The sequence below is a fragment of the Litorilituus lipolyticus genome (assembly GCF_006439335.1).
GTDB lineage: Bacteria > Pseudomonadota > Gammaproteobacteria > Enterobacterales > Alteromonadaceae > Colwellia > Colwellia lipolytica.
Genome location: NZ_SAWY01000003.1, coordinates 173,014 through 230,684 on the forward strand (window position 1 = coordinate 173,014; position 57,671 = coordinate 230,684).

The 57,671-nt window shown below is 38.6% G+C and carries 51 protein-coding genes (2 of these 51 only partly in view); 17 read left to right on the forward strand and 34 right to left on the reverse strand.

Annotated elements, in window-relative coordinates; translation table 11 throughout:
• The 4 genes from leuA to leuD form a co-directional block, all read left to right on the forward strand.
• A protein-coding gene (gene leuA / locus EPA86_RS02200; RefSeq protein WP_140601416.1) for a 2-isopropylmalate synthase crosses the window boundary here: on the forward strand, positions 1-1,279 show its 3' portion. The gene continues 296 nt to the left of window position 1, outside the view; only the last 1,279 of its 1,575 coding nucleotides appear in the window; its start codon lies beyond the left edge, outside the window; its stop codon occupies positions 1,277-1,279.
• Between the two features lie 62 nt (positions 1,280-1,341).
• Positions 1,342-2,439 carry a 3-isopropylmalate dehydrogenase gene (gene leuB / locus EPA86_RS02205; protein ID WP_140601418.1) on the forward strand — a complete coding sequence of 366 codons (1,098 nt, stop codon included), beginning with the start codon at positions 1,342-1,344 and terminating at the stop codon, positions 2,437-2,439.
• 2 nt (positions 2,440-2,441) lie between these two features.
• Positions 2,442-3,857 (forward strand): 3-isopropylmalate dehydratase large subunit, encoded by a 1,416-nt coding sequence (gene leuC / locus EPA86_RS02210; protein ID WP_140601553.1) that lies wholly within the window; start codon positions 2,442-2,444, stop codon positions 3,855-3,857.
• A gap of 19 nt (positions 3,858-3,876) precedes the next feature.
• Positions 3,877-4,473 (forward strand): 3-isopropylmalate dehydratase small subunit, encoded by a 597-nt coding sequence (gene leuD / locus EPA86_RS02215; RefSeq protein WP_140601420.1) that lies wholly within the window; start codon positions 3,877-3,879, stop codon positions 4,471-4,473.
• A gap of 101 nt (positions 4,474-4,574) precedes the next feature.
• Here leuD and EPA86_RS02220 read toward each other — a convergent pair whose 3' ends face one another.
• The 5 genes from EPA86_RS02220 to EPA86_RS02240 form a co-directional block, all read right to left on the reverse strand.
• The gene (locus EPA86_RS02220) at positions 4,575-6,263 is read right to left on the reverse strand and encodes an AAA family ATPase (protein ID WP_140601422.1); all 1,689 of its coding nucleotides are present in this window, start codon (positions 6,261-6,263) and stop codon (positions 4,575-4,577) included.
• A 131-nt stretch (positions 6,264-6,394) separates the two neighbouring features.
• The gene (locus EPA86_RS02225) at positions 6,395-8,545 is read right to left on the reverse strand and encodes a peptidase domain-containing ABC transporter (protein WP_281284849.1); all 2,151 of its coding nucleotides are present in this window, start codon (positions 8,543-8,545) and stop codon (positions 6,395-6,397) included.
• A 273-nt stretch (positions 8,546-8,818) separates the two neighbouring features.
• A complete protein-coding gene (locus tag EPA86_RS18280) occupies positions 8,819-9,199 on the reverse strand; it encodes a class IIb bacteriocin, lactobin A/cerein 7B family (protein ID WP_246058213.1) in 381 nt (126 codons plus the stop codon).
• Complete coding sequence (locus tag EPA86_RS02235; RefSeq protein WP_170309543.1) at positions 9,174-9,338, reverse strand: bacteriocin; 165 nt, start codon at positions 9,336-9,338, stop codon at positions 9,174-9,176. Before EPA86_RS02235 ends, EPA86_RS18280 begins: the two co-directional genes overlap by 26 nt.
• A 67-nt stretch (positions 9,339-9,405) precedes the next feature.
• Positions 9,406-10,662 carry an HlyD family secretion protein gene (locus EPA86_RS02240; RefSeq protein WP_140601426.1) on the reverse strand — a complete coding sequence of 419 codons (1,257 nt, stop codon included), beginning with the start codon at positions 10,660-10,662 and terminating at the stop codon, positions 9,406-9,408.
• Positions 10,663-10,957: 295 nt separating this feature from the next.
• On the opposite strand from EPA86_RS02240, the gene EPA86_RS02245 reads away from it, so the two are divergent.
• Positions 10,958-12,238, forward strand: coding sequence for a multifunctional CCA addition/repair protein (locus tag EPA86_RS02245; RefSeq protein WP_140601559.1), 1,281 nt, complete (start codon positions 10,958-10,960; stop codon positions 12,236-12,238).
• Positions 12,239-12,340: 102 nt separating this feature from the next.
• Positions 12,341-12,862 (forward strand): hypothetical protein, encoded by a 522-nt coding sequence (locus EPA86_RS02250; RefSeq protein ID WP_140601428.1) that lies wholly within the window; start codon positions 12,341-12,343, stop codon positions 12,860-12,862.
• Here the strand turns inward: EPA86_RS02250 and EPA86_RS02255 are convergent.
• Positions 12,859-13,134 (reverse strand): hypothetical protein, encoded by a 276-nt coding sequence (locus EPA86_RS02255; RefSeq protein WP_246058214.1) that lies wholly within the window; start codon positions 13,132-13,134, stop codon positions 12,859-12,861. The genes EPA86_RS02250 and EPA86_RS02255 overlap by 4 nt on opposite strands.
• 230 nt (positions 13,135-13,364) lie before the next feature.
• Here EPA86_RS02255 and EPA86_RS02260 point away from each other — a divergent pair, with 230 nt between their 5' ends.
• Positions 13,365-14,357 (forward strand): sensor domain-containing diguanylate cyclase, encoded by a 993-nt coding sequence (locus tag EPA86_RS02260; RefSeq protein WP_140601430.1) that lies wholly within the window; start codon positions 13,365-13,367, stop codon positions 14,355-14,357.
• A gap of 7 nt (positions 14,358-14,364) precedes the next feature.
• Here the strand turns inward: EPA86_RS02260 and EPA86_RS02265 are convergent, their stop codons facing one another.
• From EPA86_RS02265 to EPA86_RS02275, 3 genes are all read right to left on the reverse strand, one after another.
• Positions 14,365-14,973: an alpha-ketoglutarate-dependent dioxygenase AlkB family protein gene (locus EPA86_RS02265; RefSeq protein WP_140601432.1), complete on the reverse strand. Its 609-nt coding sequence runs from the start codon at positions 14,971-14,973 to the stop codon at positions 14,365-14,367.
• 157 nt (positions 14,974-15,130) lie between these two features.
• On the reverse strand, positions 15,131-16,924 hold the full coding sequence (locus EPA86_RS02270) for a NapC/NirT family cytochrome c (RefSeq protein ID WP_140601434.1): 1,794 nt from the start codon (positions 16,922-16,924) through the stop codon (positions 15,131-15,133).
• A gap of 227 nt (positions 16,925-17,151) precedes the next feature.
• Positions 17,152-18,780: a cytochrome D1 domain-containing protein gene (locus EPA86_RS02275; protein ID WP_140601436.1), complete on the reverse strand. Its 1,629-nt coding sequence runs from the start codon at positions 18,778-18,780 to the stop codon at positions 17,152-17,154.
• A 394-nt stretch (positions 18,781-19,174) separates the two neighbouring features.
• Here EPA86_RS02275 and EPA86_RS02280 point away from each other — a divergent pair, with 394 nt between their 5' ends.
• The 9 genes from EPA86_RS02280 (at position 19,175) to EPA86_RS02320 (ending at position 28,009) form a co-directional block, all read left to right on the forward strand.
• Entirely contained in the window at positions 19,175-19,741 is a 567-nt protein-coding gene (locus tag EPA86_RS02280; protein ID WP_140601438.1) for a bacteriohemerythrin, read from the forward strand.
• A 481-nt stretch (positions 19,742-20,222) separates the two neighbouring features.
• Positions 20,223-20,609, forward strand: coding sequence for a c-type cytochrome (locus tag EPA86_RS02285; RefSeq protein ID WP_211664889.1), 387 nt, complete (start codon positions 20,223-20,225; stop codon positions 20,607-20,609).
• Between the two features lie 39 nt (positions 20,610-20,648).
• Positions 20,649-21,881 (forward strand): cytochrome D1 domain-containing protein, encoded by a 1,233-nt coding sequence (locus EPA86_RS02290; RefSeq protein ID WP_140601440.1) that lies wholly within the window; start codon positions 20,649-20,651, stop codon positions 21,879-21,881.
• A gap of 2 nt (positions 21,882-21,883) precedes the next feature.
• Positions 21,884-22,966, forward strand: a complete 1,083-nt coding sequence (ahbB, locus tag EPA86_RS02295; RefSeq protein WP_140601442.1) for a siroheme decarboxylase subunit beta — start codon at positions 21,884-21,886, stop codon at positions 22,964-22,966.
• Positions 22,959-23,429, forward strand: coding sequence for an Lrp/AsnC family transcriptional regulator (locus EPA86_RS02300; RefSeq protein ID WP_140601444.1), 471 nt, complete (start codon positions 22,959-22,961; stop codon positions 23,427-23,429). The genes ahbB (EPA86_RS02295) and EPA86_RS02300 overlap by 8 nt, the downstream gene beginning before the upstream one ends.
• Positions 23,430-23,462: 33 nt before the next feature.
• Positions 23,463-24,008 carry a siroheme decarboxylase subunit beta gene (gene ahbB, locus EPA86_RS02305; RefSeq protein WP_140601446.1) on the forward strand — a complete coding sequence of 182 codons (546 nt, stop codon included), beginning with the start codon at positions 23,463-23,465 and terminating at the stop codon, positions 24,006-24,008.
• Between the two features lie 80 nt (positions 24,009-24,088).
• On the forward strand, positions 24,089-25,309 hold the full coding sequence (gene nirJ / locus EPA86_RS02310; protein WP_140601448.1) for a heme d1 biosynthesis radical SAM protein NirJ: 1,221 nt from the start codon (positions 24,089-24,091) through the stop codon (positions 25,307-25,309).
• Positions 25,310-25,418: 109 nt separating this feature from the next.
• Entirely contained in the window at positions 25,419-26,282 is an 864-nt protein-coding gene (gene cobA, locus EPA86_RS02315) for a uroporphyrinogen-III C-methyltransferase (protein WP_140601450.1), read from the forward strand.
• Positions 26,283-26,392: 110 nt separating this feature from the next.
• Positions 26,393-28,009 carry a nitrite reductase gene (locus EPA86_RS02320; RefSeq protein ID WP_140601452.1) on the forward strand — a complete coding sequence of 539 codons (1,617 nt, stop codon included), beginning with the start codon at positions 26,393-26,395 and terminating at the stop codon, positions 28,007-28,009.
• Positions 28,010-28,134: 125 nt separating this feature from the next.
• Here EPA86_RS02320 and EPA86_RS02325 read toward each other — a convergent pair whose 3' ends face one another.
• The 14 genes from EPA86_RS02325 to guaB all read right to left on the reverse strand — a co-directional run bounded on the left by EPA86_RS02325 (position 28,135) and on the right by guaB (position 43,057).
• Positions 28,135-28,599 carry a DUF2799 domain-containing protein gene (locus tag EPA86_RS02325; RefSeq protein WP_140601454.1) on the reverse strand — a complete coding sequence of 155 codons (465 nt, stop codon included), beginning with the start codon at positions 28,597-28,599 and terminating at the stop codon, positions 28,135-28,137.
• 17 nt (positions 28,600-28,616) lie between these two features.
• Complete coding sequence (locus EPA86_RS02330) at positions 28,617-30,002, reverse strand: tetratricopeptide repeat protein (protein ID WP_140601456.1); 1,386 nt, start codon at positions 30,000-30,002, stop codon at positions 28,617-28,619.
• 4 nt (positions 30,003-30,006) lie between these two features.
• Positions 30,007-30,699, reverse strand: a complete 693-nt coding sequence (locus tag EPA86_RS02335; RefSeq protein WP_211664891.1) for a hypothetical protein — start codon at positions 30,697-30,699, stop codon at positions 30,007-30,009.
• Positions 30,700-30,703: 4 nt separating this feature from the next.
• Entirely contained in the window at positions 30,704-31,111 is a 408-nt protein-coding gene (locus EPA86_RS02340) for an ExbD/TolR family protein (RefSeq protein WP_140601458.1), read from the reverse strand.
• A complete protein-coding gene (locus EPA86_RS02345; protein WP_140601460.1) occupies positions 31,108-31,500 on the reverse strand; it encodes a MotA/TolQ/ExbB proton channel family protein in 393 nt (130 codons plus the stop codon). Before EPA86_RS02345 ends, EPA86_RS02340 begins: the two co-directional genes overlap by 4 nt.
• A 12-nt stretch (positions 31,501-31,512) precedes the next feature.
• Entirely contained in the window at positions 31,513-32,868 is a 1,356-nt protein-coding gene (locus tag EPA86_RS02350) for a MotA/TolQ/ExbB proton channel family protein (RefSeq protein WP_140601462.1), read from the reverse strand.
• A 2-nt stretch (positions 32,869-32,870) separates the two neighbouring features.
• Complete coding sequence (locus tag EPA86_RS02355; RefSeq protein ID WP_140601463.1) at positions 32,871-33,668, reverse strand: DUF3450 family protein; 798 nt, start codon at positions 33,666-33,668, stop codon at positions 32,871-32,873.
• Positions 33,669-33,864: 196 nt separating this feature from the next.
• Entirely contained in the window at positions 33,865-35,862 is a 1,998-nt protein-coding gene (locus EPA86_RS02360; protein WP_140601464.1) for a RecQ family ATP-dependent DNA helicase, read from the reverse strand.
• Positions 35,863-35,975: 113 nt separating this feature from the next.
• Complete coding sequence (locus EPA86_RS02365) at positions 35,976-37,442, reverse strand: protein adenylyltransferase SelO (RefSeq protein ID WP_140601466.1); 1,467 nt, start codon at positions 37,440-37,442, stop codon at positions 35,976-35,978.
• A 26-nt stretch (positions 37,443-37,468) separates the two neighbouring features.
• Positions 37,469-38,182, reverse strand: coding sequence for a glutathione S-transferase family protein (locus tag EPA86_RS02370; RefSeq protein WP_140601468.1), 714 nt, complete (start codon positions 38,180-38,182; stop codon positions 37,469-37,471).
• Positions 38,183-38,264: 82 nt separating this feature from the next.
• A complete protein-coding gene (locus EPA86_RS02375; RefSeq protein WP_140601470.1) occupies positions 38,265-38,855 on the reverse strand; it encodes a hypothetical protein in 591 nt (196 codons plus the stop codon).
• 96 nt (positions 38,856-38,951) lie between these two features.
• Entirely contained in the window at positions 38,952-39,314 is a 363-nt protein-coding gene (locus EPA86_RS02380) for a RidA family protein (protein ID WP_140601472.1), read from the reverse strand.
• A 340-nt stretch (positions 39,315-39,654) separates the two neighbouring features.
• A complete protein-coding gene (guaA, locus tag EPA86_RS02385; protein WP_140601474.1) occupies positions 39,655-41,232 on the reverse strand; it encodes a glutamine-hydrolyzing GMP synthase in 1,578 nt (525 codons plus the stop codon).
• 352 nt (positions 41,233-41,584) lie between these two features.
• Entirely contained in the window at positions 41,585-43,057 is a 1,473-nt protein-coding gene (gene guaB, locus EPA86_RS02390; RefSeq protein ID WP_140601476.1) for an IMP dehydrogenase, read from the reverse strand.
• Positions 43,058-43,235: 178 nt separating this feature from the next.
• Between guaB and xseA the strand changes: the two genes are divergently transcribed.
• Positions 43,236-44,558 carry an exodeoxyribonuclease VII large subunit gene (xseA, locus tag EPA86_RS02395; protein ID WP_140601478.1) on the forward strand — a complete coding sequence of 441 codons (1,323 nt, stop codon included), beginning with the start codon at positions 43,236-43,238 and terminating at the stop codon, positions 44,556-44,558.
• A 72-nt stretch (positions 44,559-44,630) separates the two neighbouring features.
• Here the strand turns inward: xseA and EPA86_RS02400 are convergent, their stop codons facing one another.
• From EPA86_RS02400 to ndk, 11 genes are all read right to left on the reverse strand, one after another.
• Entirely contained in the window at positions 44,631-45,287 is a 657-nt protein-coding gene (locus tag EPA86_RS02400) for a PEP-CTERM sorting domain-containing protein (protein ID WP_140601567.1), read from the reverse strand.
• Positions 45,288-45,472: 185 nt separating this feature from the next.
• Positions 45,473-46,156, reverse strand: a complete 684-nt coding sequence (locus EPA86_RS02405; RefSeq protein WP_140601480.1) for a PilZ domain-containing protein — start codon at positions 46,154-46,156, stop codon at positions 45,473-45,475.
• A 149-nt stretch (positions 46,157-46,305) separates the two neighbouring features.
• Entirely contained in the window at positions 46,306-47,766 is a 1,461-nt protein-coding gene (gene der / locus EPA86_RS02410) for a ribosome biogenesis GTPase Der (protein WP_140601482.1), read from the reverse strand.
• 99 nt (positions 47,767-47,865) lie between these two features.
• Positions 47,866-49,110, reverse strand: coding sequence for an outer membrane protein assembly factor BamB (gene bamB / locus EPA86_RS02415; RefSeq protein ID WP_140601484.1), 1,245 nt, complete (start codon positions 49,108-49,110; stop codon positions 47,866-47,868).
• A gap of 11 nt (positions 49,111-49,121) precedes the next feature.
• Entirely contained in the window at positions 49,122-49,787 is a 666-nt protein-coding gene (locus EPA86_RS02420) for a YfgM family protein (RefSeq protein WP_140601486.1), read from the reverse strand.
• Between the two features lie 9 nt (positions 49,788-49,796).
• Positions 49,797-51,077 carry a histidine--tRNA ligase gene (hisS, locus tag EPA86_RS02425; RefSeq protein ID WP_140601488.1) on the reverse strand — a complete coding sequence of 427 codons (1,281 nt, stop codon included), beginning with the start codon at positions 51,075-51,077 and terminating at the stop codon, positions 49,797-49,799.
• 126 nt (positions 51,078-51,203) lie between these two features.
• Entirely contained in the window at positions 51,204-52,325 is a 1,122-nt protein-coding gene (gene ispG / locus EPA86_RS02430) for a flavodoxin-dependent (E)-4-hydroxy-3-methylbut-2-enyl-diphosphate synthase (protein ID WP_140601490.1), read from the reverse strand.
• A 73-nt stretch (positions 52,326-52,398) separates the two neighbouring features.
• Positions 52,399-53,388 carry a RodZ domain-containing protein gene (locus EPA86_RS02435; RefSeq protein WP_140601492.1) on the reverse strand — a complete coding sequence of 330 codons (990 nt, stop codon included), beginning with the start codon at positions 53,386-53,388 and terminating at the stop codon, positions 52,399-52,401.
• Positions 53,381-55,804, reverse strand: coding sequence for a type IV pilus biogenesis/stability protein PilW (gene pilW, locus EPA86_RS02440; protein ID WP_140601494.1), 2,424 nt, complete (start codon positions 55,802-55,804; stop codon positions 53,381-53,383). The genes EPA86_RS02435 and pilW overlap by 8 nt, the downstream gene beginning before the upstream one ends.
• 53 nt (positions 55,805-55,857) lie before the next feature.
• Positions 55,858-56,994 carry a dual-specificity RNA methyltransferase RlmN gene (gene rlmN / locus EPA86_RS02445; RefSeq protein ID WP_140601496.1) on the reverse strand — a complete coding sequence of 379 codons (1,137 nt, stop codon included), beginning with the start codon at positions 56,992-56,994 and terminating at the stop codon, positions 55,858-55,860.
• Between the two features lie 347 nt (positions 56,995-57,341).
• On the reverse strand, positions 57,342-57,671 hold the 3' portion of the coding sequence (gene ndk, locus EPA86_RS02450; protein WP_118958363.1) for a nucleoside-diphosphate kinase. The gene runs 102 nt beyond the window's last position; the window shows 330 of its 432 coding nt (coding positions 103-432); its start codon lies off the right edge, out of view; its stop codon occupies positions 57,342-57,344.

Below are 57,671 nucleotides of genomic sequence, written 5' to 3' on the forward strand. Positions count from 1 at the left end.
ATTTAGAATTCATACCTTTATATCCACATCAGATGTCCATGTTCAGCAGAAACTACGTAAAGATTTTAGTGATGTAGAAGCAATGGCCATTCATGCCGTTAAGTACGCAAGAAAATTTACCGACGATGTTGAGTTCTCATGTGAAGATGCTGGACGTACCCCAATTGACAACTTGTGCCGCATGGTTGAAGGAGCCATTAAAGCCGGTGCTACTACGGTCAATATCCCAGATACCGTTGGCTATACTTTACCATTTGAATTCCAAGGTATTATTAGTAATTTATTTAATCGCGTACCTAATATTGATCAGGCCATTATTTCTGTGCATTGTCACAACGATTTAGGGCTAGCCGTTGCTAACTCAATGGCAGCCGTACAAGCAGGTGCAAGACAAATTGAATGTACCGTTAATGGTATTGGTGAACGAGCAGGTAACTGTTCATTAGAAGAAGTTGCCATGATAATGAAAACTCGCGAATCATTATTAAGGGTAAAAACAAACATTAATCATCAAGAAATTGCCCGTACGTCAAAATTAGTCAGCACTATTTGTAATATGCCAGTACAGTTAAATAAAGCTATCGTCGGTGGTAACGCCTTTAGCCACTCTTCAGGCATTCATCAAGATGGTATGTTAAAAGCGAGCAATACCTATGAAATTATGACACCTGAAAGTGTTGGTATTGCTAAAACTAAATTAAATTTAACTTCTCGCAGTGGGCGTCATGTCATTAAGCACCGTATGGAAAGCTTAGGTTATCAAGAAAGCGATTATAACATTGAACAGTTATATGCTGATTTCTTAGAGCTTGCCGATAAAAAAGGCCAAGTTTTTGATGATGATTTAGAAGCACTATTGTTCAATATTCAGCAGCAAGATCAACAAGATCATTATCAATTAGCCAAGTTAAATGTTCAGTGTGGTGATGGAGAGTTTGCTACTGCAAGTATTAAATTAGTTGCAGGTGAAGAGAGCAACACCATTCATTCTGCTACGGGTAATGGTCCTGTTGATGCGCTTTATCAAGCAATTAAACAAGCTGTCGATGTTGAGTTTGAAGTCAGTGATTATAAAATTTCAAATAAAGGTTCAGGTGAAGATGGCTTAGGACAAGCTGATTTAGTGATCACTTGGCAAGGAAGAAACTTCCATGGATACGGTTTAGCTACCGATGTTATTGAAGCATCAGGTCAAGCACTAATCCATGCATTAAACAGTATTCATAGAGCAATCACAATTGCCGATATTAAGTCTGCCAGACAAGAGCAGCAAGGTTAATTAGGTATTTCACACATGAAATGCCATCAAAGATTTTAAAAATAAAAGGTTATATAAATATCATGTCAAACATAGCAATTTTAGCCGGTGATGGAATCGGCCCTGAAGTTATGGTTGAAGCTAAAAAAGTGCTTGCAACTGTCGCGGAAAAATTTAATTTCGAAATAACAACTCAAGACTATGATGTAGGTGGTGCTGCCATTGATAATCATGGTAACGCTTTACCAGAATCAACAATGGCAGGCTGTATTGCCAGTGACGCCATTCTATTTGGTTCTGTTGGTGGACCTAAATGGGCCAACTTACCACCTACTGAACAACCAGAACGTTGTGCATTATTAGGTTTACGTGGCCACTTTGATTTATTCTGTAATATGCGTCCAGCAACATTACAGCCTGCACTTTCAAGTCTTTCTACCTTGCGTAGTGATATTTCAGAGCAAGGATTTGATGTGTTAGTTATTCGCGAATTAACAGGCGATATATACTTTGGTGAACCCAAAGGTCGCCGTGGTGAAGGCGAAGAAGAAACAGGCTTTGATTCAATGTTCTATTCTCGTCGTGAAGTAAAGCGTATTGCGCATTTAGCTTTTAAATCGGCACAAAAACGTAACAACAAAGTCACTTCTGTTGATAAAGCGAACGTATTGGCAACGAGTCAACTATGGCGCCAAGTCGTTGAAGAAGTTGCTGTTGAATATCCAGAGGTAAGCTATGAGCATTTATACGTAGATAATGCGGCAATGCAATTAGTACGCGATCCAAACCAATTTGATGTCATGCTATGCCCTAACCTGTTTGGCGATATCTTATCGGATATTTGCGCCATGATCACAGGTAGCATGGGATTATTACCTTCAGCCAGCTTAAACGCCGATGGCTTTGGCATGTACGAGCCTGCCGGAGGCAGTGCACCTGATATCGCTGGTAAAGGCATTGCTAACCCTATTGCGCAAATATTATCAGCAGCCTTAATGTTACGTTACAGCTTAAATCAAGGTAATGCCGCAACTGCCATCGAAAAAGCTGTAGCAGCTTCATTAGACCACGGCATTTTAACCGCCGATTTATTACCGAGTGATCAACGATCGCAAGCCAAAACAACAAGCGAAGTTGGTGACTTTATTTGCCAACAAATCATGCAACAACAGGAGGCATAATCATGGCAAATGGCTTAACTATGTATGAAAAACTATGGCAAAACCATTTAGTTGAAGATAAAGCTGGTGAAACGCCACTACTTTATGTTGATAGACATTTGATTCATGAAGTAACCTCTCCACAAGCCTTTGCTAATTTACGTTTTCATAATCGTCCAGTTAGACACCCTGAGCGTACTATTGCCACCATGGATCATAATATTTCAACTCGCTCGATTGAAATTAATGCCGCAGGTGAAGGCGCAGCAAACCAGTTACGCGCATTAGAAAAAAACTGTAAAGAGTTTGGTATTAAACTATTTGGTATGGGTCATAAAAACCAAGGTATTGTTCATGTTATGGGGCCTGAATTAGGGCTAACATTGCCAGGTACTATTATTGTTTGTGGTGACTCACATACGGCAACACACGGCGCATTCGGTGCGTTAGCCTTTGGTATAGGTACCTCAGAAGTTGAACATGTTTTTGCTACGCAAACTTTGCGTCAAAACAAAGCGAAAACAATGAAGATTGAGGTAAAAGGACAAGTTGGTGCTGGTATCAGCGCTAAAGATATTGTACTAGCTATTATTGGTAAAACAGGTAGTGCTGGCGCAACAGGCTATGTTGTTGAATACTGCGGTGAAGCAATTGAAGCACTGAGCATGGAAGAGCGCATGACCGTGTGTAACATGAGTATTGAATTCGGTGCAAAAGCAGGCTTAATCGCACCAGATCAAACCACTTTTGACTACGTTAAAGGCAAAGAGTATGCCCCTAAAGGTGAAGTCTTTGAACAAGCCATTGCCGACTGGAAACAATTAAAATCTGATGATGATGCCGTTTTCGATGAGGTTATCACCCTTGAAGCGAAAGATATTAAAGCACAGGTGACTTGGGGGACAACACCAGGTCAAGTGATAAGCATAGATGGTGTAGTACCTTCGCCTGATGATTTTGCTGACCCTATTGAAAAAGAGTCTTGTGTTAATGCTTTAAATTATATGGATCTATCTGCAGGTACCAAAATTACTGATATTACTGTTAACAAAGTATTTATTGGCTCTTGTACTAACTCCCGTATCGAAGACCTACGTGCTGCAGCAGGTGTAGTGCAATCATTTGTTGAAAAAGGTCACCAAGTGGTTAGCACTGTAGATGCCATCATAGTACCAGGTTCATATCGAGTAAAAGAGCAAGCTGAAAGTGAAGGCTTAGATAAAATATTCACTGATGCAGGTTTTGAATGGCGCTTACCTGGCTGCTCTATGTGTTTAGGTATGAATGATGATGTACTTGCTGAAGGCGATCGTTGCGCATCAACTAGTAACCGTAACTTTGAAGGTCGTCAAGGTCGTGGTAGTCGGACGCACTTAGTGAGTCCTGAAATGGCTGCGGCAGCGGCATTAACTGGTCACTTTGTTGATTTAAACGCATAAGCATTAGTAGGAAAAAACAATGGAAAAATTTAACAAACACACAGGTTTAGTTGCACCATTAGATATTGCTAATGTCGATACTGATCAAATCATTCCAAAGCAATTTTTACAAAAAACTGAACGTGTTGGCTTTGGCGTACATTTATTTCATGACAGCCGTTATTTAGACAGCGCAGGTAAAGAGCCAAATCCAGAATTTGTGCTTAACAAACCAGAATATCAAGGCGCAAGCATTTTACTCGCTAGAGAAAACTTTGGTTGTGGCTCAAGTCGTGAGCATGCACCTTGGGCACTTGAAGAGTTTGGTTTTAAAGTAATTATCGCACCAAGCTTTGCTGATATATTCTATGGTAACTGCATTAATATAGGCCTTTTACCTATTAAGTTAACTGAGGATGAGATTGAACAGTTATTTCAAAAATCTGCTCAAGGTGAGTTAACCTTAGAGATAGATTTACCCAATAATACGGTCAGTTGTGGCGATATTAGCTTTAGTTTCAGCTTAAGTAAATTTCAACAATATAGCCTTGAAGAAGGTGTGGACAGTGTGGGTTGGACGTTAAACAAGCTTGATATTATTGAAGCATTCGAAGCAAAAATGCCTGCTTGGCAATAGCATAATATCATCACTTAATTGTTGATGTTTAAATTAAAAACCGCATTACGTGTTAATAAGTTAATGCGGTTTTTTATAATTACAAAGCAAAATAAAGCACGTTACCAATTTGTCAGCGCGGGCAAACTAAAAGTCTCACCACGATAAGTCAGAATAACCTTTTGCGGTAAAATGGCTTTTACCTTTAAATCATTAGTGATCATATCACCTTCATAACGATCTCTACCATTAACCGTTACCCAACCTTCGCCATCTGAAGCATAAATATGTTGCTCAAAGTTTAAGCTAGGTACACCATTTTGCACCCAATTAGGCATTTGAGTAATGGGCTTAACCTGTTCATTTGAGGGGATATATTTAGACTCATTGGCTGTACTTTCATCTTCAGTTTCATTTACCGCCTCTTTAAACAACGCCAGTAATTCAGGCGAAACGCCATCAATGTCGTTAAGGGTATCTGCGCTATCACTAAAATCTACTGGCTTGGTTATTTTTTTCTCGCCATTGATAATTAACTGCTCAGCTTGCTTGGCTACCTTATTTGACTCACCACCAAGCGGTGTTGTTGCATCTGCAGTATCATTCACTAAAGGCTCTGATGAATTAGCTTGCTTCAACTCAGTTTGCATAAGCTTCGTTAGCTTTTGCTCAACTTGCGGTTGTGTTTCATTGACTGTGTGACTATTAATCACATTCGATTGAGCCTCTTGCGCTTGACCGGTAATATTCACGTTATCAGTTGATTCAACTGCTAAACTAGCAGCCTCTGCTGTTTCATCGACCTTCGCTTTTACAGCACTTTTATTAACTGCTAGCTCAGTTGGCTCATTATCACCACTAAGGGTCGTATGGCTAACAAGCTGCTGATTTTTAGTAGTATTTCCCCACCAAAATCCAGCTACTAACACTACAAAAAGCATTGATGAAGCTGCTATCGCTTTAAGCCATAATGCACTACCTTCATTTTTTTGTTGATGAAACTCATCTCCAAGCGCCTGCTTAGCCGCTTCAACAATGGTTTTCTTACTTACTAAACTTTCATTTTTATTGTATGCCAACATCAATGCTTGATGACACAACAAGTTAATCAGCCTCGGGATACCTTGAGAGAATTGATGAATTTTGTTGATAGCACCATCACTAAACAAAGAGCGATGACACTGCGCAACCGATAGGCGATGATTTATATATTGTTTTAATTCTTGCTTAGTTAACGGTAGCAAGTGGTAGCGTGCTGTTAACCGTTGGGCTAACTGCCTTAAATCACGTCGTTGCAATAATTGCTGGAGTTCAGGTTGGCCAATTAAAATGACTTGTAGCAATTTCTTAGTATTGGTTTCTAAATTTGTTAATAACCTTAATTGTTCTAATACCTCAGCTTCTAGATGTTGCGCTTCATCAATGATTAACAAAGTGTTGATATCTTGCTCATGATTTTTCAGTAACTTCTCTGAGATCTTATCAGTCAAAGTTTTAGACGTTGCACCAGTTTTTCGGTATTTGATCTTTAATTGATCGCAGATAGTCGCCAGCAGCTCTTGACTCGATAAGGTAGGGTTTAGAATGAATGCCACTTGAGTATTTTCAGGTAACTGCTCCATTAAACAACGACTTACCGTGGTTTTTCCTGTACCCACTTCACCTGTTAATAATGCAAAGCCACCTGTCTCTGCTAAACCATAGGTAAGGTGACCTAATGCTTCACGGTGTCTTTCACTCATGAAAAGGTATTTAGGATCAGGAGAAATGGAAAAAGGTAATTCGCTTAGCGCGAAGAAATTACGATACATAACCAAAGCTAACAATTATTTATAGAAAGGAAGAAACTACCCTGTTGCCGCTAAGATGTCTAATGAAATAATTACTGAAAATCATTGCAATAACTCCAGCATTAAAAATCTTCTATCTTTATAATACCACTTTATCCTGCTGATTCAGTTATTGCTTCTGTCAAATTAATTAATGTCCCTTTTTCTAGAAGATAGACATTTTCTGCCATATTAATCGTTTCTTGTCGGTGGGCAATCATAATTCGTGTCATCGATAGATGCTTAATTTGCTCACTGATCTTAATTTCATTGTCTTTATCTAAATGACTTGTCGCTTCATCCATAAATAGTACACACGGCGTTTGATATAAAGTGCGAGCAAGTAGTATGCGTTGAACTTGACCACCAGATAAATTTGATCCCATATCACCTACTAATGAGTTATAGCCCATGGTCATTTTATTAATATCATCATGTATTGCAGTCAAATGAGCACATTGTTCTATTTTTAAATAATTTGGCTGAGGATCAAAAAAACTAATATTGTCTGCGATAGAGCCAGTTAAGAGAGTATCATCCTGCATAACCGCTGCAATTTTTTTGCGATAATGCTTTAAGCCAATATGAGTAATATCTTTTCCATCGAGTAATACTTTACCTGATGTCGGTTGCAATAACCCCAGCATAATTTTCATCAATGTAGTTTTACCACTGCCTGATGGGCCTGTTATAACAATAGAGCTGCCTACTTTTATCGATAAGCTAACATTATCAAGAATTAATGCTTCATCCTCTGCATAGGCAAAGCAAATATTTTCTAGTGTTAATTGGCCATTAAGTTGAGAGTCACCACTTGAATGAGATGTTGCTTCTCCATCCCTGTTCGCTTCCTGCTTAGTTAACGCGATATCAGCAATACGATCTAAATGTAATCGCATCATCTTAAACTGAATTATTTGCTCAATTAAATTCGCAAAGCGATTGGTTAACTGGCCTTTATAGGCAATGAAGGCCAACACCATGCCAACAGACAAACTATTTGCCATCACCATGGTTGCTGCAAAATAAATAACTAACACATTTTCTAAACCAAATAACAGTTTGTTAAATGAATCAAAGCTAATATTTAATCGTCCTAAGCGAATCTCACTGTTAATCACTTCGGCATAACGATTTTGCCATATACCTTGTCGTTGAGATTCATTACCAAAAAGCTTGATAGTTTGCATACCACGTATATTTTCTAAAAAGTTTGATTGCTCTTTAGCTGAGTTTTGAATTAAATCTTCTGTCGCTTGGTGTAGCGGACGATATAAAGCTAAACGCACTATGGTATATAAAGCAATGGCAGCTAAAACTATCGCCGTAAGTTTTAATGAATATAGGCTCATCATTATCAATACAGTTATCGCCATGATGCCGTCAACTAAAGTTTCAACAAAGCCAGTAGTGATACGCTCTCTAATTTGTGCAAGCGAGCCAAAACGCGAAACAATATCACCAACATGACGGGATTCGAAATAATTCATTGGTAGGCGAAGTAAATGTCTTAGTAAGTTTACCCCCATTTGCATATTCAGCAAGCTAGATAGCCTCAATATTAACCAACTTCGAACTGCATTGGTGATTACTGAAATAATCGCAATAAAGGCAAAGCCAAGTGCTAATACCGTTAATAATGACTCATCATAACTGACTAGAACCTCATCAACTACCCACTGCATATAATAAGGGATTAATAATGCAAACAACTGTAAAACGATGGATAAGCCTATCAATTTTATCAAGCCCGATTTCAGACCCGAAATTGCACTCCAAAGGTGCGAAAATTTCATTTTCGCTTTTTCTTCTTGTACTTCAAACTTTTTAGTTGGCGTTAACTCTAAACAAATACCAGTAAAATGCTGACCAAACTCCTCTGACGTTAAACTACGCTTTCCTACAGCAGGATCATTAATAAAATACTTGGCTGAACGCCCTTTACCAGACACTTTTGTGAGCACCACAAAATGATTCATATCCCAGTGCAAAATACAAGGCGTTTGTAGTTTATGTACTTCATCAATAGGACACTGCAATGCCCGACTTGCCAAACCTAAGCTATCGCCCAACTCAATCAATTGTTGTAAGTTCATGCCTTTGAGGCTTGCTGAAAAGCGCTTACGCATTGCAGGCATGTCCAATTGATGACCATAATAACTTGCCACCATAGCCATAGAGGCTAGGCCGCATTCGGCCATTCCTGATTGTAGAAGAACCGGAATAGTTTTATGTAACTCAAACTCTAATTTACTTGTTAACAAACAAAGATCTCACGCAAAAAATAATTAATCATCCCCGTACAACTTTTCAGGTATCAGCTCACTTGTTAGGCTCTCTGAATTGTTCCACTTTTTTGAAAATAGTCTCTAAACCAATTACACAAAGTAAAGATATTATAACTACAGATATATAGTTCATTCCGCAGCTTTTGAAATATATACCAAATAAAAAAGACAACATTAAAAGTTTAGCCTTGTACATCCACTCCTCCTTTGTGTGAGTTCGATATTTAGCATATCGAACTCAGTAAAACTTTAATTAACACCAGCCTCACCAGCAGCCATCTCAGCAGCTTTTTCGTAAAAATAACCTCCCGCAATAGAGCTAGCAACCCATTGGGCAGCTTTATTAACACTACTTCTAAAAGCAGCATTCGTTCTATAAGCTGTATAAATAGCTCTAGCGCCTACAACGCCTAATATAACAAGACTCCCTACACCACCATTCACTTGCTCAATTTCATTTACGTTTAATTCACGCATTCTGTTATACTCCATATTGTGTCCGACTTTTGTCGGTAGTTGATTGTCATAAGCAATATCGCTTATGACGGTTAATAGGCTGGTTTGATTTCCGCTTAAAGAGTCAAACCAGCCAATTCTCTTAAAATTAGTTTTGACCTCTAGTGCCGCCATATAACCAATCTAAATACTCTCCCACAGTACTAATCCAGCTAGGATAATCCATTCCAAGTGTTATTTCTTTAGTAATTGGCGCTCTATCATCTGTTCCACCATTAACTAAAGAAAGTTCATTTTTATTTAATTCACGCATTTCATTCTCCTTTGTGTTAAAAAACATTAAATAGATTTATTATTTTTTTCATTGATTTGAACGGTAATTAACTAACTCGCCCATGTAAACTATATATCGGCTCTAACAACCACTCTATAAGTGTACGTTGTTCAAGCATAATATCGGCCTCAAATAGCATGCCACTCTTTAAGTTAAATGCTTTACCATAAGCTTGCACTTGTTGTTGATTCAGTTTTGCGCGCAACCTATAAACAGGCTCTTGCAGTGAAACAGGTAACTGAACTTCATTCGGAATGATTAATGTTTGATCAATACGGACAATTTCACTTTTTATAAAACCGAAACGCTGATAGGGAAATGCATCAAACCTTAAACGAGTTTCATTACCCATTTTGACAAAGCCAGCAGATCGTGTTGGCAATAATAACTCAGCAATAAGCTCAGAGCCTTTGGGGATAATATGTAATAAAGGTTTTGATTGCGCTTTGGTTTGAGATAATGTTTCACCTTCTACCACTTGAATTCCAGCAATTGAACCATCATGACTCGCCGTAATAGTATACTGATAATTACTCTGTACTTGTGCTAGCTGTCGTTGAATGTCAGCCTGCTGCCTTTTTAAACTATTTATCCGTAAGGCATATTGCTGTGGTAAGTTGCTAATATTGAATGCAACCGTATTTAATTGATTTTGTTGCTGAAGTAATAACCTTGCAATATTCTGTTTTTCTTGCTTTGCTTCAAGCAAAGCTTGTTGTTGACGTTCCCTTTCAAGGCTAGAGAGAAAGCCATTTTTGTTTAACACATTAAAATCATGCTGTTGTTCTGTCAAAAGCAATAATTTCTCTTCAGCTAGTATCAATTGACTATTTAACGCTGTTTTCTCATTTTCTAATGAAATATGCTGTACTTGTAAGTTAACTAATTCTTGTTTTTGCAATGCTGTATGTTGAATTATCTCATCATCGATCAAATTAGATTGAGCATTTAGTTGCCCAACAAGTTGAGCGCTTAAATCGACACCTTTGGTATTATGTTGCTTTACAATAACGGTTGCTAACGCTTGACCTTTCTTGACTTGTGCACCTTCTCTAACCCAAAGTTTATCAATGGTTCCACCTTGATTAGCAAAGCTTTTAATCACACCTTTATTTGGCATGAGAAAACCACGTACAGTTTCTTTTCGAGAGTATTCAGCATTAAATAGGAAACCCACTATTGCAACAGCGATGGTCACTAAAATAAATACTATTAATTTGATAGAGAGTGGTTGAGCTAAAGTTATAGTGCCCGTTAAACGTTCACTCTGATTTGAGATAGCTTCCTTTCTAAAGAGTGTCAAAATACTTCCTTGTTAATGACTCTGCATGGGTATACTGTATATCATAATATAATTAAAACACCTATAACTTTAGTGGTCAACCAGAAATTAATAAATGTTTTGATTTATATCAATATATTTCTGATAGTTACAAAAGGTGTACTACAGTTTTTAATATTCTGATGTTTGGTCAATTTACCATGTCGGTTATGATATATGGTAAACTAAAATACAAGCAGTACGAAAAGGTGATTCTTTGTTAACAACCGATCCTAATAAACGTAAACGCAATTGTGATACTTCACAACAGCACTTAATACTAAATACTTATTTAGTTGGCGGCGCTGTACGCGATAAATTATTAAACAGACCAGTTAAAGATAAAGATCATTTAGTGGTTGGCGCGACCGTTGATCAAATGCTCGCCCTAGGATTTCAACAGGTCGGTAAAGATTTCCCTGTATTTTTGCATCCTAAATCCAAAGAAGAATATGCCTTAGCGCGTACTGAGCGTAAGCAAGGCCAAGGTTATACCGGCTTTACTTGTTACGCAGCGCCCGATGTGACCATTGAAGAAGATCTCATTAGACGAGATTTGACCGTTAATGCTATGGCGATGGATGAACAAGGCCAGATTATTGATCCTTATCAGGGGCAACAAGATCTTGAAAACCGAATACTTCGTCATGTAAGTGATGCATTTATTGAGGATCCTCTTCGTGTACTCAGAGTTGCTCGTTTTGCGGCAAGGTATCATCAATACGGTTTTACCATTGCCGATGAAACACTTAATTTAATGAGTCAAATTAGTTTAAGTGGCGAACTCAGTACATTAACTGCAGAGCGTGTGTGGCAAGAAATGCATCGCAGCCTAGATGAGGAAAACCCCGAAGTATTCTTTGAGGTATTATTGAAATGTCATGCACTAGAGGCACTTTGGCCTGAACTACATCGCTTATGGGGCGTACCTAACCCTGAGAAATGGCATCCTGAAATTTGCAGTGGTGTGCATACGATGATGGTGCTACAGCAAGCGGTACAGTTAACCACTAAATCAGCTAGCCCAAGCATTAAGCAAAACTCAACGATTATTCGATTTGCCGCACTTTGTCATGACTTAGGTAAAGGGTTAACGCCTAACACCAAATGGCCAAGTCATCATGGTCATGAAAAATCCGGGCTCCCCCTTGTTGAAAGCATATGTAAAAAGCTAAAAATCCCCAACCAATACAAACAACTCGCGTTGAAAGTCTGTGAATATCATTTACATAGTCATAAAGCTTTTGAATTAAAAGCTTCTACACTATTAAAAGTGCTTAATCACCTTGATGTTTGGCGTAAGCCCGAAGAATTTGAGGCCTTTGTTATCGCTTGCAAAGCAGATTTTCTTGGCAGGCTACATTTTGAAAACCGTCCCTACCCTCAAGAGCAGTTTTTATTTGCCGTAATGCAAGCTGCATCATCAGTTACTGCTAAGGAATTTGTTAAGCAAGGACTTGTAGGTGTGGAAATTAAAAACGCTATAGCTAAAGCAAGGCTTAACGCCATTGAAGAGGTACAGCAGAATTTTCACAATGTTGCTACCGACATCGGCTAAGCTCCGTCGTAGCAATTAATTGCGTTTAGTTTACAAACAACAACATCCTTTTTCATGACACTCGTTACACTATTACTAGAGTCAAAGACGGAGGATAGTGCCATGACAATTCCCACAATTACATCAACTACAGGTAGTCAATATTACCCAACCAACACCCGTGAACAACAGTTAATGGAAAACTTCCATAATGCTAACTCCATGGTAAAAGGTAGTAATTTATCCCCTGAGCAAAAGAGCAGTGTGCAAGAAAGTTTTACTGAAAAACATGCAGAACAAGTTGAAAATATTAAATCTAATTATCAAGTTGCTAAGGACATTACCTTAACTCAAGCTTATTATGAGCAACAACAAAAGCTATTAGATATTTACTTACAATCAAGCCATGACGATTCGAAAGACTCTGATAGTTTTAATGCTGTCGGAACCTTAACAGACATGTATTCATTAATGTTGGACTTACATAAGCAAGTGAGAGGCCCCATTGAAGATATGCCATCAATAGGGCGACCGACACTATATAGCATTGAAAATAACTCACCTAACGATAAGCAAATGCGAGTTGATTTGTATAACCAAACATCACAAGAACCTAATGGTAGTTATTTACACTTAAGCGCTTAATGTGATCTTCTCTCAATTGACAAGACATGTTGCTTCAATGACTTAATAACGGCTAATTCAAGTTGTAAGCATTGAGGCAACCAGATCCATAGTGTCAAAGCGACAATATAAGCGATATTCACATCCCAAAGTAGGCCAATCAAGCTCACAAGATAAATTACTAAGCGATTTACATGTAATAAATAGCTTCGTTGTCTTGACGTTGTCATATCGATAAACCTTAACCGCACATTATCATGCAGTAACTTAGTAGTTACTGAAATTAAGAGCATAAATTGCGCCAGCTTTTTGCTCTTAACTTATTCACAATAATGTTTTACCTAAATAGATAATCAAACAATCCCTTTAAGGTATGTTATTCTTAGAGATATAGTGAGTGATAATATTATTCACTTTTCAATCAATTCATGTTGTTTTAGCTGAACACGATTACCTTGTACCTAAGTCAGTCAAAATAAGGTCGGTAAGAAATTACCTCTCCAATATTTTTTGAGCGCCAACGATGAACAGATTTACAGACATAGATGTCAAATTAACAAATAATATCTTAGCGCAAGATAATAACTTCAAAGTACTACTCAATACACTGGCAGATTTAATTTGGTTGAAAGACCCTAATGGTTACTATTTATATTGTAATCATGAGTTTGAGTTATTCTTCGGTGCTAAAGAAAATGAAATTATTGGTAAAACTGATTATGATTTTGTCGATAAAGACCTAGCCAATTTCTTTAGAGAGCACGACATTAATGCACTTAATCGTGACTGTCCTACAGTAAATGAAGAGTGGATATCCTATGCCGGCATTGATAAAAAAGTTTATCTTAAAACAACCAAAGCTCCCATGTATGATACCAGCGGCAAACTTATCGGTATTTTGGGCATAGGACACGATATTACTTGCCTTAAAGAAACAGAAGCCAATTTACGCTTCGCTAATGATCAATTAAGCAAAATTGCTTCAACGGATGGATTAACCAATATTCCTAATCGTCGTGCTTTTGACGAGCATTTATTACAGCAATGGAAATTCTCAAAAAGGGAACAGATCCCATTAGCCCTGTTATTGATTGATGTAGATTTTTTTAAGGAATACAACGATCACTACGGTCATGTTTTAGGTGACAGTTGTCTCAAAAGATTAAGTAAATTACTCGCTAATGGTGGTTATGCGAATCGACCAAATGACTTTCATGCCCGCTTTGGTGGGGAAGAGTTTGCAATCATCCTTAGTGCAACTAATCAATCTGTTGCCCTGGAAATTGCAGAAAAGCTCAGAAATGATGTTTACCAGCTAGGTATTAGTCATCAAGCAACAAAAGTTTGCCACTTACCAGAACAACGATTAACCATAAGTATTGGCGTTGCTGCGCTCGTCCCTCAAGCTTCGAGCGCTGAAGTTGAGCTAATAAAATTTGCTGATAAGGCTTTATACCATGCTAAAGCTCAAGGTAGAAATAGGTCTATCGTTATTGATGTTAATCTAGAAGATTAACTTTCAGTTATCGAACAATCGTTCTAAAGGTTAAGTTGATCCTAGGCTCTGTCACTTTTTTGCTCGGCGGTAATCGATGTAACCAACATTGTTGAGTAACACCTTTCATAACGAGCAAACTCCCCTGTTTTAATGTTAGCGAGACAACCTGCTTATTTTCTTTATGTTTGAAGGAAAATTTACGCTCTGCGCCTAGACTTAGTGAAGCTATTGCCCCTTCTTTTTTAAGGTCTTTTTCACCATCACTGTGCCAAGCCATCCCCTCTTCACCACTATGGTAAAGATTGACTAAACACGAGTTATAGTGCTCCCCTGTTTTTTCTTCAACTAATACTTTCAACAAGAGTAAGTCTTCTGCCCATGGTAACGCCTGCTTGGTTACCTGAGAATAGGTGTATTGAAAAGGATCATCACCAAACCAAGCCACTTTTCGCTTCGTTGAAATCAATTTTCCCATAACAACGGCTTGATCACACTGCCAAGGTAATTGAGTAAAAAGCTGCTCAAATGACTTTTGCGCGTCTAATTGCTCCATTACCTCACCATAGTAATAAACGATGCCATCTTGGGGCAATATATTGATTGGAGAGGTAAGCTCTTGTGAAAATAGGTCCATTCTTTTGGCCAATTAGATCTTCTTGGTATGATTTTACCCTAATATCACACAGATATTCACCTATAAAAAAGCCTAGCAAACGGATGGGAGTTCGTTTGCTAGGCTTTGTACATTAAACGCTTTATTTTGCCGCTAGATTAGCTAACCCAAAAGCTGTTTATTGTTTAATAGCATTCACTTCTGCTTCATCATTATCTAAGGCTAATTTATAACCAAATGATACATGATGGTAACGAGCGCTTGAATAATCATCATGGATTGCAAAACCAAAGTTATAAACTTTACCTGCCTCAATGCTCACATCGCCAGCTTTGTCAGATTTTAGTTTACGCTTAACAATCACAGACCAAGTGCCACCATTAAGTGATGCTTCAACTTCAGCACCTTGACCACCGTGCATACTACGCTCTGCTAGAATTTGGCCATCTTCAACTTTCTTAGTACCCGAGCTATAGCGTACTAAGTCCATATATTGATTACCATCTTGTGCAGCTTTGATTTCATCGTCACCTTTAAGCTTATCCCAGCCACCTAAAGCTTTGCCACGACGACCTTTCAGCTCTAACTTAGTACGAGATTCTTTAACATACTTAGTCACACCAGAATTAAAGTCTAAACGCTTAGCTAAATCGCTGCCTTTTAAAGTGTCCATCTCTGGAGCAAAAGGCATAGTGTTAGCATCCGCATGACACGTTCCCCAACAACCAGCTCTATCAGCGTATTCCGCTTCATCAGTCGCAATCATAAAGGCTAACTTCATTGGGTTTTCTGGGTCCATTTTACCACCATCAACAAATGGTACAGGTGCATGGTCACCATCAGCCCAGCTAAAGCGTAGGTATAAGTTTTCGTCGTCGTGAGTTGCGTCAATAGTTACATCGAATGCACCACGTTTGCCGGGGATCAGATTTGGCTCTAAGTCTTTTTCACTTTCGCCTGAAACAATAAGGTTACCAATATCTGCAATTTCTTCACTGTGACATTCTAAACAGCGATCACCTTTACTAAAGGCACGTTTACCACCGTGGTTGCGACCTAGTATCCACTCAATTGACGCGGTACCTGGGTAGAATACACCAATATCAGTTGAGTTAGCTTTACCCCAATCAACGTTGATATTACTTGCACCTGTTGAAGAAGCAGAGCCTGCACTATCAGCACTCGCACCACCACTTGCACCAGAGCTTGCTAAAGCACTTGCTACAGCTGCTTTAATTTTCTCTTCAACTTTCGCTTTTTCAGCCACTTTGTCAGCTTTAAGCTTAGCTGCTTCAGCTGCTTCTTTTGCTTCGACACGAGCTAAACCATCTTTATATGCTTGAGGCACTTCACGAATAAACTCAGGGTTTGGCGCTTCAATCGATTCTAATTGTTCATCACTTAATTTATGTCTTACATCAGTATGAGCAATACCTTTATGACAATCGATACACGTTTGACCTGTTTCAAAGGCATTTAAATGTTGTTTACGTGCGCGAGGTTTTTGGAATTCAGGATTCATTGATTCAAAGTTATGACAGTTACGACATTCTCTTGAGTCAGTATCTTTCATCGCTTTCCAAACATTTTGCGCTAAATCGAAACGATGTTCTTCAAATTTTTCTTTCGTATCGATTTTTCCGGTCAACCAAAAGAAAACTTCTCTTGATGCTTGAATCTTACGTACAATTTTATGTATCCACGGCCTTGGTACGTGACAATCTGGACAGCCTGCTCTTACACCAGTTCGGTTAGAGTAATGAATAGTAGGCGTATATTCTTGATAAACATTGGCTTCCATTTCATGACAGCCAATACAAAATTCTGTGGTGTTTGTGGCTTCCATTGCGGTGTTAAATCCACCCCAAAACATAATACCCACAACGAAAAAGATAACGGCACCGGCAACGGTAGTACCCAGTACAAGTCTGCGTGACCAGAAGCTAGGTTTTGTAAATGTGTTATTTGCCATAATGAACTCGTGATTGTTAATGTATAAGAATTAACGTGTAATGATTAAAAGTCACTGTGCTAGCTGTCAACCTTGACACATCTAATACCCATTGCTTTAACCAATTTTTTGACACCTTGTCTTAAGAACTTACATTCATCCTAAATGTAAAAGGGGCATGGCATCCGCCATGCCCTTTACTAGCTATAAAAGCCAACTTGAAGTAAGTTGGCTTTAAATACTATAGACTAGGTTTTGTGGTTTATACGGTTATAAACGTTGAACTTACCAGTTGGTGTAGTTAAACCTTTAATACGTGCTTTCTCTTTAAGAGTTTTTGCATCGTATACTACGATTTCACCAGTTGGGTTCTTGTTATCTTTACGGTTCCAAACAGAAACCCAAACCTCAGAACCATCTGCGTTGAATTCCATGTGAAGTGCTGCTTTACCTGGCTCTTCAGTTACGCGGATAGTTTTAACAATTTCACGAGTTTTCTTATCGAAAACTTGTACTGATTGTTGAACTTCTGGCTCTGGATGCTTAAGTTGGTCAGCCCATACGTAGTCTGAAGTTTCGTGAGTACGGATGAATACACCAGCACCGTCAGTTTCAACTTCGTAACAAAGTTTCCAAGCTTGCTCAGGACGATTGATTGGATCATTACCCCAAACAGATACTAAGCCAACACCTAAGTGAGTAGTACCACCAACTGGACCACACTCTTTATCAACCCAGTTAGCACCTGGACCTGGGTGAGGTAAGCTGTCAACTTCAATCATCTTCTCTAACTTAGCGTCTTTAGTATCAACTACAACCATTTTGTTTGATGCGTTAGCAGCGATTTGGAAGTAGCGACCTGAAGGGTCAAAGAAACCATCATGTAAGAATTCAGCTGACTCAATTGCAGTAATTGTTAAGTTGTCTAAGTCAGAGTAGTCAACTTGTAACATTTTACCTGTTTCTTTAACAGCAACGATGAATGCTGATTCATTTGGTGCAGTGTAGATAGCTGCTACACGAGCTTCGTTAATGAATTCACCTTTAGTGTTATAACCACGAGTTGAAACAACTTTAAGTGGGTTTAACGTTTCAGCATCCATGATAACGAAGTGAGCAGGCCAGTAACCACCAGCGATTACGTATTTACCGTCACCTGAAACAGCGATATCACGTGCGTCATATGCCATTTTAGTTTCAGCAACTAACATTTTCTCAGGTTTTTGCCATAAATCGATTTTGTTAACTTTACCGTCACGACCGATTGTGTACCAGAAACGACCAACATCTTTCGCGTGATCTTTCTTGTGATGCTCAGTACCTTTAATTACGTGTACTGCGTAACCAGTATTGATATGAGTAACAATTTTCTTAGTGTCGCCATCAACGATAGCTGCTTTACCTGCATCACGTTCGATAACTACGAAGAAGTTTTTCCAGTTTAAACCGTGTAATGGCTTAGTTGGGTAATCTTTAAGTGCTACATACTCTTTAGTATGAGAACGCATTTGCTCTAAAGACATTTCCGGTGGAACAGGAGGAGTCATTTGGATGAACGTTGCTAAGTTAGCAATTTCTTGTTTGTTGAATAAATCATCAAAGTTGTTCATACCGCCTTCAGTACCTAAAGCGATAATTTTCTCTAAACGCTTTTGGCCTTTTTTAAGCATTGCTTTTGGCTCAAGGTTTTTACCTGTTGCACCCTTACGTAAAACACCATGACAACCTGCACAGCGTTGGAAGTAGTGTAATTGTGCTTTTTCAAAATCAGCTTCAGACAAAGTAGGCTTAGCAGCAGATACTGACATACTCATACCAGTAGCAGCCATACCAATTGCAAGTCCCAGTGCTGAAAGACCATATTTTACTTTTTTCATCGGTTACTCTCCAGATGTTATTTTAAGTGCTTTATACAAGTAAATTAAATTTCAAATTACCTGTTTTTTAATGTTTATATCAGCAGATTTAAGAGTCTTCTTCTAAGTCAGCTGATATAAGCATTAAACGAGACAGAATTGGAAAAGTTACCTAAACTCTAAACAGGAACAAAAAACCAATTTTGTGTAAGTAATTGTAACTATCAATCAAATTTGCTTTTAAGAACCTGATTCAGATCAAGTTTAAAAAAAAATAACCATTAATGACTGAACTATTTGATCAAGGTCAATAAATCAAAGTTTTTAAATTAAAATAATTAACATGCACAGTGTTTAGCGCCATTATTAACGCAATCTTAGATCAATTAACCACAATCTTATTAAGGTCTTGTTTATGAACAATCGCACCAAATCTTTAATTTATGCTGCAGTGATTAGCCTCATCGTGGTCGCTATATTTTTAGGTTTTCTATCTAGCTTAACGAATCCAATCTCTTGGATCCTTATAGCCGTACTTATTATGATCCCGCTGATGAATAAGAAGTCAGAAGGGAAAAATCAAATAGAATGGAAGGAAGAATATAGCGTAGGGATCGCACATATCGATCAAGATCATCAAAAATTGATCACTTTACTCAACCAATTCAGCATTGCTTATGATTACGCCATGAGCGAAACATTTGAAAAAGAAGCCCTTGATGAATTAGTGAGTTATACCAAATACCACTTTGAGCGCGAAGAGAAGTTAATGAGTGACAATGATTACCCTGATTTCGAAGCACATAAAGCGCAGCACGAAAAAATGATCGCTGAAGTCGAAGGCTTTGTTCGCCTGTACCAAGAAAAGGGCCACGATTCTTTAAATGAAATTGTCGATTTCTTAAAAGGTTGGCTTATCAACCACATTAATGGTACTGATAAGCAATATACTGAGCATTTACATCAACGTGGTATCAACTAATAGTTTTGGTATAAAGCCAAATTAAAAAGTAAGTAAATAAAAGGGTTAATATCACATTAGCCCTTTTTTATTGCACGATATATTAATTCACTTATTGGAGCTATTGATCTTTGTCGATATTCTTCAGCAATGGGCTGAGTCTAAAATCCGCTAACTCTGCGTTACCTACACCAATGTAGCTATTTAGGTTGCGTCTAGAACTGGCAACCTATGAAAATAACTAATTCAGATGACTAAACGACATAATTTTGCTTTGATTGAGGCGATTTTCTTATTCAGCTAAATTATTAAACAAAGTTCAACAGTCCCTAGTATTTTCTCTAAGCTTTCAGCCTAATCAAAAAGCAACAAAATATCGATTATGTGATTTATATCAAAAAACCTCAGTGATTAATTCTCAAACCATGATCTTTAACAAAAAATAACAAACAGTGAAATGATAGTATTTTTTCCAAGCAAAAATATGTTTGGAAAATGAAAAATGAGAGCAGCATCACACAAACCGACAATGAAAATGTCCCAGCTTGTCGCAATAACGACTTTAGCTTTGTCACAAGCCATTTTAACTTTGCCTGCTTTTGCCAATGCTACCAATACCAACGAATCATTAACTGCAGAGCGTAAAAAAGCACTAACTCATATTGTTAAGCAAGATTGTGGTTCATGCCATGGCATGACCCTTAAAGGCGGATTAGGTCCGGCCTTATTACCAGAAAACCTTGAAGGTAAAACCGTACCGTTTTTGCAATACACCATTTTACATGGACGTACTAGTACAGCGATGCCTCCATGGAAAAGCCTATTAACAGAAAAAGAAGCTCTTTGGATTGCCGAGCAATTAAAAGAAGGCAAAGTTGCTGATAAATAGCAGTAACTGCTTAGCGTCATTATTAATCAAGGATAAAACATGAAAAAAGCCTTTCTTCAACTAACCAGCACATTCATCCTAGGCAGTGCTTTAACTGCATGTGTTAATACCGCGCAACAAGAAACAACATTGCGTGCAACGGGCGATATGGGCGTGATAATTGAACGTGCTACAGGGCAAGTACAAATTGTTAATCACACCAGTAAAACCATATTAAGTGAGGTAGACGGATTAGGTGACTTATCTCATGCATCCATCGTTTACTCACGCGATCAACGTTATGCCTACGTTTTCGGTCGTGATGGTGGTTTAACTAAAATTGATATTTTAAAAGACAAGATTGATAACCGTGTTATTCAGTCGGGCAACAGCATTGGTGGCGCTATTAGCCAAGATGGTAAGCTTGTTGCAGTGTCTAACTATACCCCCGGTGGCGTTAAAGTGTTTGATAGTGAAACATTAGAAACAGTTGCCATTATCGATAGCACTGTGCTTCAAGGAAAGCCATTAAATAAAGATGGTAGCCAAGTACGTTCAAAAGTAGTTGGCCTTGTTGATGCGCCAAACAATCGCTTCATTTTCAGTTTATTTGATAGTCATGAGATCTGGGTCGCTGATTTCTCAGGTAGAGAAGCTGGCGAAGAAATGAAGTTAACCAAATTCACTGATATTGGTTATTTCCCTTATGATGCCTTAATTAGCCCTGACGGTCGTTATTATATTGCCGGCCTGTTTGGTGAAGACGGTATGGCATTACTTGATCTTTGGCACATGGAAAAAGGTGTCACCCGTATTTTAAAAGATTATGGTAAAGGTGATAAAAAACTACCTGTTTATAAAATGCCACATTTAGAGGGCTGGGCAATGGCAGGCGACTATGCCTTTATGCCAGCTGTTGGTCAGCATAAAGTGCTAGTTGTTAATACGAAGACTTGGCAACAAGTTGCTGAAATTCCAGCTCATAGCCAACCGATTTTTGTTATGGCACAACCTGATAATCGTCAAATTTGGGTAAACTTTGCTTACCCAGACAACAATACAATACAGGTATTTAACACTGAAACCTTCGAACTGGTTAAAACCTTAACACCAGGCCCAGCGGTGTTGCATATGGAATTTACTCCGCGAGGAGAGCATGTATGGATGTCAGTTAGAGACAGTAATGAAATACACGTATATGACACTAAGACTCAGCAATTATTAAAAACAATGCCGTCGAAAAGCCCAAGTGGCATTTTCTTTACTAACCGTGCTCACCATATTGGACTTTAATTATGGCTATACATCAATCTTTACCGCTTGATTTAAAAAGTAACACCTTAATCAGCCAGTTGCAGCAAGACATTATTAATAACTTTCAACGCGGTTTACCACTGTGTGAAAAGCCTTATCAAATGATGGCTGAGAAGCTATCAACTGCAGAGCACAGCTACATTGAAGTACAAATATTTGAAGCCATTCAAGGGCTCGATGAGCTAAACATTATTTCAAGAATAGGCCCTGTATTTGATCACAAAAAAGCAGGAGCCAGCACCCTAGCAGCTATTGCAGTTCCTGAAGAGGAACTGGATAAAGTAGCAGGGATTGTTAATCAATTTGAACAAGTAAATCATAACTATGGTCGCGAGCACGATTACAACTTATGGTTTGTTGTCACAGCAAGTGATCCTGTTGCGTTAAACAACACCATTACTCGTATTGAAGCATTAACGGGTTATTCTGTTTTAGTGCTACCAATGGAAGCGTCTTATCATATTGACTTAGCTTTTAGCATTAATATCACTGACCAGCAAAGTGCTTTAAGAAATAGTAACCACTTAGATACAGAGCAAGCAATTGCAACTCAAACGGGTGTAGAAAAACTAAGTGAAACCCAAAAAAGCCAATTAAGAAATGGCATTGAGAAAGGTTTACCTAAAGTTCTCACACCTTATGCTGTACTTGCAGAACAAATTAATGCCACTGAGCAACAGGTTCATCAACAAATTGCCTTATGGTTAGATGAAGGTTTAATTCGCCGCTTCGGTTTAGTGATTAAACACAGAAGTTTAGGCTTTGATGCTAATGCCATGGTAGTGTGGAATGTGCCCAATGAAGACATGGACAGCATAGCAAACAGACTAGCCAAATGCCCTGAAGTATCACTTTGTTATCAACGCCCTCGCCGTGAAGGTTGGCCCTATAATTTATTTTGCATGATTCATGGTAGAGACCGAGACGTTGTACTCAAGCAAATCAAACAAATTCGAGCTTCATTAGCCTTAACTCATATTGAACACGATGTGCTGTTTAGCTTTAAAGCATACAAACAAAACGGTGCTAAATATGGTCGCTCTAAAGGACGTGCTCATGGATAAGCGAAGAGAAGTAGCCGTTTTATCTGAACTTGATAAAAAACTCATTAATTTATTACAGCATGGCTTACCTGTGTGCGAGCGCCCTTTTGCACAGGTCGCTGAGCAAGTCGATAGCACTGAAGATGAAGTGATTGCCCACTTAGTTGATTTAAAAGAGCGCAAAGTTTTATCTCGCTTTGGCCCTATGTTCGATGCTGTTTACCTAGGTGGTGCTTTCACTCTTGCTGCTCTTGCGGTTCCTGAAGAGGACTTTGCTAAAGTGACTGAGCAAGTGAATAGCTTTGAGCAAATTGCCCATAATTATCGACGTACTCATTACTACAATATGTGGTTTGTTATTGGCACAGAGTCAGTCGAGGAAATTGAACAAGTTGTACAAGGCATTGAGGAAAAAACCGGCCTAGAAGTATTAAATGTGCCTAAACTCAAAGAGTTTTTTGTTGGCTTGTATTTGCCAGTTTAGCGTTAACCACAACACCAGTTACCCGAGAATTGTATGTCAGAAAATAACAATATAGCGTTAACCTCTCTAGAGCGTGAATACATCATTGCAACACAAAAGGGTTTACCTCTTGTTGCCAAACCGTATCACGCAGTTGCAGAACAGTTAAACATTAGCGTAGAGCAAGTATTATCAATGACTAAAGATTTGCAGGAGCGTGGCATTATTCGCCGTGTAGCTGCAGTGCCAAACCATTATAAACTGGGTTATCAGTACAATGGCATGACTGTTTGGGATATAAGTGATGAGCATGCTGAAAAATTTGGTCAAATGGTGGGTAATCTACCCTTTGTTAGCCACTGCTATCTAAGACCTCGTTTCTTGCCCAAGTGGAATTACAACTTATTTGCTATGGTACACGGTAAAACACCGGAAGAAATGCATCAGTTAAGAAGCCAGATCAAAGAATTGTTAAAAGACGTACTAGTAGAGCGCAATGATGATTCAAGTCAAAACATCCCTACGCAAAGTAATGATATGTTAACCAGCACAGAAATACTGAAAAAAACTGGTTTAAGATTAAAAGACAAAACGGCGTAATTAGCCCTTTGAAGGCTATACTTAGCAAAAGCTGCAAGTCATAAAGTCAGTTGTCAGTAAAGAGAGCACAAGGTAGAAATATGTTTAGAATTTCACAATTATTAAAAACGTTACATGACGATATGGCTAACTTCCAGCCAGTAAAACCATCAAGAAAAATGCCTGGTCCGGTAGTCATTTGGAACTTAATTCGTCGTTGTAATTTACGTTGTAAACACTGTTACTCAACATCACTTGATATTGATTTCAAAGACGAATTAACAACAGAACAAATTAAAGCAACCATAGATGATTTAAAAGTTGCCCATGTCCCTGTATTGATACTGTCTGGTGGTGAGCCACTACTACGACCTGACATTTACGAAATAACAGCCTATGCCAAAGAGAAAGGCTTTTATGTGGCCTTATCTACTAACGGCACCTTAATTGATGAGTCTAATATTGAGCAAATCAAGGCAGCCGACTATCAATATGTTGGTATTAGTATTGATGGCTTAGAAGAGTTTCATGATGAGTTTCGTCGTCAAAAAGGCAGCTTTAAAACATCTATGCATGCCATTAAACTTTGTAAAGAAGCCGGTATAAAAATTGGCATGCGCTTATGTTTAACTCGTGAGAACTTTGCTGACTTACCTGCCATGTTAGATTTAATGGAAGAGAATAATGTCGATAAATTCTACCTGTCTCATTTGAATTATTCAGGCCGTGGTAAGCGTAATGCAGAAAACGATGCCATGTTCAAAATGACTAAAGACGCCATGGAAATGCTTTATGAGCGTGCTTGGACCCATATTTCTCAAGGTATAGAAACTGACTTTGTTACCGGAAACAATGATGCAGATGGTCCATTTTTACTTCAATGGGCGATTAAAAAGTTTGGCAAAGACTACCCTGAATGTGTAGAGAATTTACGACAACGCTTAGTAAACTGGGGCGGTAACGCAAGTGGTGTCAATGTTGCTAACATTGATAACACCGGTACTATCCACCCTGATACCTATTGGTGGAACCATCCAATTGGAAATGTTAAAACTGAAAAATTTTCGGATGTATGGCGTGATACACAAGATCCATTAATGCTCGGTTTTAGGGAAAGTCCTCGCCCTGTTAAGGGGCGCTGCGCTCAATGTAAGCATCTAGCAATTTGTGGCGGTAATACGCGCACACGAGCATTCGCGCAATCGGGAGACGCATGGGCTGAAGATCCAGGCTGTTACTTGAATGATGACGAGATTGGCATATTAACTCATGGCGAGAAAATTGCTTTAAGTACTCAAGAAATTCCATTAGTTGAACTTTAATCGTGCGACTTAAACTATCTTAGTCAAAATAGTAATGAGCATTTAACAGAATTCATCACGATAACTGATAAAATAATCAGGTCGTGTTCAAGAAAACGAGAGCAAAGAAATGACAAATATAGCAGATACTGATTTATCTAAAGGCATGGAAATCACTTCTAAAGGGAAGTCTGTCTTAAACCAAGGTGAAGTTGCCCTAGTTGGCTCAGGTCCTGGCGATGCCGAATTATTAACCATTCGAGCAATGCGGTTTATTCAGCAAGCTGAAATCGCTATTTATGATCGTTTAGTAAGTGAAGAAATTTTAGCGCTATTGCCTGAAGATTGTGAAAAATTTTACGTAGGTAAAGAGCAAGCTAAACACTGTGTTCCACAAGATAGAATCAATGAAATCTTGGTTGAACAAGCCAAGTTAGGTAAAAAAGTATTACGCTTAAAAGGCGGAGACCCATTTATATTTGGTCGCGGTGGTGAAGAAGCTGAGTTCATGTTAGCACGCGGTGTCAGTTGTCATATTTGCCCAGGCATTACAGCAGCATCAGGATGCACAACATACGCTGGTATTCCTTTAACACACCGTGGTGTCGCTCAAGGTTGTACTTTTATCACAGGACATATTCAAAATAATGGTCAACTTAATTTACCTTGGTCAAGCTTAAGTAGCTCAACACAGACTGTTGTTTTCTATATGGGTATTAATACCTTACCTAAAATTGCAGAAAAGCTAATTGAACATGGTCGAGGTGCAGATACCCCAGCCGCTTTAATTAGAAAAGGTACACAACCAGAGCAGAAGACCTATCGTGGTACTATCGGCAATCTTGCTGAGCTCGTTGAAAAGCACAATATTACTCCACCCACATTAATTGTTATAGGTGATGTAGTAAATCAGTTAACTGAGCAACAGTTATCTACTCCGGGCTTTTTAGATGCCAATGATTATATTCAAGCTCAAGAAATAAAAAGTGCTTAACAAGTTAACTTTTTAAGCACTTTCTTACTAAAGCAAAGCTCTAAAATTAACAATAAATCATATTGAATTTGCCTAAACTCCTTAGGCAAGTTCACCTTCTAGGACTTGCCATGAAAACATCTTTAATCGCGCGTTCCGTCTTAACCATTCTTCTTTCACTGTGCACCTTATCCAGTCATGCGTATAGCGCTGATAAGTTATCAAATAAAGCTAAACCTGTCGTAGACCACAGTAAAGCAGAAAAACTCTATGAAGTGCATTGTCAAAGTTGCCATGGTGTTGACCGATTAGGTGCGATGGGACCTGCTTTATTACCCGAAAACCTTGCTCGTTTTCGTCAAAAAAAAGCAATCAAAGTTATCAATAAAGGTCGAGCGGCAACCCAAATGCCTGCCTTTGGCCAAGTACTCAATAAGAGTGAAATTGCCAGCTTAGTTGAATATATCTATACCCCGTCTAAAGCTTCACTTAAGTGGACAATGGCAGATATCAACGCCTCTAAAGTACAGCACTTTGATCAAAGTAAATTACCTAATACGGCGCAATTTGAAGCCGACTTAATGAATTTATTTATTGTGGTAGAGTTAGGCGATCACAGTGCGACCTTGTTAAATGGTGATACTTTTGAGCGATTAGATCGCTTTAAAACACGTTTTGCTTTACATGGTGGTCCAAAGTACTCACCAGATGGCAGGTTTGTTTATTTTGCTTCACGCGATGGCTGGATAAGTAAATATGACATCTATAATCGTAAAACCGTTAGTGAAGTACGCGCCGCTATAAACACTCGTAATATTGCTATTTCAAGTGATGGTAAATACTTAATTGTTGGCAACTACTTACCTCAAAATGTTGTCATTCTAAACGCTGATGACTTATCACCAATTAAGGTAATTGATGCTGTTGATAGTGAAGGCAATAGCTCCCGTGTCAGCGCGGTTTATAATGCTCCACCACGCTATAGCTTTATCGTTGCATTAAAAGATGTCAAAGAAGTATGGGAAATCCCCTATTCTGATAAAGGCGGCGTTGAGGTTTACAAAGGTTGGGCGCACGATTATAAAAATGAAGCTAAAGCTGAAGGCTGGAAAGTTCAAGAGCAATTTCCTGTGCGTCGTATTAAAACCGATGATTACTTAAATGATTTCTTCTTTGATCCTGATTACATTAACCTCATTGGTACTGCACGCAATAATCATAATGGCCAAGTCATTAACTTAGATACTAAAAAGAAAATTGCCTCTATTGCTTTAACAGGCATGCCTCACCTAGGCTCAGGCATTACTTGGCATTACAAAGATAAAGAAGTATTTGCTTCACCTAATATTAAGGAAGGCAAAATCACCGTTATCGATATGGAAGACTGGAATGTCATAAAAGAGATCAAAACAGAAGGACCAGGTTTCTTTATGCGTAGCCATAGCAACTCGCCTTATGCTTGGACAGATGTATTCTTTGGTCCTAACAATGACAAAGTACATGTCATTGATAAAAGCACATTAAAAATTGTTAAAACCTTAGCTCCTTCACCCGGAAAAAATGCTGCTCATGTAGAGTTTACTAAAGATGGTAAGTACGTATTGCTCAGTGTTTGGGATATGGATGGTGAGTTAATTGTTTATGATGCTAATACGCTGGAAATCGTGACCCGCATGCCGATGAAAAAGCCGTCTGGCAAGTACAATGTTTTTAATAAAATTAGCTACGAAAAAGGTACAAGTCACTAAGTAACAGTTTTATTCTATTAACCATAGATCTTAAAATGCCCATGAAACTCCCTTTCATGGGCATTTTTCTAATGTATTTTTTAATCTGTTCAATGTTAATGCTAAATTGCACCAATGAGCTCTTACTACTGACTTCTACCCGAGCCAATTAAATCTGAGCTCTGTTGTTTTCTCATTTGTTCTCTATCGGCTGCCCGTCTAGCCCGCTCGTTTTGCTGTTGAACGGCTTTAAATGCCGTTTGATAGCCTTTATCAAATCCCTCTCGTAATTCTTTAGGACATTGTAAAATATTTTCTTTGCCTTCTTTCCCTAAAACAAGGCCATTTTCATAAGTGCAGTATTCTTTAATGCCTTGATGATATCCCGCAATGTAGGTACTTTTTGCGCTGTCTGCTATGTCATTATTACAGTCGGCTTTTAGTGTATTGAAAGTTCTTATTTCTTTACCTGCTAGTGCTAATTTATAGCCCACTTGCTGCCAATTACTTTCGCTACACAGCGCAGTATTTCCTTGCTTTGTTGGTTTACTTGTTGAGCCACAGGCTAATAGACCAGCCGATAAAATTACGATACTTATCATTCTCTTCATGATTTGTCCTTGGTTTTCTAAACGTTGGTTTTCTGTTTAGTTCTTAAGATATTTTTTAATATTTCCATTTGCTCTGGTAAATAATGTAATTCAGGGTAACGCCCATAGGCCTTTTGTAACTCACTAATGGCAGATTTATAATCAAGCATATCAATGTACATTTGTGCCTTGCCTAATAAGGCTTGCTTAGCAAACTCAGGCAATACTGACGCGCGGGTGTAGTAAATTTCAGCATTGATATAATCTTTTTCTGCCATAGATAATTGCGCGAAACTAAGTAAAGCATCACCATTGTTGGCGTTTTGCTCAAGCGCTAATCTGAAATAACCTTGTGCTGCTTTAATATCTTTTTTCTTCACGGCAATTGTAGCTTTATGTCGATAGAAAATACTTTGCTTGGCTTTTGGTAGAGCTTTAACTTTGCTTTCAACGCCTGACAGCAGGGTGTCTGCTTGCTGCCACATATCGACTTGCTCAAGCCAAGTAAGATATTCATTAAGTAATTGCATATCTAGTGCTGATTGACTTAAGTGTTCATTAATTAAAGCAATTGCACGATCATAGCTATGCATTTGCAAATGCAGCTGTGTCGCCGTTTTTAAATTTAAATCATCTTCATCACCTAACATAATAGCCATTTCCAAGCTGACTAATGCAAGATTAGTCTTATCAGAGTTTATCGCGAGCACTGCTTGGTTTAACCATAGATCTTTATTGTTAGGGTCTTTTACTAACAACTCTGATATTAATGCTTGTGCCGACTCATACATTTTTGCTTGGGTTAAAGCCGCTAAAAGCCCTTGCTGCCACTGAACTTCCTCAGGTTGTAATGTCATTGCTTTTTGATAAGCAGCAATGGCACTAAATGGGCCATGTAGCGTTAAATTTAAATAACCTAATTGGCCATGAATCATCGCTTCATTTGATCCCAAAGAAATCGCTTCAGAAAAATGATGACGAGCTAGTTTATATTTTTCTTGAATCAGATAAAGTTGCCCAAGATCTCTATGAACTCTTACCAATTGTGGCTTACGTGACAGTACGTTGAGAAAGGTTTGCTCTGCTTTATCAAACTGCTCTAAGCTAAAGTAAATTTGCGCTTTTAAGCTCAGCATCGCTGGACTCAACTCTAAGTCGAAGTAAGATTCAAGCTCCGTTAATACTTGAGCTTTTTGACCACTATCAAGTAAGCCCCTAAGACGCTCGGCCGTTTCATACTCTTCGGGGGCTATGGTTGCCTCCCTTTCTTGATAAGGACCAGCAAAGCTAGGTAAGACAAAAGTCGGCTTAGCCACCTTAATAGTAAAATCATGGTTATTTGCCTTGGCAATTCCTTGACTAGCTAGGGTTAAACAAACTAAACAATGAATCGGGAAAAGTAACTTTTTAAATGAAGTCATCATCTTATTAAGACCTATTGTAATTAAAGTTCAAGCCATAAAGGTATAAGGCTTGTACTGGTTTTCCATTTTTCTTTGGAATAGAGAAACGCACATTTTTAACCCAAGTTCGTATGGTATCCACCATTTCAGGATAAACGGGATCGACTATTTTCTTTATATGTGCTCGTCCGCGTTGATCAATAATGATTTCAACTAACGTTGGAATACGTGTAACACCACGCTTTATGACAGACCATGGCGGCTGTACATATCGAGAAGAAATAATTTCTGGAAGCTGATCCAAACTTTTCACTTCAATTAAAGCAAAATCAACGGCGATAGTTTTAGACAAATCTAACGAATTCACATCAAATTCAGGCAACTGAACATTAGTCAGTTTTAATTGTGCAACCTTTGGCTTTTTCGAATAGTCTAAAACGGGCCCAGCCCCCATTCCAATAAGATCAATACTGGCAGCATCAGATTCTGACTGGCTTTGCTCCATTTCAATTGGCGGCGGAGGTGGTGGCGGCAAAGGTAAGGCAACATCCACTTTACGCACAGTTACTACCTCTTCGTTAGTGAAGTCGCCTTGTTGCAAATACAACATTAATAAAACAAGTAACAGCACTAATAACAGACTAATTAACCAAGGTAAGCCCTTCTTAATTATCTTTAAAAAGTGGTTACTCGTTAGGGCATCGTTATGAATTGTCATGTGGCTATTTCGTTACCGTAGCGATACTAACATTGCTGATACCAGCCAATTTCGCTTGATCAATAACTTGAACTAACAAATCAGTAGGCACAGTTTTATCTGCTTGTATAACCAAAGGCTTAACTTTTGATCGTATTGCTTGGGTTAAGGTCGCTCTAACCCCTTCAACGCCAATATTAGTGCCACCATAAACCACTTCCTTACTGTCAGTTATCGCAATCATCAATACAGACTTTTGTAATTGTTTAGTGGAAACTGCTGACGGTTTATCAACATCAACACCTGTTTCTTTAACAAAAACGGTTGTCACAATAAAAAAGATCAATAAAATAAACACCACATCTAGCAAAGGTGCTAAATCAAGCTCTTGCCCTTTACTTTCTTCTAGTTTGCTTTCTATAAATGATTTCATTTTTTCAGTGCCATCCATTGATTCACTTTCGATTGCAGATAAGACAACATCAATAACCCCGGAATAACCATAATTAAGCCAAGTTGTGTGGTAAACATCGCTTCAGCAATACCGCCACTAATCACTTCTTGTAAGTTAAAGCCATTCTCTACAGACATTCTAAAAAACGTTGTTAGTAATCCCGTAATTGTGCCGAGTAAGCCCAATAAAGGTAACGAGGCAAGAATCGTTTTAATACTCTTTAACCAATATTGGGTTCTGTTAAACCAGCGTTCACTCGCTTTATGCATGAAACACAGTTCTATCAGTAAGCCATAGCAAAAGAGCGCGACTAATAATATCGCCCAAATGACGGCGCTTTCTAAAAGAAAGATATAATCAGCTAGCATTATGCATTCCAATTAAGCAAAAGAGATCTTACTTAGTTTAATGGCATTGGCTTCAAGCTTGGCGCAATAGCTTTTACTGCGTCGAGTTAACAGCGCACTTAAAATAAGCGATGGAATCGCAACAATTAAACCTAACTCGGTAGTAATCAAGGCTTCAGAAATTCCGCCAGATACGGTTGAGGCGTCACCTGTTCCAAATATAGTCATCATCATAAAGGTGCTAATCATCCCTGAAACAGTTCCTAATAAACCAAGTAAAGGCGCAATGGCTGCACTGGTCGCAATAGCACCAATAAAACGCTCGGTTTTGTGCTTATATTCAAGTAAGTATGCGATCAGTAAATCATCCCTTTCTTGTGAAATAGGGGTCGACATAGCAATATCGAGTAAGCCTTTTTGTGCACCTTGACTGGAAGATGCCAGCACAGCAAGTTGCTCTTGAACATGAGCCATAGCGACCTCATCGTTCTTATCAGATAAATGCACAATAGCTTTTACTTTCTCAATTAACTTCACATCAATTTTTGGCAGTTTCACTAATTGCGTCGCCTTAATCACTGAAACTACTAAAGATAAAGCGCCAAAGAAGATAATCGGCAACGCCCATACACCGCCAGTTTTAACATGGGCCAATATACCTTGTTGCTTATCTTTAAGCTTATAAGCATTGCCTAAGGTAGGATCAAATCTTAAGGTCCCTGCGCCAGAGGCTTGAATAGAGCCAAGCTCTGCGATGGCTTGTTCATCAAAAATATCCGCTAATATTCTAGGCTCAGAGATAATCTCTCGTGAAACAGGCCCACCAGATAATGCACTGGCATCGTAAGCTACTTCCACAGGGCCTATGGTTATAGTATTAACACGATCAATACTGCCTTGCTCTGTGATCACTTCCTGCTCTTGCCAGCTCGGCGTTAACTTATTTAATAGCTGCTGTGATATTTGCGTTAAGCTATTAACATCAATAACGATTGCTCCATTAGCTTGTGTGAACTGCTCTGATGGTAATTGATTAGCTTCTGCGTAACTCGTTAAAAGTTGTTTTTGATAATTACTTTGTGTGGACCACTGCGTTAAGCGCTTTTCTAGCTGCTCAACACTCATTAATTGTTCATCAGCAAAACGTTGCAGCACCACGGCTTTCTCTCTCAATGCTTTTACTTGTTTTTGCTGTTTAGCAATCTCACGGGCTAAGGCAGTTGATTGCTTATTTACTGCTTGTTCGACTCGCGTTAATGATTGTTTTGAGTTCGAAATTCGCTCTATCAGTTCTTGCACTATTTTATCGTTTGCATGTACTTGTTGAGTTGAAAGCACTATCAAGCAAATAAAAATGCCACTAAGAGGTTTCATTAAGGCTTGCATCATTATTAGCTCTCCGCCTTCTGGCTTGTCACTTTAACTGGTAAATCGATAAATTTTGCCGTGGTTGGTTTTTGTAGAATATCTCGCAGTTTTAATAAATCTTGTGCGGCTAGTACACGTCCTAACTCCGCCGAGGAAGATTCATTGTGCCACCACAGCCAACCTGAAGAGTCGGCTCTTCCATAACCATAATGCAAGCCATCATCACTCACATACCAGCCTTGAGAGACACCTAAATACATTTGAGTAACCAGTAGGTTTTTTGTATTACCCGACTCACTTGGTATTGCCATAGAGCCACGATTAAGAGCAATACGCTCATCAAATTCATTTACCAACTGATAAAGGGATAAGATACGCTCTAATTTTTCACTGTCAGTTGCCCCCTCTTGAGTAAGTAGCAGTAACTTTTCTTGCCATTGTTCTTGCAAGGGTGGCGGTAAGCGCATTAATAGTTTTTGACAAAAAGCCGTTGCTTGTAAAATTTGCTTTCTAACGGCGACTTGCTCTTGTTCAAGTAGGCTCTGTTTTTCACTTAGCTCAATACGACGTTCATCAACATCAGAGCGATCGGTGTCCGCTTTTTTTAATAAGCTGGCTAATTCTGTTTTCTCAACAATGAGTAATGATTGGGTTTGTTCAAGCTGCTGCTTTTTGGTATTCCAATCCAACTGGAGTTGGCCTTTTTGGCTTTCAATATCAAGCCATTGCTGCATGAGTTCAGTTAAATTTTCTTGTGCTTGGGATCCGAAGCTTGCACATAAAGCGGCTGCGCAAAATACTCCCTTACTTAAAGCTTTCATAATCACCTAAAAAACAGTTAATAATAACAATACATAAAATGTTCATTCAGATTAACTGATGTTTATTCAAGCAGGCAAACGTCTATTTCACCTTTTGACAGCGGAAATTTGATGCAACCGCCCCAAATGACAACGCTGTCAGCTCATTAAAGTAAATATATAACAAATAAATATAAGTTATAACCACTAGAGCGTTTTAGCTGGGTAATATAGTTTTTAATCGGTCACGTATAGCTTGATATGTGTGCTGATGACATAGACCAAAGGCAGGTAATTGCCTGATCTTATTGCGGCTGAAAGCAGGTGATGACAAGCCTGCAAAGAAGCGACAGTAGCTATCAAGGGATAATGATATATTTAGTTTACCTTCCAGCTTACTATCTAGCGATTGTACTCCCTGTTTTAGCTCTTCATCCGTAGGCCAAGCGTAATTAACTTTCTCAGAAGTTAGCTCAATGCTTTTACCATGGCAAACACTACAATGCATGCAATGAAATTGACCCTTTTGCTCAATAAGTTGACGGTGATACGAAGCATCATCAAAGTATTGCGCTAAGTTTACATAAAGGCAGGTCTTTAACTGAAAAAAACCAACAAGTTGACTAATTCGTTCAATTTCTTTTTGCTCTTTTTCTTGAAAGTAATGATAGAGTTTTTCGATTAAATCAGTTTCTTGCAGCTTATTAAGCTGTACATTATAAACCTCTGTCATTGCTTTGGTTTCAAGCTCAAGCAACTCTTGTTGCTGCAAGTACTCTAACGCAGCAATAACACGGTTTCGCTCAATACTTTTATCCTTTAATAAGCGTTCAAAGTCTAAACTGCCCCACACTTTTTTAAACTGGACAGCGTTAAAGATGCAAGATAAGAAAGTTTGTCGGTCTTGATCAAAGCGCGATAATATTTGTTCTATAGGTTGTAAAAGCTTTATTTTAAAGTCAGCAAAATAACTGTGCTGTGATTGAATTACGCCAGTTAACTCTAACTGCACCAGCAAGGTTTTTAATGGTAATTGTTTGATATTACTTTCATTAGATAGCTGTAACAATTGAACTTCCCATCGCCCAAAGGTTTGCTGTTGCTTTATCGAATCAAGCACATAAGCAATACTATTTTGCTCTGGGGTATCAGCGTAAATAAAGTTTTCTAACGTTGTTAAGCCATCTAAATTTGCCAGTGTAATACAGTGTGATTGTTGATTATCTCGTCCCGCTCGCCCTATTTCTTGACTATAGTTTTCTATAGATTTGGGTAAGTCATAATGTATAACAAAACGAATATCACTTTTATCAATTCCCATACCAAAAGCAATTGTGGCAACAATGACTTGTATGTTATTTGCCATAAAGTCATCTTGAATTTGAGTTCTTTTTTCGCTAGTAAATCCCGCATGATATGCACTAGCATTAATGCCGTTTTCCTGTAAAAACAATGCCACTTGCTCTGCGCTTTGCTGCAAAGTGACATAAACTATGCCTGCCGGTTTAGTCACTGATTGATGCATTAAAATTTGCTGATTCACTTGCTCAAGTAAGACGGTATTCTTACTATGTTCAGCTACAGCCAGTGCCGTTAACACTAAATTTTTACGATAAAAGCCTGTTTGCACAATATTTTTGGCTTTAATGGCAAACTTTTCCGCCATATCAAGCTTAACTTGCTTGGTCGCTGTTGCCGTTAATAACAGTACAAGAGGAATATTCAATGCCTGACGATATTGCGGTAACTTTAGATAATCAGGCCTAAAATTATGGCCCCATTCTGATATACAGTGTGCTTCATCGACCACCAACATAGATACTGCAACATTCTGGATAAAGCGCCTGAATCGTTCATTCTTAAAACGTTCAACAGAAACCATGAGAATTTTGGTTTCACCTGACTCGACAGCACTCATAATAGCTTGGTTTTCTTGAGGACTTAAGCTTGAGTCGATACAAGCGGCAGCAATCCCTGTAGACCTAAGAAAAGCTAACTGATCTTTCATCAATGCGATTAAAGGAGAAACTACTAAGGTTAAATTAGGTAGCTGTAATGCAGTTAATTGATAGCATAAGGATTTACCCGATCCCGTAGGAAATATAGCAAGTGTCGACTCTCCTTGTAACAGTTGAGTTATGGCTTGCTCCTGACCTGGACGAAATCCATCAAAGCCAAAATATTGTTTGAGATGTGAGGTCAGTAAAGTATTCATTATCTGGCTCTTTATGGGATATCAGGAAAGTGCGGTAATAACCATTACAGCCCAACACATGTTAAGCAAGCAAATGACTTTAATCTAAATATAATTACTTACATAGGGTAAAACTATGTACCGCAAAAGGTATGATAGTCTTTATCGTTATCCTTAGGTGCATCTTGAAAATGCGGAGTATCATCAAGTTGCTCATACGGCTGTTTTAATACCGCCAGAAGTCTATGCAATGAGGATAAATCACCGGTTTCTTGGCTGACTTTTAACACAGCTTCTATATGATGATTTCTCGGAATAACTCGTGGGTTATTACTCTTCATCAGTTGATGAGCCGCTGAGCTGTTTTCTTTAACACGCGTTAACCACTGTTCAAACCATATACCTAGGCTTGCTTTGAGTTCATGATGATTCTTCTCATCAATTAAGGCGTCGGTTAAGTTAACAAAAGTTTGTGTATAGTCTAATGATTGACTCTCTAATACCTCAATTAATGAAGTAATTAGGGCTTCATCCTCAGCATGCAGTGACTTAATGCCTATTTTATTGGCCATCATCTGCATGTAACCTCGCATCAATTTCTGATGTAGTGATGTCAGTAATGGCTGAATTGACGCTACCGCCGCTTCTTCATCATCGCTCACTAGCGGAATTAAGGTTTCGGCAAATCGAGTCATATTCCACATCATGATGGTCATTTGTTCGCCAAATGCATAGCGACCATACTTATCAATTGAGCTAAATACCGTATTGCGATCATAGCTATTCATCATTGCACAGGGGCCAAAATCAATGGTTTCGCCTGAAATAGCGGTATTATCTGTATTCATTACGCCATGAATAAATCCAACTCGCATCCAAGATAATATGAGCGGGATTTGCTTTTGAGCAACTGCATTAAAAAATGCCAGCACCTGTTCACTAGAAAGCTGCTCAGGTGTTGCTTCTTGCTCATTAAAAATTTCTGGAAAATGACGCTCGATAGCAAAATGAGTCAATTTCTTTAACGACTCAATATCTTTACGTGCAGCGAAGTATTGAAATGTTCCTACCCTAATATGACTTGCAGCAACCCTCGTCACAATAGCCCCAGCATAAGGTCTTTCACGATACACTTGCTCACCTGTCGCCACAACGGCTAAGCAGCGTGTTGTAGGAACACCTAAAGCGAACATAGCTTCACTCATAATATATTCACGCAAAGCAGGCCCCAGTGCACAACGGCCATCACCGCGACGTGAAAATTGAGTAATACCCGAACCTTTTAATTGAATATCCCTTACCTGACCGTACTTATCTGTTAGCTCTCCCAGTAAGTGGGCTCGGCCATCACCTAGTTGCGGATTAAAGTGTCCGAATTGATGACCAGAATAAGCTTGAGCAACAGGCGTAAACCCCTTGATAATTTGATTGCCTGAAAAATACTGTGCAATTGTCTCATTATCATATTGTTCAAAAGGAATAGCCAATTCACTTGCTAACACGTTATTAAAAAGTAATAGCTCAGGCTTAGCTACAGGTACAGGAGAAGTACGCTGTGAAAAAGCTTTCCCCAAATGAAAATATTGATTAGAGATTTGCAAGATTTTACCTTATGACTTTCGCCAGCTTATGAGTAATACTGTTGTTCAATTCGTTGACAATATTGATTGAGATTAGGATAGTTTTTCGCTTTTTGATTGAATTTATCTTGATAATTTACCGAAAAAAACTGACATAACAACGCATAAGCGGTTGCATCAAACGAGCAAACTTGCTCACCAAAGAAATATTGTTTATCACCTAAAACACTAGATAATGCCTGTAAGCTTTTATCGGTAATAGCTAAAATTTCATCTTCACTATGACGACCTAAACCTTGACCATTGAGTGTTTTTATGACGGATTTACGCACTAAATCCGGTACAAACCAACGTAAATAACTGGGGAACTTTCCAAAAAAGGCTTGTTTGACATAAGGCCAAGTGTCTTGTTGCACCCACCTTGAATAAACTAAACACCAATAAAGGTTCTCATCAAGAGATTTAGTCATTAAGTACGCCTGCGCTTTTTGCTCTTCACTTAAGTGCTCATCTAAGCTTACGTTATATTTTTCAGTAAGTTGCTCAATTATATGCTGAGAGTCTGCGATAACTTGCTCTTGGTTAGCCTCTTCGAATGAGATAAAAGGTAGTTTTCCTTTAGGTGATTTTTTTAAATTACTACCGCGATCTACACGTTGATATGGCAAACTGGCCATTTTTAAAAAGGTTTCTACTTTCACCACAAATGGGCTGGGATCTGTCACCCCCAAGTTTGCACCAAATCCATAAAGACTTATCATCACATTTCCTTATTATTGTAATAGTTTTATTTAACTGTAAATATAAACAGTATCACAATTTCATTACATGTAAAGAAATCCATTAATCGACAGGACAAGCATCTACAGATTCAACGATGCCTTTATTTTCAGTTAAGTAACATTCATCTAATAAAGAACAATAACAAACCTGTACTTTTAAATGGCGTCGTTCAATATTCAGTTTTGACCATAGCCCTTCACTCAACTCGCCTCTATACAGTTTGTAAAACTCTATTTTATCTTGAGCTGGAATTACAACATTATAGGTTGAGGAAGTCACATAGCCTCCCTTAGCTAAATCTAAACTTGCGGGTGGGTTATTGTTATATTGTTTTAGTTCATTCGAACAACAGTCCTTTAAGTAATCAAAGAAGTCCGTTGAAGATTTGCCATGATACTTATAGGTTACTGTTTTAACGATCGCTGGCCCTACACCGCCATTTACTAAGCGAAAGTTGATTACCGGCTCGTTAGTATCTTCCTCTACATTACCTGTTCCATATTGCAATAAAGGCAATGTCATCGCTTTAACTTGTTTCTCAGCAGCATTCGCTTGTAAATAGGTTGCATAAAACGAAGCTGCTGAAATTAATATGGCACACAAGGCAAGAGTTAAGTTAAGTTTTTGTGATGAAAAGCCTGAATCTGACACGATATTTCCTTATGCAGGTTTCTTGATAAAAGCACTAATTGGTAGTGGCTAATTTAGCTTAGTAAACTAGCACAATACTTTATCTGTCACTAGTGTCTAGCAACAAGGTTTTATTTCCGCAGCAACCACTGAAATTTCAACGAGCAATGCTTCACGTGCCATTTTGGCCGCAACACAAGCTCTGGCTGGTGCATGGCCTTCAGGTATCCAAGCATCCCATACCGCATTCATATCACTAAAATAGCTCATGTCCTTCACATAAATAGTGGCTGATAAGATATGTTCTCTATCGCTACCTGCTTGAGCTAATAATGCATCCACTTTATCAAGCATAGTTTGGGTTTGTTCAGTGATGCCTTTTGAGGCATCTGCTGCGACTTGACCACATAAATAAATTGTACCGTTATGCTTAACGATTCGACTCATACGTTGTTTTGTTTCTAATCTTTCAATTGTCATTATTCTTCTGCTCGTTTTATTTAAATTTTATCGGCACAGTTTAAGCTATGTAACTTGAACAAGTATATCGCGATATTCCGTCCATGGACGCTCGCATATTCTTCCCTGATTATGACGTATACTTTTATCAAGCTTATACAACTTAAACAATCTCAATTACTTCTAACTAATAGCCAATAAAAAAGCCTCATTATTAATCCATAATGAGGCTTTATAATTTGATATTTTTAACTTAAGCGTAGGGTAATTGGAATATTTCTAAGAGAAAGCACGGAGCCTATGACTATAGGTGAGTACTTTCGACAACGAAATAATACAATTAAACCAGCTTAAGCAAAAATTACTCCCACTCGATTGTGGCAGGAGGTTTTCCCGATATATCGTAAACTACGCGAGAAATACCATCAATTTCATTGATAATACGGTTAGACACCAACCCTAAGAAGTCATACGGTAAATGTGCCCAGTGCGCAGTCATAAAGTCAATAGTTTCTACAGCACGTAAACTTACAACCCAATCATATTTACGCGCATCCCCCATAACACCAACTGAACGTACTGGTAAAAACACAGTAAAGGCTTGGCTTACTTTATGGTATAAATCATGTTTGTGCAGTTCTTCAATGAAAATAGCATCTGCGCGACGTAATAAGTCAGCATATTCTTTTTTCACTTCACCTAATATACGAACACCTAAACCTGGACCAGGGAACGGATGGCGATAAAGCATGTCATACGGCAAGCCTAACTCTAAGCCTATTTTACGTACTTCATCTTTAAATAATTCACGTAATGGTTCTACTAAGCCTAACTCCATGTCATCAGGTAAACCACCCACGTTATGGTGAGATTTAATAACATGTGCTTTACCTGTTGCAGATGCAGCTGACTCAATTACATCAGGGTAAATAGTTCCCTGTGCTAACCATTTGGCATTTTTAAGCTTTTTAGATTCTTCATCGAAAACTTCAACAAAAACATTCCCGATGATCTTACGTTTTTTCTCAGGATCATCTTCACCCGCTAAACGATCTAAGAAGCGTTGTTCAGCGTTGATGTGCACAATGTTTAGGCCAAAGTGATCACCAAACATATCCATGACTTGTCGGCCTTCGTTTAAACGAAGTAAGCCATTATCAACAAAAACACAAGTTAGCTTATCACCAATAGCTCGTTGTAATAGCATAGCTACAACTGATGAATCAACACCACCTGAAAGGCCAAGGATAACTTCATCATCACCTACTTGTTCTTTCATTTTAGCTACAGCATCTTCAATAATTGATGCAGAAGTCCACAGCTTTTCACACTGACAAATATCAACAACAAAGTGCTCTAAAATACGCATTCCTTGTTTAGTGTGAGTAACTTCAGGGTGGAATTGCACACCATAAAATTGCTTATCTTCATTTGCCATTGCCGCATAAGCACAACTATCAGTTTGAGCAACCGTAACAAAACCATCAGGGATAGCAGACACTTTATCGCCATGACTCATCCATACATCTAATAAGGCATTGCCATTACTACCGATTGAATCTTCAATATTTTTGAATAACTCAGATTTCGCGACGACTTCAACGGCAGCATAACCAAACTCTTTATGTTCAGAGCTTTGCACACCACCGCCAAGCTGTTCTGCCATTGTTTGCATGCCATAACAAATACCTAATACTGGTACATTGGCATTAAAAACATATTCAGGAGCACGAGGTGAATTAGCTTCAGTGACTGATTCTGGGCCACCCGCTAAAATAATACCTGTTGGATTAAAGCCTTTAATTTGCTCTTCAGTTACGTCCCACGACCATAACTCACAATAAACACCAATTTCACGAACACGACGTGCGATCAATTGAGTGTACTGAGAACCAAAATCTAAAATTAGTATGCGGTGATCATGAATGTCTTTATTCACGGTTGTTTTCCTACTTTTAATGGCTCGTCATGAACAAACTTTATGCGGCATTGTTATCGCAATAAAATAAAATCATTTATAAACATAAACTCATTTCTTTTATTGCTCAACAGCTTTGCCTAAAGCTCGTTCATATAGAGCAATGGATAGTTGTAAAATTACAAACAGGCTAAGCGTTTCTCAAATCTGAGTATAGTTCAGCCTGTTTGAATCTTTTTTTGATGAGCGTTATCGCTACATCAATCAGGATGGATTAGTCAAAGCTATTTAAAGTTAGAGCAAAGAGAAAACACGGAGCCTAGTTTACTAGGTGAGTATTTTCGATGCCGCTATCACGTTAAATAGCAAAGAATTAGCCCATTCTGTAATTAGGTGCCTCTTTGGTGATAGTCACATCATGTACATGCGACTCACCCATACCAGCTGAAGTAATCTTCATAAACTCTGGCTTAGTACGCATTTCTTCAATCGTTGCAGAGCCTGTTAAGCCCATTGAAGAGCGAATACCGCCCATTTGCTGATGAATGATAGCAGCCACAGGACCTTTATAAGCAACACGACCTTCAATGCCTTCTGGTACTAACTTATCAGCTTCACCATCAGTTTTTTGGAAGTATCTATCACTTGAACCTTCTTTTTGTGCCATAGCACCTAAAGATCCCATACCACGGTATGATTTATAGTAACGGCCTTGGTAAAGTTCAACTTCACCTGGAGATTCTTCAGTACCCGCTAACATGCTTCCCACCATAACGCAGTGAGCACCGGCAACCAACGCTTTGGCAATATCACCTGAAAAACGAATACCGCCATCAGCAATAACAGGAATCCCTGTGCCTTTTAAAGCTTCAACTGCATTAGAAATAGCAGTTAATTGTGGAACACCAACACCAGTAACGATACGAGTCGTACAAATAGATCCTGGGCCAATCCCTACTTTAACCGCATCAACACCTGCATCAGCTAAAGCTTTAGCACCAGAGCCCGTCGCCACATTACCAGCAATAATTTGTAAGTCAGGATATTTTTGACGTGTTTCGCTTACGCGATCAATAACGCCTTGCGAATGACCATGTGAGGTATCAATAAGTAAAACATCAACACCAGCTTCTACTAATGCATCAATTCGCTCATCAGTTCCCGCACCGACACCAACTGCCGCACCAACACGTAAACGACCAAACTCATCTTTACAAGCATTCGGCTTATTTTCAGCTTTTTGATAATCTTTTGCGGTAATTAATCCCACCAACTTAAATGCATCATCAACCACTAAGATTTTTTCAATGCGATTCTCATGCATTAAGCCTAAAATCTCTTCACGCGCTGCGCCTTCTTTAACCGTAACTAAATCTTCTTTTTTAGTCATTAACGCTGAAACAGGCTTAGTTAAATCAGTTTCAAAACGTAAATCACGACCTGTGATAATACCAACTAAATTATTATTATTATCAACAACAGGGAAGCCAGAAAAACCTAAATCATCAGCTTTATGCATTACTTGTTCAATAGTGTAATCAATGCTTACCGTAGATGGATCGGTTACGATACCGCTCTCATATTTCTTTACTTTAGAAACATTCTGCGCTTGTTCAGCAATCGTCATATTTTTATGAATAAAGCCTAAGCCACCTTCTTTAGCTAAGGTAATAGCTAGGCGAGCTTCAGTAACGGTATCCATAGAGGCTGAAACCATTGGAACATTTAAATCAATTTTACGGGTTAATTTAGTTCGTAAATCAGCCGTGTGTGGGAGAACTTTCGAATGGGCAGGTACAAGTAGTACATCATCAAAAGTTAGTGCTTCTTGGGCAATTCTTAACATCGCAACATCTCTCTAAAAAGGTGTGGTTAGGGAGTGAATATTGCGGCAGAATTTTAACCGTTTTCTTGGATTAGGTAAACATAAAATTGCATAAAGGCACGATAATTTCATAAAAAATTTGAATAAGCAGGTCATTCAAGAAATAATAACGCCATATATCCCATGTTACGCCGTATTTATGAGTCAACAGCATATTTTACAAGTTAGTGAATTAACTAAAAAAGTCCGCTTTATTCTAGAAAGTGAGCTAAATACTGTTTGGCTCACGGGTGAAATATCTAACTTCATTGCCGCTGGCTCTGGTCATTGGTACTTGTCACTTAAAGACAGTAAATCTCAAGTTAAATGTGCCATGTTTAAAGGCAATAACCGACGTGTCAGGATTTCACCCAGCAACGGGCAACAAGTGTTAGTCAAAGCAAGAGTGTCGTTATACGAACCACGCGGTGACTTTCAATTAATAATTGAACAAATGGAAGATGCCGGAGAAGGCATACTCCGACAACGTTATGAACAATTAAAACAAAAACTGAATGCACAAGGCATTTTCAATACCGCTTATAAAAAAGCAATACCAACAACGATACAACGTGTTGGTGTCGTTACCTCACCAACAGGCGCTGCGGTAAAAGACATTATCAGTGTATTACAAAGGCGAAATCCAAGTATTGAAGTCATAATTTATCCAGCATTAGTACAAGGTGAACTTGCTCAAAACGATATATGCTATGCCATTAACAAAGCAAATACTCACAATGCATGCCAAGTATTGATTGTAGGTAGAGGTGGTGGTTCTCTAGAGGATTTATGGCCATTTAACGAAGAAAGTGTTGTACAAGCAATTTATAATAGCAACATTCCTGTTATAAGTGCTGTGGGTCATGAAGTTGATACAACATTAAGCGATTATGTTGCCGATGTACGTGCTGCAACACCTTCAGCTGCAGCAGAGCTAGTGTCTTCTGACACTAGTGAATTAAGCAATAGAATAACTCGATTAAAACAGCGTTTGATTAAGCAAATGTCGGTGAAATTAGCGATTAAAAAGCAGAGTATTCATCACATAGATCATAGATTAACGCAAGTTCATCCTGAGCATAAATTACAATTGCAACAGCAACGGTTTGATGAATTAAATATGCGCTTGCATAGTAATGTTTCTCGAAAATTAGCTCACAGTAAAATACTGCCAGATCATTTATACCAGCGACTTTTGCATGTTTCTCCTCTAAAAAACATTCAGCAAGAAAAAAATAAGATTCAAGAAAAAGAACAACGTCTAAACATAGCGGTTAATAATTTGCTACAGCATAAACAAGACGCTTTCGTACACGTTATTGAACAATTGCAGTTGGTAAGCCCTTTAGCGACTATTGCACGTGGTTACAGTATTAGTAGAGACAATCAAAGCAAGGTGATCCGGTCAATACATCAAGTAAAAGCGGGAGATGAAATAAATATACAAGTAGAAGATGGTAGTATTAACACTGTCGTTTCATAAAGTAATAACTCGACACTGCCAATAATAACAAGGTGTAAGTACGATACTACACCTTGTTAAGCGTAACTTACATTAAGCGTTACGATTTCTTCGTAGAGCAAGACCAAACAAACCTAAACCAAAAACGGCTAATGTCGTAGGCTCTGGTACTAAAGTCACCGGGCTGTTGGCATCATTAAAATGCACGAATTGACGAGAGGCATCCGCTACCGAAAATTCTAATGAAGCTTCACCACGATTTTCAAAGAAATATAGTTCAATATTGTGAACGCCAGCAGTTAGCGACTTAAATCCTTCAAAACGTCTTTCAGGATGCAAAGTGTTATCATTAATGATCAATTCACCATCAACGAATAAGAACAAACCATCATCATTAAAAGTTCTGAAATAGAAATCACCTGCATCCGTTGCAATGTTACCCGTAATACGGGCAAAAAACGTTTGGTTTAAACCGTGATTTTTTCCTGATGCTCCTATAGCAGAAGCAGAAGGCCATGGATTACTTCCCGCAATATCACCTGCAAAGCCATTAGGATCATCCGTAAAATCAATTTCCCCCCAATAAGTGCTAGTATCAGCTTGATTATTGTTAGCATAATCAATTAACGCATTCACATCAGTAGACCAAAAATCATCATATTGCTCAACTAATAATAAGCTGGCATTAGCAGTACTAGTTACTGCAAAAAGCGCAGCGACTGCTGCAAGTTTTAAACTAGAAAATGTCATTATATAATCTCATTTATTAAATACTTAGCTGTGCATCATGCAAAGTGAATGCGTGCTATAGCAACATTCAAACCAACATAAAATACAACTAATTTACAGTGACTTACAGAACACCAATAAGTCGTTAGCAATCAAGTGTAAAATTAACTGACATCAATTGAATAAAATAAAAACACAATGGTGGGTTATTTCGCCTCTGTTAAGGCAAAGTTTAATAACTCTACAACCTGCTCCTTACAGCTAGAATTAAACTTTACTCCAAATGAAACACCGGTTGAAAGCTGCTTCAAGTTGCAGATATTACCCGCGAGTTTAATATTTCCTGAGCCTTCTATGCTTTCAATTACAATTTCTATATCTTTATCTTCAGCAAGTACTAACTTTTCACCGTTTGCTACATCCAAGTGGCATCCTGAAATAGAGAGGTTGGTGATCGTGGTATTCCAGTACAGATCATCTATTTTCACCTTTCCGATAATATTGGTATCTATACGAATGGCAGAACGTAAATGATGTAATGAAACAGAGTGGGGAAAATCCAATACCATGATACGAGAAGGTAATTGAAGTGTTTGCTTTACCACACTAACAAAAGCAACAATGGCACCTTCATGCCCCTCGATTAAGCCTCGAACAGTAACCGCAGTACCTTGCTTGATATATTGTGAAAAGTTGCCTAACTTGCTGCTATCAGGAAACTGGATAAGGACGTATTGTTTTGGCAGGTAACCTATAAACGTTGTGCGAAATTTATTTTTTTGCCCCGCAGGGGTAGCAATATCTATCGTTATGCTTGAACCAGCATTAAGTAAAGCTAAATTTCGGCTTAACCGAGTAGCCGTCTCAACCTTAGTTGCTTTTTCAGTCATAATTACTCGCAAATATGAAAGGATAATAAACAAATATTGTTTATTATGAATTAGTTAAATTCCTTTAATGACCATAGCCAAATCAAAGAAGAATTGCAACTAAGCCCTATTCATATCCTGCGAGTTTGATAGTTTTACAACTGAAAGCGTTACTCTTCTTTTTTATAACCCTGAGTCGCGCGAGCAATTTTCTTCTGTTGGGTATAAGTTAATTTTTTCTTACCCGCAAAAGGATTAGATGTTTCTTTAAATTCAATGCGAATTGGCGTACCCATTATTTTTAATGATTTACGGTAATAATTCATTAAATAACGCTTATAAGAATGGGGCAGCTTTTTCGCAGAATTACCATGTATGACAATAATAGGTGGGTTATACCCTCCAGCATGAGCGTACTTTAATTTTATACGACGGCCTTGGTGCATTGGCGGCTGGTGATCAAAAACAGCCATATCAAGTATTTTAGTAACCATAGCCGTTGAAATACGTTTGGTCGCTGAAACAAATGCTTCTTCAACCGATTCATACAAATGACCAACACCAGTACCGTGTAGTGCTGAAATAAAATGAATTCGTGCAAAATCAATAAAGCCTAAGCGACGATCTAATTCGCTTTTAACTCGATCTTTATCATGCTCTTCCATGCCATCCCATTTATTAACGGCTAAAACCAGTGAACGACCTGCTTCTAGGATAAAACCTAATAAACTCAAATCTTGGTCGCTAATGCCATCTCTCGCATCTATTACCAGTAAGCAAACATTCGCGTCTTCAATAGCTCTTAAGGTTTTAATGACTGAAAATTTTTCAACGACATCAGAAACATTTTTACGACGACGAATACCTGCCGTATCAATTAAAGTATATGAGCGGCCATCGTGCTCCATCGGGATATAAACACTATCACGCGTAGTACCAGGCATATCATATACAACAACACGCTCTTCACCGAGAATACGATTAGTTAACGTTGATTTTCCTACATTAGGCTTGCCAATAATGGCCAACTTAATAGTATCATTTTCATCTGGTGCTTCTGCTAGCTTTTCATCTAATGACAGCTCGTCATCATCATAACCAAACTCATCTTCTTCTGTTTTTGGGCTTGCTAAGGCTTCAATATGAGGGGTTAAAGCTAAGGTAAGTAATTGAGTAACGCCACGGCCGTGAGCGGCAGCAATTTGATGCACCTGCTCTCCTAAACCAAGAGAATAGAACTCAGCAACAGCTGAATCACCGTCTATACCATCAATTTTATTCGCCACTAAAAAGACTTTTTTATCTTGTTTACGCAAATATTCAGCAATAGAGTGATCTGCAGCGGTAAGTCCATCGCGAGCATCAACTAAAAACAACACGGCATCCGCTTCATCAACAGCCATCAATGACTGCTCAGCCATCACCAAGTCAATTCCTTCTTCATCACCATTGATACCACCCGTATCAATCACAATAAATGAATGCTCTTCTACTTCTGCTTGACCATATTGGCGATCTCGAGTTAAGCCGGGATAATCTGCAACTAACGCATCTCGACTGCGAGTTAGTCGATTAAAAAGTGTTGATTTACCAACATTTGGACGCCCTACAAGCGCAACTACAGGAAGCATGAAAACCTCAAATTTATCGAATTCAGAAATAAGTAACGGCTCCTAAACGTATTGTCTAGGAGCCGTGTATATAATTTTAGCTTAAAAAGACTGTTTAGCCTATTGTTCTACAGTCATTATCTTTGGTGTTTCAATGACTTCTAAATCACCATCTCGTGATTGTGTATAAATGATATCATCAACTACCGTTGGTGTAGAATGTACACCACTTCCATCAACATGATGGCGGGCTACAATCTCACCGGTTTCTTGCTTCATCCAATGAAGATAACCTTCAAAATCACCAACTACAACATATTCATCTACCACAGCAGGCCCTGTTACACCTCGGTTTGTTAAACTCAGGTTGCTCCAACGCTCAATACCATTATTACGATTAATCGCATAAACATGACCACGTGTGTTTGTAATAAAAATATCGTTACGGTGCACGGCTATTTGTCTAAATGAGGAAAACTGACGCTTCCATAACACTCGGCCAGAGGATAAATCGATTGCTGCCAAATTGCCTCGTGAAGAAATCGCATAAATTTTATCACCAAAAACAACCGGTGCTGAGTCAACGTCAATAACACGCTCTAACTCTGTTGAACCTGTTGGCTCGCCAATAATAGTTGACCAACCTTGCTGACCTTTTTCAAGAATGAATACGCCAACTTCACCTTTACCAGTACCAAGAAGAACACCGCCAGACGCGATTACAGGAGCACTTATACCGCGCAAAGTAAGTGCAGGTACATCTTGCTGAATTTTCCATAACTCTTCACCAGTCTCAGCATTAAATGCTTTCATGATACCTGAAGCGGAATTAACCACTAAGATTCCATCATCAATAGCAGGTGCAGTAATCACTTCACCTTTGATATCAGCTTGCCAAACCAGTTCTCCTGTCTCAGCTTCTAATGCAAAGACTTTACCATTCTCCGTGCCTAGGAATACTTTTCCTATACCCGCAATTGGTCCACCCGCAATTAATGCAGAGGTACGGCTATGCCAAAAACTACGCTCATTATTGATATCACTTAAGTCGACTTGCCAAACTTTTTGACCTGACGATTTATCAAAGGCAATAACATCACCCATACGGCTAGCACTAAAGGTTTTACCGTAAGCAACAATTGGCTTAATTCGAGAGAAGTACCCGTCAACACCATCACCAACGCTGGCATCCCAAATGATTTTCGGCTGAAATGCTTGATTAATTTCAGTAAGTTCAGCAACTTTGGTACTTGGGTCTTCATCATCAGTTGACGAACAGGCCATTAATGCAGTGGTCAAAAATAACATTGCTGATATTTTGCCAAAACTTAAGCCATTAGAAATACTCTGATCAAAAAAGCGCATAAACACCCTTATTATTCGCCTGACTTAACTGTGTCGGCCACTACTGGTAAATTAACTGCTTGGGCCAAATCATCAAGTTTCATTTGTAATGAAGGGCTAGTAGCTAGGCCGTCCGCAGCAATTGCTGCTTGATATGCTGTACGCGCTAAATCTTTTTTACCTTGCTGTAAGTAAGTATCACCTTTAATCTCTTCTTTCGCAGCAGTAAAAGATTCAGGTAAAGGCTTAGCCAATGTTGCTAAGGCAGCAGCATACTCTTCGAGTTGAACTTGCACACGCGCTAAACGTATTGTCGCGATTGCTTTTACACCGTCATTTGATGCTTTTTCAATTGCGATCGTTAGTTGCTTTTGTGCTTGCGCCCAATCTTGATGCGTTGCCGCTTCTTTAGCTAGCGCTAAAGCCGTCAATGAAGCATAGCTAGTTGTGCCATTTTCATTGATAAACTTTTCAGCATTAGCAGTAAACTCTTGAGGATTCTTAGTGCTACTTTCCATTAATGCTTGATAGCTATCAGCGAGTGCTAATTCACTTTCTAATACACTATCTTTATATAAGTTAAAACCAATAAAACCAGCAAAACCTATTACAATACCTGAAATAACTGTATTACCGTTTTCCTTCCAAAAGCCCTTAATAGCTTCTACTTGTTGTTCTTCTGTTTGATAAACTTCCACTTGATACCCTTAAATTAACGCTGCTAACAAACTTGGAATTTGCTCAAATGCCAAGTTTTGCTGTTCTTGCTGACCGCGCAAGTATTTAACCATCACTTGCTTTTCAGCTATTTCATTTTCACCTAAAATCAACGCTATTTGAGCACCTGATTTATCGGCACGTTTTAATTGTTTTTTCATGTTGCCACCACCACAGTGACATTGAATTCGACTCTCTGGCACTAAATCACGCCATTGCTCTGCTAACGCATTTGCTTTTATTTCTGCTGCTTCACCCAAAATGACAATATAAGCATCAACCTGAGGACGCACATTATTCACTTTTTCCAAGCTAGTCAACATTAACACTAAACGCTCAATACCTAGCGCAAAACCAAAAGCAGGAGTAGCTTTGCCACCTAACTGTTCAACTAAGCCATCATAACGACCACCAGCACAAATAGTGCCTTGAGCGCCTAGACTTGAAGTAACCCATTCAAATACAGTTCGATTATAATAATCCAAGCCACGAACTAATCGCTCATTCAATACATACTTTACACCAGCAGCATCTAATCGCTTACATAAGCTGTCAAAATGCGCTTGCGTTTCTTCGCCGAAATAGTCAGACAGTTTTGGAGCCCCAACAAGTGCTTCTTGTACTTGTGGATTTTTACTATCTAATACTCGTAACGGGTTGGTGTGCATACGACGCTTTGAATCATCATCTAATAATGCTTCTTTCGTCATTAAGAACGACACTAAAGCATCACGGTAATTTGCCCGCTCTTCATTTGAACCTAATGAATTCAACTCTAGTGTGACAAATTCATTGATGCCAAGTTCCCGCCATAATCGTGCTGTAAGCAAAATAATTTCGGCATCGATGTCTGGAGTCGCAATACCAAAGGCCTCTAGGCCAAACTGATGAAATTGACGATAACGACCTTTTTGCGGCCTTTCATGGCGAAACATTGGTCCCATATACCAAAGGCGTTGCTCTTGGTTATATAACAGGCCATGTTGATTACCCGCACGAACACAGCTTGCTGTACCTTCAGGGCGTAATGTTAAGCTGTCACCATTTCTATCATCAAAGGTGTACATTTCTTTTTCTACGATATCTGTAACTTCACCAATAGAGCGTTTAAAAAGCGCAGTTGACTCAACAATTGGCATGCGAATTTCAGCAAACCCATAATTGCTGGCTACTCGACGCAAAACCGACTCAACCATTTGCCAAACATTCGTTTCGCTTGGTAAGCAATCATTCATACCTCTAATTGCTTGTAACGCTTTACTTTTAGACACGTAATTCTCTCTTTACTATTGCTGTGCGATAGCTAGTTAATCGCACATTGCGTACTAATTGCTAAAAAATATAGCCGCGCATTATACGCAATATCTGGTTAATACCCAAGTGAGCAAGCTAATTTGCTACTCATCTATTTCTTTAATATTTATTTTATGTTGTTCATCAAGCATCTTGGCTTTATGACGAATACGCTGCTCTAACTGGTCGACTAAATTGTTATTATCAAAGCGCTCTTTTTGACGAATACCATCAAGATAAAAACCACTTTTTTTGCTGCTTCCGGTTAATCCTAAGTCAGACACCATTGCCTCACCAGGCCCATTAACAATACAGCCAATAATTGAGACGTCCATTGGCGTCATTATATCTTCAATACGCTGCTCAAGAGCATTCACAGTAGCAACCACATCAAATTCTTGACGAGAGCAACTTGGGCAAGAAATTAAATTAATACCGCGACTTCTCAGTTTTAATGATTTTAAAATATCAAAACCAACTTTTACCTCTTCAACTGGATCTGCCGATAAAGAAACTCGCAAGGTATCACCAATACCTTGAGAAAGCAGCATACCTAGCCCCACAGATGATTTCACTGCGCCACTACGTAACCCGCCAGCTTCTGTAATACCAAGATGTAAAGGGTTATCTATTTGCTTAGCTAATAATTTATAAGATTCAACCGCGAGAAAGACATCTGATGCTTTAACACTCACTTTGAATTCTTGGAAATCGAGTCTATCTAGAATATCAACATGACGCATCGCTGACTCAAGTAGAGCTTCAGCTGTCGGCTCAGTGTAACGCTCTTGAATATCTTTTTCTAACGAGCCACCGTTAACGCCAATACGAATCGGGATATTTTTATCTCGAGCGCAATCAACCACGGCTCTTACACGATCTTCTCTGCCAATATTTCCTGGATTAATACGTAAACAATCAACACCGTATTCTGCGACTTTCAATGCAATTCGATAATCAAAATGAATGTCTGCAACTAATGGAGCATTTACTTGTTGTTTAATTTCTTTAAAAGCTTCGGCTGCATCCATTGTTGGCACGCTTACCCGAACAATGTCTGCCCCAACCGCCTCTAAAGATTTAATTTGCGCAACAGTTGCCGCAACATCAGTGGTAGGCGTATTTGTCATCGACTGAACAGAAATGGGTGCATTACCGCCAACAGGAACATTTCCCACCATAATTTGACGGGATACTCTGCGGATAATCGGGGATTCTTTAAACATAACTTTTTACTTTTAAAAATTAAATCATAAACCTATAAACGCATAAACACTCATAGGTTTCATTTCATCTGAACTAAGGAGAAAGTGGCAAGGTAAACTTGGCAATATTACCAACATTAAATGCTGACATATCCACAGGCTCACCATTGAATTCTATGCTTGCTAATTCTGGCTTACCTAGAGTTACCTTTAATGGTGCCACACCCGTTACAGTCATTACATAACCTGCTTTCTTAACTCCCCATGCAATGCGTTCGCCGGTTGCATCAAAAATGTTTACCCAACAATCACCAGCAAAAGTAAAAACTGCGATGCTGCTCGTTTCAACAGCTGTTGACTCATCAGTTAAAGCATTTGTTTCTATTGCAACGCTCTCAAGAGTTGTCGCTTGTTCATTTGAACTCTGCTGTTGCAAATCAGTACTTTGATTTGAGCTTTCAGGAACTGCTTCTTGCACTGTTACTGCCGTATCTGTTGATTTTTCCTCTAATGCGGTCTGGCTAGATAGTTGCTGTTTTTCTGTTTCACCTTCAGGTGACAATTTAGGCGCAATCGTTAATGTATCACTTTCTTCAGAAACCTTAGTTATTTCACTTGGCTCTGCTGCAGTAGGTAATGCCTTAGGCTTATCTCGACTCTCTTGAACCCACCACATCACGGTTAAACCAATCAAAACGGCAACAATAAAATAGCTAATCCACATTAAACGACTGTGTTCAGCTTGTTTTGCCGTAGCTTTTGAAAAGCTTTGCATTTCACTACGCTGGATATGGGCTGCCCCTAAGGCATCATAACTTGCTAAGACATCTTCTTTATCTACACCAACGACCTTGGCATAACTCGAAAGATAACCGCGATTATAAGTCGCAGGTAATGACTTATCTAAGTTATCTTCTTCAATATCTTTTACTAAAGATATTTTAAAATTTAATCGTAGGGCTATATCTTCTTGGCTCATCTTTAGCTTTATGCGCGCATCACGAAGCATAACGCCAGGGCCAATCATTTCCATATCTTCACTAAGTTCTGCTACTTCTAGCTCAGATTCTTTATTCTTACTCATTTATTTCTGTCACTGTTTCAGGGTCAACAACATAAAGTGTTTCACCTATTCGCACTCTATTATTAGATGAAATATTATTCCATTCTCGTAATGCTTTTATTTTAACATTATATTTCATTGAAATAGCAAAAAGCGTTTCGCCTTTACTCACTTTATGAGTAGTTGGTTTTGCTTCTTGCTTAGGTTCATCTTCAATTTCACCTTCAAGCTCTTCACTTATAGTGGTGTCTTCAATAACCTCTGCTGCGTCTGCCTCATCAGATGCTTTAACTAAATCAGTTTTATCATCACTAAGTGATTCTTCACTGACTTTAGTACTGCTCTGTTTCTCATCAATAGTTGATGTGTTAGGCTGTGCTACCGAACTCTCTGTTTTAAGCGTGTCTTTTTCAGCTGAATTTTCTGAGTTGTCATTATTGACTTTAGGCTCCTCAATAGAGTCAGCTTTAACATCATCTTCAGTCTTTGTACTGGTATCATTTGGCACTTCAGCTTGTTCAACGTTCTTTTCTGTGACAGCTGATAATGAATCGTCTAGCAACAATTGTGCAACAGCAGCCTCTTTTTCAGCAAGCTCTGCACCAGTAATCTCTTTAGCCACTTTTTCTGTGATTACAACGTCAGCATTTGGCTCATGAATAATTACCTCGTCTTGAGGCTCAGGTAATGGAGCATCACGTTTTGCTGGAACAGGAGCTGTTGATGTTGACTCAAGACTATTTTCAACAAGGGTATTTCCATCTTTAACATCATGCTCTTTCAGGACTGCCGCATCTGAGTTATTTTCCAAAGCACTTGATTCTTCAAACTCAGGTAGCACCTTTTCCTTTGCAGATGATAACTGCTCTTCTTGTGCTAACCCTTCTTCAACAATAATTTCAGTTACCTTATTTGAATCTGCTGTTGCCACAGCTTCTTTCTCAAGTTTTGCTTCTACCAGTTGTGTATTTGCTTCATCTTTAACTTCATTTTTAACTTCGTCAAAGCTGTCTGTTAAAGGCTGTGTACTCTCTTGCGTTTCTGCACTTACTTCATTAGCGCTGACTTCATTAACACTAGCAATTGCGTCTTCTGCTTTATCAGACAATTCAGTTGGACTGTCCGCATCAGTATTTTGAGCCAATTGAATTGATTTTTCATTTGAGGCTTCTACCACTGCGACACTGCTACTTTCAGTGGCTTTGACTTCTACGGGCTGGTTTTCGTTTTCAGCAATTAATAATGCTTCTGTTTGTTCTATTTGCTGATTTAATTTAGCTTCGTTGCTACTCGTTCCTTCCGCATTTACTGTAACTTCGTTCGTTTTAGGTTTAGTTTCATCTATTTTAGCTACACCTGTTGATGACTCAGTATTATTTACAACAACTAAAGCAGTAGGTGCTGTAACAGCCTTCGATGCTGCTGAAGCAGTTTCAACCGTGTTGGTTGTATTCTTCCCTACCTCCAGAGAAGACTTTTGCTCTGGGTATTTTTTAACAATCGTTTCTCTTGATGGTAATTTCTTACGTTTACCGGGTGATAATTTCACTACACGTTTATTGGAGCCACTTGGTTGGGTAAACTTATTCTTTTTACGCTGCGTTATTTGATAACGCTTTGCTAGGTTATCAGCTTCAATAATTTCTAATTCATTAAGTAAGTATTGCTGACCTTCCCAAGATTGCGGATACATATTTGCCAACATGGTTCCGTAATTTTTAGCAACTCGACCTTGTCTTAACTTCATATGTAATTTGTACGATAACGCAAGAGACTCTGGCGAGAAACGACGAGTATATTTCTCAAACTTTTGTTGGTACTGCTTTGCTAGATTATAGTTTCCTTTAGCATATTGAAGTCGAACCATTTGAAACAAAGTTCCAGAACTATTAGGGCTATGGTCAATTGCTTTTTCTAGGTAGTATTCAGCTTTATCAAAGTCATCTTCTTGCAAATAACAGGCTGATAAATTTTCATAACTTTTAGCAACAAGAATATAACTTGGTACCGCTATCGCTTTTAAAAACTGTTTTTCAGCTTTATCGACTTGATTTTGGCGACAAAGAAAAACACCATAGTTGTTTAACGTGTCGGCATCATCACTCTTTATAGATAGAGCTTTTTGGTAAGATTGTTCTGTTAATTCGTTCTCACCCACCACTTCATAATAATGAGCAAACGCGGTATAGACTTGAACTAATTCCGGCGAAAACTTTCGTGCTTTTTCTAAATTTAATTTAGCTTGGGCCATATTGCCCATTTTTAAATAACCAAGACCTAACGAAATTCGTGTAGCGGCCATTTCATCTAAGTTGGCTTGATTTTCAACAACAGGCGAATCATTTTCATAATTTTGCGTCACACAAGCAGATAACAACAACACTGAGCTCGCGATAGCTAGTTTCGAAAAAAGTGATTTTGCGTTAAATTTATCCATAATATGCAATGCGGTGAACGCCTCTTGTTTTTATTTTTTGCTAAAGCTAAACACTATAACGTTTTTATTGCGATACTGTCAGCATTAGTTTGATTTTTCAATGCATTCGCTTCATTTATTGCCGCAGTACGTTTTGTTCTATCTAAAACATCACCAGCTAATTGACCACAGGCCGCATCAATATCATCACCACGAGTTCGGCGAGTGATCACCGTAAGTCCATAACTTTGCAACACTTTATCAAACCTGTCGATACGCGAATTACTTGAGCGTTTATAAGGAGAACCAGGATAAGGATTAAAAGGAATTAAATTGATTTTACTCGGTAAATCTTTTAATGCATGAGCTAATTCATGCGCTTGGTCTGTACTGTCATTAACATGGTCTAACATGACGTACTCAATTGTCGCTTGCTTGTTAGCTTTTGAGCCATCAATGTAACGCCCTGCTGCTTCTAAAAACTCTTCGAGCGGATATTTTTTATTTAGTGGTACGAGTTCATTCCGTAATTCATTGTTTGGTGCATGAACTGAGATAGCTAAGGCACAATCGATTTTTTCTTTAAGCATATCTAAAGCGGGGACAACACCTGATGTACTCACCGTAACTCTACGCTTTGATAGGCCGTAACCTAAATCATTTAGCATAGTATCAAGCGCTGGAATAAGGTTTTTCATATTAAGCAAAGGTTCACCCATGCCCATCATGACAATATTGGTAATAGGTCTTTTTCCTGCAATACGAGTGGCTCCAATATCATTTGCCACACGCCAAACTTGACCAATAATTTCAGCCATAGACAAGTTACGATTAAAGCCTTGTTGTGCCGTTGCACAAAACGTGCACTCTAGTGCGCAACCTACTTGAGAAGAGACACATAAAGTGGCGCGATCGTTTTCCGGGATCCACACCGTTTCAACTTCTTGACCACCTTCTAATTTTAAAGCGTATTTAATCGTACCATCTGATGAAACTTGTTTAGTGGCAATTTCTGGTGCAACAATTTCACAGTTTCGCGCAAGCTTTTCTCGTAACTTTTTATTTAAGTTAGTCATTTGCTCAAAATCACTGTAACCAAAGTGATAAATCCACTTCATTAACTGATCAGCTCTAAAAGGTTTTTCACCGATAGAATCAAAGTACTCACGCATACTTTTATGATCGAAATTTAATAAATTTACTTTAGTCATACAACAAGATCTCAACAAGACAAAACAGGACAACAAAACCAGTTAAACAAAGCACTGGCCTAATTTACAAGGGCGCGAATTGTACACTTTTTACGCAAAAATCGCAATTTATCTTTGTATTTAGCTAGGTAAATATAGGCGCCTATTAAATACAAAAAGGATTTTACCAAAGCTTAGGTAAAATCCTTTCACAGAATATAACTCTGTAATTTATTAGCGTTTAAACAAAATATTTTAACTTAGTTTAAGGAGATAAGCGCGGAGCCTACAACTGTAGGTGAGCACTTTCGACGCAAAAATTAGTTAAAGTGTGAAGTTAAATTGCTAATTAACGTTGTTAATCAATATTAACGAGTACGTGGGCAAATTTCTTCATCTGCGAAGAAGTATGCAATTTCACGAGCAGCTGATTCTAAAGCATCGCTACCGTGACATGCGTTTTCATCAATTGAATCAGCGTAATCAGCACGTAAAGTACCAGCTAAAGCTTCAGCTGGGTTTGTAGCACCCATGATTTCACGGTTTTTAAGAACAGCGTTTTCGCCTTCTAATACTTGTACCATAACTGGACCTGAAGTCATGAATTCAACTAAAGCACCAAAGAAAGGACGCTCGCTGTGCTCAGCGTAGAAACCTTCAGCTTTTTCTTTGCTTAGGTGAACCATTTTTGAAGCAAC

Coding starts and splice junctions, on each gene's coding strand:
- leuB (WP_140601418.1), top strand. CDS start 1,342: ATGTCAAACATAGCAATTTTAGCCGGTGATGGAATCGGCCCTGAAGTT.
- leuC (WP_140601553.1), top strand. CDS start 2,442: ATGGCAAATGGCTTAACTATGTATGAAAAACTATGGCAAAACCATTTA.
- leuD (WP_140601420.1), top strand. CDS start 3,877: ATGGAAAAATTTAACAAACACACAGGTTTAGTTGCACCATTAGATATT.
- EPA86_RS02220 (WP_140601422.1), bottom strand. CDS start 6,263: ATGTATCGTAATTTCTTCGCGCTAAGCGAATTACCTTTTTCCATTTCT.
- EPA86_RS18280 (WP_246058213.1), bottom strand. CDS start 9,199: ATGGCGGCACTAGAGGTCAAAACTAATTTTAAGAGAATTGGCTGGTTT.
- EPA86_RS02235 (WP_170309543.1), bottom strand. CDS start 9,338: ATGCGTGAATTAAATAAAAATGAACTTTCTTTAGTTAATGGTGGAACA.
- EPA86_RS02250 (WP_140601428.1), top strand. CDS start 12,341: ATGACAATTCCCACAATTACATCAACTACAGGTAGTCAATATTACCCA.
- EPA86_RS02255 (WP_246058214.1), bottom strand. CDS start 13,134: ATGCTCTTAATTTCAGTAACTACTAAGTTACTGCATGATAATGTGCGG.
- EPA86_RS02260 (WP_140601430.1), top strand. CDS start 13,365: ATGAACAGATTTACAGACATAGATGTCAAATTAACAAATAATATCTTA.
- EPA86_RS02265 (WP_140601432.1), bottom strand. CDS start 14,973: ATGGACCTATTTTCACAAGAGCTTACCTCTCCAATCAATATATTGCCC.
- EPA86_RS02270 (WP_140601434.1), bottom strand. CDS start 16,924: ATGGCAAATAACACATTTACAAAACCTAGCTTCTGGTCACGCAGACTT.
- EPA86_RS02275 (WP_140601436.1), bottom strand. CDS start 18,780: ATGAAAAAAGTAAAATATGGTCTTTCAGCACTGGGACTTGCAATTGGT.
- EPA86_RS02280 (WP_140601438.1), top strand. CDS start 19,175: ATGAACAATCGCACCAAATCTTTAATTTATGCTGCAGTGATTAGCCTC.
- EPA86_RS02285 (WP_211664889.1), top strand. CDS start 20,223: ATGAGAGCAGCATCACACAAACCGACAATGAAAATGTCCCAGCTTGTC.
- EPA86_RS02290 (WP_140601440.1), top strand. CDS start 20,649: ATGAAAAAAGCCTTTCTTCAACTAACCAGCACATTCATCCTAGGCAGT.
- ahbB (WP_140601442.1), top strand. CDS start 21,884: ATGGCTATACATCAATCTTTACCGCTTGATTTAAAAAGTAACACCTTA.
- EPA86_RS02300 (WP_140601444.1), top strand. CDS start 22,959: ATGGATAAGCGAAGAGAAGTAGCCGTTTTATCTGAACTTGATAAAAAA.
- ahbB (WP_140601446.1), top strand. CDS start 23,463: ATGTCAGAAAATAACAATATAGCGTTAACCTCTCTAGAGCGTGAATAC.
- nirJ (WP_140601448.1), top strand. CDS start 24,089: ATGTTTAGAATTTCACAATTATTAAAAACGTTACATGACGATATGGCT.
- cobA (WP_140601450.1), top strand. CDS start 25,419: ATGACAAATATAGCAGATACTGATTTATCTAAAGGCATGGAAATCACT.
- EPA86_RS02320 (WP_140601452.1), top strand. CDS start 26,393: ATGAAAACATCTTTAATCGCGCGTTCCGTCTTAACCATTCTTCTTTCA.
- EPA86_RS02325 (WP_140601454.1), bottom strand. CDS start 28,599: ATGAAGAGAATGATAAGTATCGTAATTTTATCGGCTGGTCTATTAGCC.
- EPA86_RS02330 (WP_140601456.1), bottom strand. CDS start 30,002: ATGATGACTTCATTTAAAAAGTTACTTTTCCCGATTCATTGTTTAGTT.
- EPA86_RS02335 (WP_211664891.1), bottom strand. CDS start 30,699: ATGACAATTCATAACGATGCCCTAACGAGTAACCACTTTTTAAAGATA.
- EPA86_RS02340 (WP_140601458.1), bottom strand. CDS start 31,111: ATGAAATCATTTATAGAAAGCAAACTAGAAGAAAGTAAAGGGCAAGAG.
- EPA86_RS02345 (WP_140601460.1), bottom strand. CDS start 31,500: ATGCTAGCTGATTATATCTTTCTTTTAGAAAGCGCCGTCATTTGGGCG.
- EPA86_RS02350 (WP_140601462.1), bottom strand. CDS start 32,868: ATGATGCAAGCCTTAATGAAACCTCTTAGTGGCATTTTTATTTGCTTG.
- EPA86_RS02355 (WP_140601463.1), bottom strand. CDS start 33,668: ATGAAAGCTTTAAGTAAGGGAGTATTTTGCGCAGCCGCTTTATGTGCA.
- EPA86_RS02360 (WP_140601464.1), bottom strand. CDS start 35,862: ATGAATACTTTACTGACCTCACATCTCAAACAATATTTTGGCTTTGAT.
- EPA86_RS02370 (WP_140601468.1), bottom strand. CDS start 38,182: ATGATAAGTCTTTATGGATTTGGTGCAAACTTGGGGGTGACAGATCCC.
- EPA86_RS02380 (WP_140601472.1), bottom strand. CDS start 39,314: ATGACAATTGAAAGATTAGAAACAAAACAACGTATGAGTCGAATCGTT.
- guaB (WP_140601476.1), bottom strand. CDS start 43,057: ATGTTAAGAATTGCCCAAGAAGCACTAACTTTTGATGATGTACTACTT.
- xseA (WP_140601478.1), top strand. CDS start 43,236: ATGAGTCAACAGCATATTTTACAAGTTAGTGAATTAACTAAAAAAGTC.
- EPA86_RS02400 (WP_140601567.1), bottom strand. CDS start 45,287: ATGACATTTTCTAGTTTAAAACTTGCAGCAGTCGCTGCGCTTTTTGCA.
- EPA86_RS02405 (WP_140601480.1), bottom strand. CDS start 46,156: ATGACTGAAAAAGCAACTAAGGTTGAGACGGCTACTCGGTTAAGCCGA.
- der (WP_140601482.1), bottom strand. CDS start 47,766: ATGCTTCCTGTAGTTGCGCTTGTAGGGCGTCCAAATGTTGGTAAATCA.
- bamB (WP_140601484.1), bottom strand. CDS start 49,110: ATGCGCTTTTTTGATCAGAGTATTTCTAATGGCTTAAGTTTTGGCAAA.
- ispG (WP_140601490.1), bottom strand. CDS start 52,325: ATGTTTAAAGAATCCCCGATTATCCGCAGAGTATCCCGTCAAATTATG.
- EPA86_RS02435 (WP_140601492.1), bottom strand. CDS start 53,388: ATGAGTAAGAATAAAGAATCTGAGCTAGAAGTAGCAGAACTTAGTGAA.
- pilW (WP_140601494.1), bottom strand. CDS start 55,804: ATGGATAAATTTAACGCAAAATCACTTTTTTCGAAACTAGCTATCGCG.
- rlmN (WP_140601496.1), bottom strand. CDS start 56,994: ATGACTAAAGTAAATTTATTAAATTTCGATCATAAAAGTATGCGTGAG.